This window comes from Dietzia sp. JS16-p6b (assembly GCF_003052165.1).
Lineage (GTDB): Bacteria > Actinomycetota > Actinomycetes > Mycobacteriales > Mycobacteriaceae > Dietzia.
Genome location: NZ_CP024869.1, coordinates 1,703,132 through 1,760,098, shown reverse-complemented (window position 1 = coordinate 1,760,098; position 56,967 = coordinate 1,703,132). Strand labels below are relative to the sequence as shown.

At 70.3% G+C, this 56,967-nt stretch carries 55 protein-coding genes, 1 tRNA gene and 2 pseudogenes (2 of these 58 only partly in view); 39 read left to right on the top strand and 19 right to left on the bottom strand.

The window, feature by feature from the left end; genetic code table 11:
• The 3 genes and pseudogenes from CT688_RS07985 to CT688_RS07975 form a co-directional block, all read right to left on the bottom strand.
• Positions 1-16: pseudogene (locus tag CT688_RS07985) on the bottom strand (SDR family NAD(P)-dependent oxidoreductase) (it extends 1,432 nt beyond the left edge of the window).
• A gap of 33 nt (positions 17-49) precedes the next feature.
• On the bottom strand, positions 50-754 hold the full coding sequence (locus tag CT688_RS07980) for a hypothetical protein (protein WP_107756464.1): 705 nt from the start codon (positions 752-754) through the stop codon (positions 50-52).
• A gap of 77 nt (positions 755-831) precedes the next feature.
• Positions 832-917, bottom strand: a tRNA-Leu gene (locus CT688_RS07975).
• Positions 918-1,104: 187 nt separating this feature from the next.
• Here CT688_RS07975 and CT688_RS07970 point away from each other — a divergent pair.
• Positions 1,105-1,647, top strand: coding sequence for a YbhB/YbcL family Raf kinase inhibitor-like protein (locus tag CT688_RS07970; protein WP_107756463.1), 543 nt, complete (start codon positions 1,105-1,107; stop codon positions 1,645-1,647).
• A 3-nt stretch (positions 1,648-1,650) separates the two neighbouring features.
• Here the strand turns inward: CT688_RS07970 and CT688_RS07965 are convergent, their stop codons facing one another.
• On the bottom strand, positions 1,651-2,718 hold the full coding sequence (locus tag CT688_RS07965; RefSeq protein WP_107756462.1) for a quinone-dependent dihydroorotate dehydrogenase: 1,068 nt from the start codon (positions 2,716-2,718) through the stop codon (positions 1,651-1,653).
• Between the two features lie 34 nt (positions 2,719-2,752).
• A complete protein-coding gene (locus CT688_RS07960; protein ID WP_107756461.1) occupies positions 2,753-3,784 on the bottom strand; it encodes a hypothetical protein in 1,032 nt (343 codons plus the stop codon).
• Positions 3,785-3,958: 174 nt separating this feature from the next.
• On the opposite strand from CT688_RS07960, the gene CT688_RS07955 reads away from it, so the two are divergent.
• The 5 genes from CT688_RS07955 (at position 3,959) to mshC (ending at position 8,273) form a co-directional block, all read left to right on the top strand.
• Positions 3,959-4,804 carry an undecaprenyl-diphosphate phosphatase gene (locus tag CT688_RS07955; RefSeq protein ID WP_228549168.1) on the top strand — a complete coding sequence of 282 codons (846 nt, stop codon included), beginning with the start codon at positions 3,959-3,961 and terminating at the stop codon, positions 4,802-4,804.
• Between the two features lie 40 nt (positions 4,805-4,844).
• Positions 4,845-5,552 carry a histidine phosphatase family protein gene (locus CT688_RS07950; RefSeq protein WP_107756460.1) on the top strand — a complete coding sequence of 236 codons (708 nt, stop codon included), beginning with the start codon at positions 4,845-4,847 and terminating at the stop codon, positions 5,550-5,552.
• A 76-nt stretch (positions 5,553-5,628) separates the two neighbouring features.
• Complete coding sequence (locus tag CT688_RS07945) at positions 5,629-6,216, top strand: DUF3090 domain-containing protein (RefSeq protein ID WP_107756459.1); 588 nt, start codon at positions 5,629-5,631, stop codon at positions 6,214-6,216.
• The gene (locus tag CT688_RS07940; RefSeq protein WP_107756458.1) at positions 6,213-6,995 is read left to right on the top strand and encodes an SCO1664 family protein; all 783 of its coding nucleotides are present in this window, start codon (positions 6,213-6,215) and stop codon (positions 6,993-6,995) included. Before CT688_RS07945 ends, CT688_RS07940 begins: the two co-directional genes overlap by 4 nt.
• 27 nt (positions 6,996-7,022) lie before the next feature.
• Complete coding sequence (gene mshC / locus CT688_RS07935; protein ID WP_107756457.1) at positions 7,023-8,273, top strand: cysteine--1-D-myo-inosityl 2-amino-2-deoxy-alpha-D-glucopyranoside ligase; 1,251 nt, start codon at positions 7,023-7,025, stop codon at positions 8,271-8,273.
• Positions 8,274-8,303: 30 nt separating this feature from the next.
• Here the strand turns inward: mshC and CT688_RS07930 are convergent, their stop codons facing one another.
• The gene (locus CT688_RS07930; protein ID WP_107756456.1) at positions 8,304-9,236 is read right to left on the bottom strand and encodes a PAC2 family protein; all 933 of its coding nucleotides are present in this window, start codon (positions 9,234-9,236) and stop codon (positions 8,304-8,306) included.
• A 49-nt stretch (positions 9,237-9,285) separates the two neighbouring features.
• Here CT688_RS07930 and metH point away from each other — a divergent pair.
• The 6 genes and pseudogenes from metH (at position 9,286) to hisG (ending at position 17,431) form a co-directional block, all read left to right on the top strand.
• Positions 9,286-12,845: pseudogene (gene metH / locus CT688_RS07925) on the top strand (methionine synthase).
• A 64-nt stretch (positions 12,846-12,909) separates the two neighbouring features.
• On the top strand, positions 12,910-14,859 hold the full coding sequence (locus CT688_RS07920) for a heavy metal translocating P-type ATPase (RefSeq protein ID WP_107756455.1): 1,950 nt from the start codon (positions 12,910-12,912) through the stop codon (positions 14,857-14,859).
• A 93-nt stretch (positions 14,860-14,952) separates the two neighbouring features.
• The gene (locus tag CT688_RS07915; RefSeq protein ID WP_107756454.1) at positions 14,953-15,480 is read left to right on the top strand and encodes a hypothetical protein; all 528 of its coding nucleotides are present in this window, start codon (positions 14,953-14,955) and stop codon (positions 15,478-15,480) included.
• 75 nt (positions 15,481-15,555) lie between these two features.
• Entirely contained in the window at positions 15,556-16,272 is a 717-nt protein-coding gene (locus CT688_RS07910) for an HAD family phosphatase (protein ID WP_107756453.1), read from the top strand.
• Positions 16,269-16,532 (top strand): phosphoribosyl-ATP diphosphatase, encoded by a 264-nt coding sequence (locus tag CT688_RS07905; protein ID WP_017836748.1) that lies wholly within the window; start codon positions 16,269-16,271, stop codon positions 16,530-16,532. The genes CT688_RS07910 and CT688_RS07905 overlap by 4 nt, the downstream gene beginning before the upstream one ends.
• A gap of 47 nt (positions 16,533-16,579) precedes the next feature.
• Positions 16,580-17,431 (top strand): ATP phosphoribosyltransferase, encoded by an 852-nt coding sequence (gene hisG, locus CT688_RS07900; RefSeq protein WP_107756452.1) that lies wholly within the window; start codon positions 16,580-16,582, stop codon positions 17,429-17,431.
• Between the two features lie 52 nt (positions 17,432-17,483).
• Here the strand turns inward: hisG and CT688_RS07895 are convergent, their stop codons facing one another.
• Both CT688_RS07895 and CT688_RS07890 read right to left on the bottom strand, forming a co-directional pair.
• Positions 17,484-18,251 carry a thioesterase family protein gene (locus CT688_RS07895; protein WP_107756451.1) on the bottom strand — a complete coding sequence of 256 codons (768 nt, stop codon included), beginning with the start codon at positions 18,249-18,251 and terminating at the stop codon, positions 17,484-17,486.
• On the bottom strand, positions 18,248-19,159 hold the full coding sequence (locus tag CT688_RS07890) for a RecB family exonuclease (protein ID WP_231750555.1): 912 nt from the start codon (positions 19,157-19,159) through the stop codon (positions 18,248-18,250). Before CT688_RS07890 ends, CT688_RS07895 begins: the two co-directional genes overlap by 4 nt.
• A 57-nt stretch (positions 19,160-19,216) precedes the next feature.
• Between CT688_RS07890 and CT688_RS07885 the strand changes: the two genes are divergently transcribed.
• From CT688_RS07885 to CT688_RS07840, 10 genes are all read left to right on the top strand, one after another.
• Positions 19,217-20,056: a tRNA (adenine-N1)-methyltransferase gene (locus CT688_RS07885; protein ID WP_107756450.1), complete on the top strand. Its 840-nt coding sequence runs from the start codon at positions 19,217-19,219 to the stop codon at positions 20,054-20,056.
• 140 nt (positions 20,057-20,196) lie between these two features.
• Positions 20,197-21,897, top strand: a complete 1,701-nt coding sequence (gene arc / locus CT688_RS07880) for a proteasome ATPase (protein WP_107758082.1) — start codon at positions 20,197-20,199, stop codon at positions 21,895-21,897.
• Positions 21,894-23,411 (top strand): depupylase/deamidase Dop, encoded by a 1,518-nt coding sequence (gene dop / locus CT688_RS07875; RefSeq protein WP_107756449.1) that lies wholly within the window; start codon positions 21,894-21,896, stop codon positions 23,409-23,411. Before arc ends, dop begins: the two co-directional genes overlap by 4 nt.
• A gap of 53 nt (positions 23,412-23,464) precedes the next feature.
• Positions 23,465-23,641, top strand: a complete 177-nt coding sequence (locus tag CT688_RS07870) for a ubiquitin-like protein Pup (RefSeq protein WP_107756448.1) — start codon at positions 23,465-23,467, stop codon at positions 23,639-23,641.
• A gap of 6 nt (positions 23,642-23,647) precedes the next feature.
• A complete protein-coding gene (gene pafA, locus CT688_RS07865; RefSeq protein WP_107756447.1) occupies positions 23,648-25,054 on the top strand; it encodes a Pup--protein ligase in 1,407 nt (468 codons plus the stop codon).
• Positions 25,055-25,064: 10 nt separating this feature from the next.
• A complete protein-coding gene (locus CT688_RS07860; protein WP_107756446.1) occupies positions 25,065-26,033 on the top strand; it encodes a YafY family protein in 969 nt (322 codons plus the stop codon).
• On the top strand, positions 26,030-26,986 hold the full coding sequence (locus CT688_RS07855) for a YafY family protein (protein ID WP_107756445.1): 957 nt from the start codon (positions 26,030-26,032) through the stop codon (positions 26,984-26,986). The genes CT688_RS07860 and CT688_RS07855 overlap by 4 nt, the downstream gene beginning before the upstream one ends.
• 108 nt (positions 26,987-27,094) lie before the next feature.
• Positions 27,095-27,532 carry a Sec-independent protein translocase subunit TatA gene (gene tatA / locus CT688_RS07850; RefSeq protein WP_107756444.1) on the top strand — a complete coding sequence of 146 codons (438 nt, stop codon included), beginning with the start codon at positions 27,095-27,097 and terminating at the stop codon, positions 27,530-27,532.
• Between the two features lie 72 nt (positions 27,533-27,604).
• On the top strand, positions 27,605-28,588 hold the full coding sequence (gene tatC, locus CT688_RS07845) for a twin-arginine translocase subunit TatC (RefSeq protein ID WP_231750590.1): 984 nt from the start codon (positions 27,605-27,607) through the stop codon (positions 28,586-28,588).
• Complete coding sequence (locus CT688_RS07840) at positions 28,572-31,232, top strand: RNA helicase (protein ID WP_107756442.1); 2,661 nt, start codon at positions 28,572-28,574, stop codon at positions 31,230-31,232. The genes tatC and CT688_RS07840 overlap by 17 nt, the downstream gene beginning before the upstream one ends.
• Here CT688_RS07840 and CT688_RS07835 read toward each other — a convergent pair whose 3' ends face one another.
• A complete protein-coding gene (locus tag CT688_RS07835; RefSeq protein ID WP_107756441.1) occupies positions 31,233-32,162 on the bottom strand; it encodes a 5'-3' exonuclease in 930 nt (309 codons plus the stop codon).
• 133 nt (positions 32,163-32,295) lie between these two features.
• On the opposite strand from CT688_RS07835, the gene CT688_RS07830 reads away from it, so the two are divergent.
• The gene (locus CT688_RS07830; protein WP_107756440.1) at positions 32,296-33,402 is read left to right on the top strand and encodes a Xaa-Pro peptidase family protein; all 1,107 of its coding nucleotides are present in this window, start codon (positions 32,296-32,298) and stop codon (positions 33,400-33,402) included.
• A gap of 434 nt (positions 33,403-33,836) precedes the next feature.
• Here the strand turns inward: CT688_RS07830 and CT688_RS07825 are convergent, their stop codons facing one another.
• Entirely contained in the window at positions 33,837-34,244 is a 408-nt protein-coding gene (locus CT688_RS07825) for a PPOX class F420-dependent oxidoreductase (protein WP_107756439.1), read from the bottom strand.
• A 112-nt stretch (positions 34,245-34,356) separates the two neighbouring features.
• Between CT688_RS07825 and CT688_RS07820 the strand changes: the two genes are divergently transcribed.
• Together CT688_RS07820 and CT688_RS07815 are read left to right on the top strand one after the other, a co-directional pair.
• Complete coding sequence (locus CT688_RS07820; protein ID WP_107756438.1) at positions 34,357-35,136, top strand: SDR family NAD(P)-dependent oxidoreductase; 780 nt, start codon at positions 34,357-34,359, stop codon at positions 35,134-35,136.
• A 37-nt stretch (positions 35,137-35,173) separates the two neighbouring features.
• Entirely contained in the window at positions 35,174-36,751 is a 1,578-nt protein-coding gene (locus CT688_RS07815) for a cobalt-precorrin-6A reductase (protein ID WP_231750589.1), read from the top strand.
• Here CT688_RS07815 and CT688_RS07810 read toward each other — a convergent pair.
• Complete coding sequence (locus tag CT688_RS07810) at positions 36,743-37,588, bottom strand: precorrin-3B synthase (RefSeq protein WP_107756436.1); 846 nt, start codon at positions 37,586-37,588, stop codon at positions 36,743-36,745. The genes CT688_RS07815 and CT688_RS07810 overlap by 9 nt on opposite strands.
• Before the next feature lie 72 nt (positions 37,589-37,660).
• On the opposite strand from CT688_RS07810, the gene CT688_RS07805 reads away from it, so the two are divergent.
• Genes CT688_RS07805 through CT688_RS07795 form a run of 3 tightly spaced genes read left to right on the top strand, consistent with a single transcriptional unit; the run spans position 37,661 to position 40,947 of the window.
• Positions 37,661-38,560, top strand: a complete 900-nt coding sequence (locus tag CT688_RS07805) for an amidohydrolase (RefSeq protein WP_107756435.1) — start codon at positions 37,661-37,663, stop codon at positions 38,558-38,560.
• Positions 38,557-40,167: an apolipoprotein N-acyltransferase gene (gene lnt, locus CT688_RS07800; RefSeq protein ID WP_107756434.1), complete on the top strand. Its 1,611-nt coding sequence runs from the start codon at positions 38,557-38,559 to the stop codon at positions 40,165-40,167. The genes CT688_RS07805 and lnt overlap by 4 nt, the downstream gene beginning before the upstream one ends.
• 12 nt (positions 40,168-40,179) lie before the next feature.
• On the top strand, positions 40,180-40,947 hold the full coding sequence (locus CT688_RS07795; protein WP_197431513.1) for a polyprenol monophosphomannose synthase: 768 nt from the start codon (positions 40,180-40,182) through the stop codon (positions 40,945-40,947).
• 72 nt (positions 40,948-41,019) lie between these two features.
• Here CT688_RS07795 and CT688_RS07790 read toward each other — a convergent pair whose 3' ends face one another.
• Positions 41,020-41,364: an RNA polymerase-binding protein RbpA gene (locus tag CT688_RS07790; protein ID WP_107756432.1), complete on the bottom strand. Its 345-nt coding sequence runs from the start codon at positions 41,362-41,364 to the stop codon at positions 41,020-41,022.
• A 168-nt stretch (positions 41,365-41,532) separates the two neighbouring features.
• Between CT688_RS07790 and CT688_RS07785 the strand changes: the two genes are divergently transcribed.
• The 3 genes from CT688_RS07785 to CT688_RS07775 all read left to right on the top strand — a co-directional run bounded on the left by CT688_RS07785 (position 41,533) and on the right by CT688_RS07775 (position 46,040).
• Positions 41,533-41,889: a hypothetical protein gene (locus tag CT688_RS07785; RefSeq protein WP_107756431.1), complete on the top strand. Its 357-nt coding sequence runs from the start codon at positions 41,533-41,535 to the stop codon at positions 41,887-41,889.
• Positions 41,886-43,598: an alpha/beta-hydrolase family protein gene (locus CT688_RS07780; protein WP_231750554.1), complete on the top strand. Its 1,713-nt coding sequence runs from the start codon at positions 41,886-41,888 to the stop codon at positions 43,596-43,598. The genes CT688_RS07785 and CT688_RS07780 overlap by 4 nt, the downstream gene beginning before the upstream one ends.
• A 72-nt stretch (positions 43,599-43,670) precedes the next feature.
• Positions 43,671-46,040: an excinuclease ABC subunit UvrA gene (locus CT688_RS07775; protein ID WP_107756430.1), complete on the top strand. Its 2,370-nt coding sequence runs from the start codon at positions 43,671-43,673 to the stop codon at positions 46,038-46,040.
• A gap of 13 nt (positions 46,041-46,053) precedes the next feature.
• Here the strand turns inward: CT688_RS07775 and CT688_RS07770 are convergent, their stop codons facing one another.
• The gene (locus tag CT688_RS07770) at positions 46,054-46,260 is read right to left on the bottom strand and encodes a sigma factor-like helix-turn-helix DNA-binding protein (protein WP_107756429.1); all 207 of its coding nucleotides are present in this window, start codon (positions 46,258-46,260) and stop codon (positions 46,054-46,056) included.
• 89 nt (positions 46,261-46,349) lie between these two features.
• On the opposite strand from CT688_RS07770, the gene CT688_RS07765 reads away from it, so the two are divergent.
• From CT688_RS07765 to CT688_RS07755, 3 genes are read left to right on the top strand one after another with little or no spacing between them, the layout of a single operon-like run.
• Positions 46,350-46,934, top strand: coding sequence for a pyridoxamine 5'-phosphate oxidase family protein (locus CT688_RS07765; RefSeq protein WP_107756428.1), 585 nt, complete (start codon positions 46,350-46,352; stop codon positions 46,932-46,934).
• Positions 46,935-46,937: 3 nt separating this feature from the next.
• A complete protein-coding gene (locus CT688_RS07760) occupies positions 46,938-47,591 on the top strand; it encodes a GyrI-like domain-containing protein (protein WP_107756427.1) in 654 nt (217 codons plus the stop codon).
• On the top strand, positions 47,588-48,016 hold the full coding sequence (locus tag CT688_RS07755) for a PaaI family thioesterase (RefSeq protein WP_107756426.1): 429 nt from the start codon (positions 47,588-47,590) through the stop codon (positions 48,014-48,016). The genes CT688_RS07760 and CT688_RS07755 overlap by 4 nt, the downstream gene beginning before the upstream one ends.
• Positions 48,017-48,057: 41 nt before the next feature.
• Here CT688_RS07755 and CT688_RS07750 read toward each other — a convergent pair whose 3' ends face one another.
• Complete coding sequence (locus CT688_RS07750) at positions 48,058-48,498, bottom strand: MarR family winged helix-turn-helix transcriptional regulator (RefSeq protein ID WP_107756425.1); 441 nt, start codon at positions 48,496-48,498, stop codon at positions 48,058-48,060.
• A gap of 60 nt (positions 48,499-48,558) precedes the next feature.
• On the opposite strand from CT688_RS07750, the gene CT688_RS07745 reads away from it, so the two are divergent.
• Positions 48,559-49,038: a hypothetical protein gene (locus CT688_RS07745; protein WP_231750553.1), complete on the top strand. Its 480-nt coding sequence runs from the start codon at positions 48,559-48,561 to the stop codon at positions 49,036-49,038.
• 66 nt (positions 49,039-49,104) lie between these two features.
• On the opposite strand, the gene CT688_RS07740 is transcribed toward CT688_RS07745, so the two are convergent.
• Complete coding sequence (locus CT688_RS07740) at positions 49,105-50,067, bottom strand: PHB depolymerase family esterase (protein ID WP_107756423.1); 963 nt, start codon at positions 50,065-50,067, stop codon at positions 49,105-49,107.
• A 66-nt stretch (positions 50,068-50,133) separates the two neighbouring features.
• On the opposite strand from CT688_RS07740, the gene CT688_RS07735 reads away from it, so the two are divergent.
• Positions 50,134-51,645, top strand: coding sequence for an amidase (locus CT688_RS07735; RefSeq protein WP_107756422.1), 1,512 nt, complete (start codon positions 50,134-50,136; stop codon positions 51,643-51,645).
• A gap of 140 nt (positions 51,646-51,785) precedes the next feature.
• On the opposite strand, the gene CT688_RS07730 is transcribed toward CT688_RS07735, so the two are convergent.
• Positions 51,786-52,274, bottom strand: a complete 489-nt coding sequence (locus CT688_RS07730) for a helix-turn-helix domain-containing protein (RefSeq protein ID WP_107756421.1) — start codon at positions 52,272-52,274, stop codon at positions 51,786-51,788.
• Between the two features lie 35 nt (positions 52,275-52,309).
• Between CT688_RS07730 and CT688_RS07725 the strand changes: the two genes are divergently transcribed.
• Positions 52,310-53,167 (top strand): thioesterase family protein, encoded by an 858-nt coding sequence (locus CT688_RS07725; protein ID WP_159078000.1) that lies wholly within the window; start codon positions 52,310-52,312, stop codon positions 53,165-53,167.
• Positions 53,168-53,611: 444 nt separating this feature from the next.
• On the opposite strand, the gene CT688_RS07720 is transcribed toward CT688_RS07725, so the two are convergent.
• The gene (locus CT688_RS07720; RefSeq protein WP_107758080.1) at positions 53,612-53,992 is read right to left on the bottom strand and encodes an SRPBCC family protein; all 381 of its coding nucleotides are present in this window, start codon (positions 53,990-53,992) and stop codon (positions 53,612-53,614) included.
• A 74-nt stretch (positions 53,993-54,066) separates the two neighbouring features.
• Complete coding sequence (locus tag CT688_RS07715) at positions 54,067-54,849, bottom strand: alpha/beta fold hydrolase (RefSeq protein WP_107756419.1); 783 nt, start codon at positions 54,847-54,849, stop codon at positions 54,067-54,069.
• A gap of 117 nt (positions 54,850-54,966) precedes the next feature.
• Here CT688_RS07715 and CT688_RS07710 point away from each other — a divergent pair, with 117 nt between their 5' ends.
• A complete protein-coding gene (locus CT688_RS07710) occupies positions 54,967-55,458 on the top strand; it encodes a DUF309 domain-containing protein (RefSeq protein ID WP_107756418.1) in 492 nt (163 codons plus the stop codon).
• 26 nt (positions 55,459-55,484) lie between these two features.
• Here CT688_RS07710 and CT688_RS07705 read toward each other — a convergent pair whose 3' ends face one another.
• On the bottom strand, positions 55,485-56,363 hold the full coding sequence (locus CT688_RS07705) for a potassium channel family protein (protein WP_107756417.1): 879 nt from the start codon (positions 56,361-56,363) through the stop codon (positions 55,485-55,487).
• Positions 56,364-56,646: 283 nt separating this feature from the next.
• On the opposite strand from CT688_RS07705, the gene CT688_RS18065 reads away from it, so the two are divergent.
• Positions 56,647-56,967, top strand: partial view of a GNAT family N-acetyltransferase gene (locus tag CT688_RS18065; RefSeq protein ID WP_107758079.1) — the beginning only. Its footprint extends 633 nt past the window's final position; the window shows 321 of its 954 coding nt (coding positions 1-321); it begins with the start codon at positions 56,647-56,649; its stop codon lies beyond the right edge, outside the window.

The window sequence follows — 56,967 nt, the reverse complement described above, 5'->3', positions numbered from 1 at the left end:
GATCGATGCCTGTCACCAGGACACGGTACGACGACGAGGCCGCCGGTCCCTAAACCGCTCGCGCCCGCAGGGTGGGCGCACGGCCTGCCCTGACCCCGGCGAGCACCTCCTCCACGGCCGGCGGCTCCCGGTGACCCCCCGCGTCAGCGGGAGGCGGGGTGAACCCGTGGCGAAGGGCGTAGGCATCGGACACCAGCTGCGCGTGGGCCTCCACCGGGAACATCCACGGGGCGCGGTTCACTCCGGCCCGGTCGCGGGTGGCGCAGTCGTGTGGACCCCGGTCGAGGGCCGCGCGCCAGTCGTAGGCCCGGCGCCCCTTCAGCGCCTGTTCGGCGAGCGCGATGACCACGTATCGGGGACCGATGACCCGGCCCTGCCAGACGTGGACCAGTTCGTGGACCAACGTGGGGGTGGCCCTGGGGTGATCGTCGACCCCAGCCCGCGGTCTCACCACCCCGGCGTCGACGCCCAGATAGATCAGGCCCGGCAGGGCGAACGCCCGCGGGTGGGCCACCCCGGGCACGTGTCCCCGCCGGATCATCACCGCAGCGGGGTCGATGGTGTGGCCGAAGAAGGCGCAGAGGTCGCCGCGGACCTCGGGGGGTAGGTCGAGGGGAGGGGGAGCCAGGCCCAGTGAGTCGAGGCGCCGATCCGCGGCGCGAGCGGCGGTGCCGGTCAGCCACCCGAGCGCGTCCGCCACCCGTCCGGCGACAGTTCTCGCGACGTCGGGCCGGCGTCGGCGGGGTGCGGCCATCGGGGGACCTCCCGGGGAGACAAGTGGGCCCCGGGTCCTCACGGATCCGGGGCCACTTCTACTGTCTCGACACAGTGTGCGCGAGGGGGGACTTGAACCCCCACGTCCGTTAATAGGACACTAGCACCTCAAGCTAGCGCGTCTGCCATTCCGCCACTCGCGCTCGCACACTGGTGACCTGCACCGGATCTTCCCCGGCTTGGTCGTGCGAGGAATGACACTAGCCGATGCGCGAACCGTGGGACAAATCGGACCCCGCTCCCACCCGACGCCGTCCGGTCATCGCTGGTAGACAAGGACGAGACCGGCCGGGGACACCTCCCCGCACCGTCCGACCCAGGAGGATGACGATGACCGACTTCCGCGTGCCGAACCCCTACGACGCACTTCCGGACCTCCCCGCCCTCGAGGTGACGAGCGAATCCTTCGTCGAGGGCTCCACCCTCTCGTCCGGGCAGCTCGGCGGGAAGATGGGAGTCGAAGGCGGCGAGGACAAGTCGCCTCAGGTGAGCTGGAGTGCCGGACCGGAGGGGACCCGGACCTACGTGGTGACCGTGTTCGACCCCGACGCGCCGACCGCCTCGGGGTTCTGGCACTGGTCGGTGGCCAACATCCCCGCCGACGTGACCTCGCTACCGGAGGGGGCGTGCACCGGCGACGACACCTCGGGCCTCCCAGAGGGGTCCGTCGTGGTCCGCAACGACGCCGGGTTCAAGGGATTCGTGGGAGCGGCCCCACCGGAGGGGCACGGTCCGCACCGATACATCCTCGCCGTTCACGCCGTCGGCGACGAGATCGAACTCGGAGAGGACGCCTCCTGCGCCTTCGTGGGGTTCAACCTCTTCGGGCAGGGCCTGGCCCGCGGGACCGTCACGGCGCTCTTCGAGCAGTAGGGGTCAGCTGACCGCCGAACCGACGGCCTCCGCCAGGGAGGCGAACCCGCCCTGCCGGAGCCGTCGGGCGACGAGCTTGTTGGTCCCACGGATGAGATCGGGTCCGGTGAACACGAAACCGGTGTACGTCTGGACCAGATGAGCACCGTGGGTGATGCGGTCCCACACGTCCTCCGGGGTCTCGACGCCGCCCACCGAGATGAGGACGATCCGATCGCCGGCCCGCTCGTGGATCCGGGCGAGCACCTGGCGGGACCGGGCCGCGACGGGCGCCCCCGAGATCCCTCCCGCACCCATCGCCTCCACGACGGCAGCCGGTGTCCTGAGCCCGTCCCGGGAGATGGTGGTGTTGGTGGCGACGATGCCCGCGAGGCCCAGCTCCATGACGAGGTCCGTGACCGCGTCGATGTCGTCGTCGTCCAGGTCGGGCGCGATCTTGACCAACACGGGGATCGTCGCCACGTCACGGACCGAGGTGAGGATGGGGCGGAGTGAGTCGACCGCCTGGAGATCCCTGAGGCCGGGGGTGTTGGGGGAGCTGACGTTGACCACCATGTAGTCGGCCAGCCCGGTGAGCACGCTGGCGGACGCCACGTAGTCGCGGACCGCGTCCTCCGGGGGCACCACCTTGGTCTTACCGATGTTGATCCCCACGGGGTCGCTGCTCCGGCGCCTGCGCAGATTGTTGGCCGCGTTGCCCGCGCCGTGATTGTTGAAGCCCATCCGGTTGAGGATCGCCCGGTCCTCCGGCAGCCGGAACAGACGGGGCGCCGGATTCCCGGGCTGGGGTGACGCGGTGACCGTGCCGACCTCGCTGAACCCGAACCCGATCGCACCCCACGAGTCGACGGCCGCGGCGTTCTTGTCGAAACCGGCGGCGAGGCCGAGCGGCCCGGGGAACCGGCGCCCCAGGACATCCTGGGCCAGGATCGGATCCCGGACACCGAGGACCCGGCGCACGAGCGAACCCAGCGGTGGTACCAGGGTCAACAGCTTGAGAAAGCCGAAGACCAGGTGGTGGATCCGTTCCGCGGGAAAGCGGAACAGCACACTCTTCATCAGCGAGTACACGGTCCTCCTCGATGGGGCGTGGGTGGTGCGTCGATCAGCTCGACGGCTCCGGGAGCTCTGGCCGCATCAGGTGCAGTCCCGCACCGTCGGCGGATCCGACGACCACCGTCCCGGAAGCGGTGACCACCAGGGAATCGGGTTGGCGCACCGTCGCGATCTCGGCCCGCCGTACCCCCGTGCCGTCGCCGAGATCGTACGCCTGGACGGTGTTGGTCCCGGTGGAGGTGACCCAGACGACGTCCCGGGTGGGGTCCCCGGCGACCGCCCAGGGCGCGGCCGCGACCGGGAACTGCTGATGGAGCCGGATCGGCGAGGTCGAGTAGACCAGCAGTGTGTCCCCCACGGTGTCGCTGGCGACGATGGTGACATCCCCGTACTCACCGAGCATCCCGGCTCCTCTGCCGGCGCGCAGGAGCGGCCCGGCCCCGGATTCGTCCAGATCGATGCTGGCGATGACGGTGTCCGGTCGGCTGAACGCCGTGACCGAACCGTCCCGGGCCACGCTGATCCGATCGACCGACGTCAGACCACCGACGCGATGCCGCTCGGCCCCGTCGGGGTCGCGGACCACCACCTCGCCGCCGGGGGCGCCCGTGAGGAGCCGACCGTCGGTGGTCACGGCCGCCGCGGTGACGGGTCCGAGCCCCGAGATCTCGCGCGAGTCACCGTCCGGTGAGACGACGACGACGCCGTCACCGAAGGGAACCAGGACCGTCCCGTCGAGCGCGGCCGTGGCGGTGCCCGCGTCCGCGGGCAGCTCGACGGTCGTCTCGGGGATCCACCGGATGCCGTCCACCCGGGCGATCTCCAGGGCCGGTGGGCCGTCGACCTGTGCCAGCACCCGGTCGCCCACGGCGACAAGTGAGGACACGGATCCCGGCGCCGGGACGACCTCGCCACCCTCGGGGTCGGCGGCCGACGGCGCGGGGACCGGGCTGGCGTTCCCCTGCTCGATCCCGGTGTAGTCCTCCAGTTGGCCGGTGGTCGACGCGCAACCGGCGAGCCCGACGACGAGGGAGATGACGGCGGCGGTGACCGCGGTGCGGCGGTGGGCACGAAGGGGCACGGTGTTCCTTTCGACGTGCCCACAGTGTCCCTCACGCGGGTCCTCAGTCTCCGTCCAGGTCCGGGCGACTACCCTCACGGCGGTGCGGGGACCACCCGCTCCCGTGCCCACGGTCCCCGACAGAAAGCAGCGCCCGTGAACCCGACGGTCCTGGCCGCCCCCGCCGCGGACGGCATGTCCTGGCTCCAGGTGGTCGTGCTCTCCGTGATCCAGGGGATCACGGAGTTCCTGCCGGTCTCGTCCTCCGGGCACCTTCGGATCTTCTCCACCTGGATGTTCGGGTCGGACGCGGGCGCCTCGTTCACGGCGGTCGTCCAGCTCGGCACGGAGGCGGCCGTTCTGGTGTTCTTCTTCAAGGACATCGTGCGGATCGTCGTCGCCTGGTTCCGGGGCGTGTTCGACGCCGGACACCGCGACGACCCGGACTACCGCCTCGGGTGGTACGTCATCATCGGGTCGATCCCCATCGCGGTGATCGGGTTCCTCGGCAAGGACCTCATCCGGGACGCGGCCCGGAATCTGTGGATCACGGCGATCGTCCTCATCGCGTTCTCGTTCGTGTTCCTGATCGCGGAGAAGGTCGGAAGGCAGGACCGCCCGGTCGACGGCCAGTCGCTCGAGGGTCTGAGGTTCAAGGACGCCGTGGTCATGGGCCTGGCCCAGTGCCTGGCCCTCATCCCCGGCGTCAGCCGGTCGGGCGGCACCATCTCCGCGGGCCTGTTCCTCAACATGTCCCGCGAAGCCGCCGCACGGTTCTCCTTCCTGCTGGCCATCCCGGCGGTGTTGGCCTCGGGACTGTTCAGCCTCCCCGACGCCTTCGAGCCGTCCGTGGGGCAGTCCGCCACCGGGATCCAGCTGGTCGTGGGATCGGTGATCGCGTTCGTGCTGGGATACATCGCCATCGCCTGGCTCCTACGCTTCGTCCAGAAGCACTCCCTGGCCTGGTTCGCCGGCTACCGCATCATCCTCGGTCTGGTCGTGATCGTCCTGCTGTCCACCGGCACGATCCCCGCGACCTGACCGCACCACGGATACGGCGCGGCCTCGGTAACCTGCCGTCATGACCGTCATCCTCCTGCGCCACGGCCGCTCCACCGCCAACACCGCCCTCACACTGGCCGGCCGTACCTCCGGGGTCGCGCTCGACGAGACGGGCCGCACGCAGGCGCAGGACCTCTGTCGACGCCTGGCGGGGCTGCCCGTCGAAGCGGTCGTCCGGTCGCCGCTCATGCGCTGCCGGGAGACGGTCGAGCCGTTGGCCGCCGCGTTCGGGGTGGAGCCGGTCGTGGACGAGGGCCTGGTCGAGGTCGACTACGGGTCGTGGACCGGACGGGCCCTGAGCGAGCTCGCGTCGGAACACATGTGGTCGGTGGTGCAGCAGCATCCTTCCTCGGCCGTCTTCCCGGAGGGCGAATCCCTCGCGGAGATGGCCACCCGCGCGGTCTCGGCCGTCCGGGCACATGACCGACGCCTGGCGGAGGACGCGGGCCGCGACGTCCTCTGGGTGGCGTGCAGCCACGGGGACGTGATCAAGTCGGTGATCGCCGACGCGTACGGAATGCACCTCGACCACTTCCAGCGCATAGTGGTCGAACCGGGATCGGTGTCGGTGGTGCGCTACACACCTCACCGGCCGTTCGTCCTCCGGGTCAACGACACCGGCGGGGACCTGGCGAGTCTCCGGGGGGAACCCGCCGGACACGTGGGCCGGGCCACCGCGGGCGACGCCAGCTCGGACGCGGTGCCGGGCGGGAACGTACCCTTGTGAACCGCACCTCCGCCCAGGACCGCCCGGCACCACCCGGCAGTACACTTCACAGCACAGCACCGAGGAGACGACCGGCATGAGCAGGGAAGTCCACGAGTTCCGCGACCCGGCGAGGTTCGTGGTGGGCACGATCGGCCAGCCCGGCGAGCGCGTGTTCTTCGTGCAGGCCACGGGTGGAGGCCGGACCGTCTCCGTCCGGTGCGAGAAGCAGCAGGCCCAGATCCTCTCCGAGCGGATGGGCGACCTCCTCGACGAGATCGCCGCGAAGTCCGATGTCCCCGTCCCCCCGGCCGCGGGCGTCGTGGACGATCTCGCGCCACTGGAGATGCCCGTCGACGCGGAGTTCCAGGTGGGGACGATGGGCCTGGGCTGGGACGGGGAGAAGAGCCAGATCGTCGTGGAGTTGCTCGCGGCGGACCCCGCCGCCACCGACGAGTCGGTCGTCCTCTCGGATGCCGAGGACGCCCCCGACGCGCTCCGCGTGTTCCTGACCCCGCAACGGGCACGGCAGTTCGTCCTGCGCAGCGAGAAGGTGGTCTCCGCCGGCCGTGCCCCGTGCCCGCTGTGCGGGGAGCCGATCGACACGACGGGACACCTGTGCATCCGCCTCAACGGGTACCTCCCTCGTTCCGGTGAGGCGCTCGCCGACCTCGTCGATCCGTGACCGCCCGCCCGCCGGGCCCCGAACTCACCGTTCTGCACCGGATCCCCTCGGGCAGCAACGCGGTGTACCGCTGCGTGGACACACTGGGTGAACACTGGGTCTACAAGCCCTCGGCGGGAGAGCGCCCCCTCACGGATTTCCCCGACGGCAGCCTGGCGGCCCGGGAGATCGCGGCGTACACGGTGTCCGTCGCGCTGGGGTGGGACCTGGTGCCGGAGACGGTGGGGGCGCACGGCCCGGGCGGCCCGGGGATGGCGCAACGGTGGGTCGACGAGATCGACCGGACCGAGACTCCCGGCCACGACCCGGTCGACGTGCATTCCGTCGACGCCCTGCCTCCCGGCCGCGTGGCGGTGCTGCGTGGCCAGGGTTCGGGAGGACAGGAGGTGGTGGTGGCGCACGCTCTCGACGACCGACTCCGCCGCATCGCGCTGTTCGATCTCGTCGTCAACAACGCCGACCGCAAAGGCGGTCACGTCCTGGTCGACACCTCCGGTCAGATCTGGGCGATCGACCACGGCCTGTCCTTCCACACCGAGGACAAACTGCGCACCGTCCTGTGGGGGTGGGCGGGCCAGCCCCTGCCACCGGAGGATCTCGAGGCCCTCGAGACGGTGCGCGACGGCCTGGCCGGGGACGGCCCCCTGGCGGGCGCTCTGAGAGACCTGCTCGCACCCGGCGAGGTCCGCGCGCTGGAGGAGCGGGTCGCCGCGCTGGTGGAGGGGGAGGTGTTCCCCGCGCCGGGGCCGGGGTACCCGTTACCCTGGCCGCTCTTCTGATATCCCGCGGTATCTAGACTCGGCCGCATGCACTCGTGGCCCCCGCCCGTCGTCCCCGCCGTACCCGGCGACGGCGCCCCGCTGAAACTGTTCGACACCGCGAGTGGCGGGATCCGCGAGGTGTCCGCCGGGCCCGTCGCGGGGATGTACGTCTGTGGCATCACCCCCTACGACACCACCCACCTCGGTCACGCCGCGACGTACCTGACCTTCGACCTGGTGTACCGGCTCCTCCTGGACGCCGGGCACGAGGTGCACTATGTCCAGAACACCACGGACGTCGACGACCCGCTGTTCGAGCGCGCCGAGCGCGACGGCGTGGACTGGAGGGAACTCGGCGATCGCGAGACCGACCTCTTCCGCGCCGACATGCAGGCACTCCGTGTGCTCCCCCCACGCGACTACGTGGCCGCCACGGAGACCGTGGGCGAGGTCGTGGAGATGGTCGCCGAACTCGTCGACGGCGGCCACGCCTACACGATCGACCCGGGGGTCGACGGCTACCCCGACGTCTACTACCGCCACCGGTCCACCCCGGCGTTCGGGTACGAGTCGGGGTATGACGCGGCGCAGATGGCCGACGCCTTCGCCGAGCGCGGCGGGGACCCCGACCGTCCCGGGAAGGAGCACCCGCTGGACGCGCTGCTGTGGCGGGTGGCACGGCCCGGGGAGCCGTCCTGGCCCTCACCCTGGGGAGCGGGCAGGCCGGGCTGGCACATCGAGTGTTCTGCCATCGCACGCAACAGGCTGGGAATGGAGTTCGACATCCAGGGCGGGGGAAGCGATCTCGCGTTCCCACACCACGAGTTCTCCGCAGCCCACGCGGAGGCCGCGACCGGCCGCTCACCGTTCGCGCGCTTCTACGTGCACGCGGCGATGATCGGCCTCGACGGGGTCAAGATGAGCAAGTCGCTGGGCAATCTCGTGCGGGTCAGGACTCTGCGCGACCAGGGGGTGGACCCGGCGGTGATCCGGCTCGCACTGGCCGCCGGGCACTACCGGACGGACCGGTCATGGTCGGAGGAGCTGCTCGCGGAGGCCCGCTCCCGGTGCGAGAGGTGGTTCCGTGCGATCGCTCGGGAAGCGGGCGCCGACTCGGCCGCGACCATCGCCACGGTGCGCGACCGGCTCGCCGACGACCTCGACACCCCTGGCGCCCTGGCCGCGGTCGACGACTGGGCGGAGGCGACCCTGGCCGGCGACGAGTCGGACCCGTCCGCCGGATCCTCCGTCGCGATCGCCCTCGACGCCCTGCTCGGCCTCGCCCCCGCCACCTGACGGCCGTCCCGGGGCCGCTCCAGCCGAACATCACACCTGGCCGGTGTCGGGCTCGTCCCGGTCTCCTCTCAGGAAGCGCTCGAACTCGGCGGCGATCGAGTCGCCGTCGACCAGCGGCATCGTCTCACCGTCGGCGACCCGCCCACGGTCGGGCTCGGGATCCACCCCCGCGCCGACCCCGTTCTCCTCGTCCATCCGGTCCTCGAGGGACTGGATGTAGTCGCGCAGGTCCTCGTCCTCGCCGGCCGCGGCGTCGACCTTCGCCACCCACGTGCGGGACTGCACCCGCAACGCATCCATCGGGACGGCCACCCCGAGAGTGCCCGCAAGCCAGGACAGGACGGCCTCGGTGCCGCGCGGGTTGGGTGGGGCGGCCACGTAGTGCGGGACACCCGCCCACAGGCTCACCGTCGGGACACCGGCCTCGGTGAGGAGCTGCTGGAGGACACCGGTCATCCCGGTGGGTCCCTCGTAGTCGGACGCCCGCACTCCCATGTCGGCGATCCGTTGGCGGTTGAACGCCGTCCCGGTGAGGGGAACCGGGCGGGTGTGGGGGACATCGGCCAGGTAGGCACCCAGCAACACCACCTCGGTGACCGCCAGCGTGTCGACGAGGTCCACGAACTCGGAGGCGAACCGGCGCCACTTCAGGCCGGGTTCGGGACCGCGGACCAGCAGGACGTCGTGGTCGACCCCGTCCGGTCGGCACACGGACACCAGGATCTGCGGCCACTCGACCGACCTCGACACCCCCTGTGAGTGCCGGACCGTCGGTCTCTGGTCGAGGTAGTCGAAGAACTCGTCGCCACCGATCTCAGCGATCTGCCGCGCCTCCCACGTCAGGGCGAGGTGCTCGACCGTGCCGGTGGCCACGTCGGCGGCGTCGTTCCAGCCCTCGAAGGCCACGATCATGACGGGGCTCTCGAGATCGAGAGGCCCGTCGGGGGTCCATTCGACAGTCATCCGTACAGCCTACGGACGGCGACTTCCGGGGCACCCATACACTGGGGCCATGTCTGCCGATTTCGATTCGCCCCTGTTGGACGCCGCCCGTCGGCGAGTGCTGATCAGCGACGGGGCGATGGGCACGATGCTGCAGGCCGTCGACCTCGACGTCGATGCGGACTTCCTCGGCCTGGAGGGGTGCAACGAGATCCTCAACGCCACCCGACCCGACGTCGTGGCGGACATCCACCGCGCGTTCTTCGAGGCCGGCGCGGATCTGGTCGAGACCAACACCTTCGGGTGCAACCTGTCCAACCTCGGGGACTACGACATCGTCGACCGCATCGGCGAGTTGGCCGAGAAGGGTGCGGCGATCGCCCGGAGCGTCGCCGACGAGATGGGTCCGTCCGAGGACGGGACCCCGCGGATGGTGCTGGGTTCCCTCGGGCCAGGGACCAAGTTGCCCTCGCTCGGGCAGAGCACGTTCGAGGAGATGCGGGAGGCCTACACCCGCGCGGCGGAGGGGCTGGCGCGGGGCGGGGCGGACGCGTTCCTGGTGGAGACCAGCCAGGACCTGCTCCAGGTCAAGGCAGCCGTGCTCGGGTGCCAGGACGGGATGGCGGCCGCGGGGCGCCGGTTGCCGATCATCACACACGTGACCATCGAGACCACGGGGACCATGCTCCTGGGCTCCGACATCGGAGCAGCTCTGACCGCTCTCGAACCGCTCGGGATCGACATGATCGGCCTCAACTGCGCCACCGGACCGGCCGAGATGATCGAGCACCTGCGCTATCTCACCCAGCACGCCGGTGTCCCCGTCTCGGTGATGCCCAACGCCGGCCTCCCCGAACTGGGTGAACACGGCGCCGTCTACCCACTCGGCGCCGAGGCGTTCGGCCCCCAGGTGGCCGACTTCGTCTCCGAGTTCGGGCTGTCGATGGTCGGTGGCTGCTGCGGCACCACCCCCGAGCACATCACGCGGCTGAGGGACGAGGTGAGGTCGCGGTCGAAGGCCGAACGGCGGGTCGAACCCGTCAACGCCGTCGCCTCCCTCTACACCTCGACCCCCCTGCGGGCCGACGCCGGCATCCTCATGATCGGCGAGCGCACCAACGCCAACGGGTCGAAGCGGTTCCGGGAGGCGATGCTCGCCGCCGACTGGGACACCTGCATGGACATCGCCAAGGAGCAGATGCGTGACGGGGCGCAGATGATCGACCTCTGCGTGGACTACGTGGGCAGGGACGGGTCGGGGGACATGGCCGAGCTGGCCGGACGTCTGGCGACCTCGTCCACTCTGCCGATCATGCTCGACTCGACCGAGCCCGAGGTCATCCGGACCGGCCTGGAGCACCTGGGGGGACGGTGCACGGTCAACTCGGTCAACTACGAGGACGGGGCCGGCCCGGAGTCGCGCTTCCAGAAGATCATGGAACTGGTCTCGCGCCACGGCGCCGCGGTGGTCGGGCTGGCCATCGACGAGGAGGGCCAGGCACGCACCGCCGACCGCAAGGTCGCGATCGCGGAGCGGATCATCACCGATCTCACCGAGAACTGGGGGATCGCCGAGGACGACATCATCATCGACTGCCTCACCTTCCCCATCTCCACCGGTCAGGAGGAGGTCAGGCGGGACGGGATCGAGACCATCGAGGCGATCCGCAGACTCACCGAATCGCACCCCAGGATCCATACCACCCTGGGCCTGTCCAACATCTCGTTCGGCCTCAACCCCGCCGCGCGACAGGTCCTCAACTCCGTGTTCCTGCACGAGTGCATCCAGGTCGGTCTGGACAGTGCGATCGCGCACAGCTCCAAGATCCTGCCCATGAGCAAGATCGACGAGCGTCAACGTGAGGTCGCGCTGGACCTCGTCTACGACCGCCGCAAGGAGGGGTACGACCCCCTCCAGGTCTTCATGGAGCTGTTCGACGGTGTGTCGACGGCCAGCACCAAGGACGCCAGGGCGGCCGAACTCGCCGCGATGCCGCTCATGGATCGGCTGTCCGCGCGGATCATCGACGGGGAACGCAAGGGCCTCGAGGCCGACCTCGACGCGGCGATGGAGGAGATCCCCCGCTCGAGATCATCAACACCCACCTGCTCAGCGGCATGAAGACGGTAGGCGAGCTGTTCGGCTCCGGCCAGATGCAACTGCCGTTCGTCCTGCAGTCGGCCGAGACCATGAAGACCGCGGTCGCGCATCTGGAACCCCACATGGAGGCCAGCGACGAGGACGGCAAGGGTCGTATCGTCCTGGCGACGGTCAAGGGCGATGTCCACGACATCGGCAAGAACCTGGTGGACATCATCCTGTCCAACAACGGGTACGACGTGGTGAACATCGGAATCAAGCAGCCGATCGCCGACATCATCTCGGCGGCCCGGGAGCACAAGGCCGACGTGATCGGCATGTCCGGACTCCTGGTGAAGTCGACCGTGGTGATGAAGGACAACCTCGCGGAACTCAACTCGGAGGGCATCGCCGGCGACTACCCCGTTCTCCTGGGTGGTGCGGCCCTCACGCGTGCCTACGTCGAGGTGGACCTCGCCGGGATGTACGAGGGTGAGGTGTTCTACGCCCGGGACGCCTTCGAGGGACTGCGCCTCATGGACGAGGTCATGACGGCCAAGCGGACCGGCGTCCCCATGGCGGAGTCCTCGGACGCGTCGGCCAAGGCCGCGGAACGGCGCGAGCGGAGGGCCCGAAGCGAGCGGATCGCCGCCAAGAGGGCCGCCGAGGCCGAGCCCGTCGTGGTCCCGGAGCGTTCGGACGTCGCGGCGGACCAGCCCATCGCCACCCCGCCCTTCTGGGGGACGCGCATCGCCAAGGGGATCCCGGTGGCCGACTATGTCGGGCACCTCGACGAGCGCGCCCTGTTCTTCGGGCAGTGGGGACTCCGCGGCACCCGCAGCGGGGACGGCCCCGACTATGACGAGTTGGTCGCCACCGAGGGACGACCACGCATGCGGTCATGGATCGACCGGCTCACCACCGAGCGGATCCTGGCCCACTCCGCCGTGGTGTACGGGTACTTCCCGGCCTACTCGGAGGGCCAGGACATCTGTGTCCTGGCCGAGCCGCGCCCGGACGCCGAGGTGTTGCACCGGATCTCCTTCCCCCGCCAACAGCGGGGCCGGTTCCTGAGCATCCCGGACTTCCTCGCCTCCAGGGAGCGCTGTGAGGCCGAGGGGACCGTCGACGTGCTGCCCTTCCAGCTCGTCACCATGGGGACGCCGATCGCGGACTTCGCCAATGAGCTGTTCGCTGCGGATAACTACCGCGACTACCTCGAGGTCCACGGTTTGTCGGTCCAGCTCACCGAGGCGCTGGCCGAGTTCTGGCACCGGCGGGTGCGCGACGAACTCCGCCTGCCCGAGGGCGCCGTCTCCGACGAGGACCCCGACACCATCCACGACTACTTCGACCTCAAGTACCGGGGAGCCCGCTACAGCTTCGGCTATGGCGCCTGCCCCGACCTGGAGTCGCGCCGGGTCGTGGTGGACCTGCTCGAGCCGGAGCGCATCGGTGTCGAACTCTCGGAGGAGTTGCAGCTCCACCCCGAACAGTCGACGGACGCGTTCGTGCTCTACCACCCGGAGGCGAAGTACTTCAACGTGTGACCCGGGCGCCCAGGGTAGCCTCTCCTGGCTGGTGGGGGCTTCCCTGCCGGGTGATGATGAGTGGATGGACTGGGGGCGGGGCGGGGCGCTGCGGACGTTCGTTGGCTCTCGACAGGGCGTCCTCGCCCTGACCACCGTCCTGGCGATCGTGATCCATCTTCTCTCGCGTGCGCTCACCGACCCCGACGTCTCCGACATCACGGAGTGGGTGATCCGCGCGCCGCTGGTCGCCGTGGTGGTGGTCGGCGGGATCCCCCTCATCATCGGGGTCGTCCGCTCGGCGGTGAAGAGTGCCGGGGGAGCGGACATGCTCGCCGCGGTGTCGATCGTCACCGCGGTCCTGCTCTCCGAGTGGCTGGTGGCCGCGATCATCGTCCTCATGCTGTCCGGGGGAGAGGCGCTCGAGGCCGCGGCGTCCCGCAGGGCATCGGCGACTCTCGACGCCCTCGCCCGACGGAGCCCGACGATCGCGCACCGCCTCCGCGGGGACACGGCGACCGAGGGCATCGACGACCTCCCTGCCGATGACGTGCTGGTCGGTGACCTTCTGCTCGTCCTGCCCCACGAACTGTGCCCCGTCGACGGCGAGGTGGCGGAGGGCAGAGGCGCGATGGACGAGTCGTACCTCACCGGCGAGCCGTACGTCGTCCCCAAGACACCAGGGGCGCAGGTGCTCTCCGGCGCTATCAACGGCGAATCACCACTGACCGTCCGCGCCCACCGGGTGGCGGCGGATTCCCGTTATGCGCAGATCGTCGGCGTGCTGCGGGAGGCGGAGGAGAACCGGCCCCCGATGCGTCGTCTCGCCGATCGCCTCGGCGCCTGGTACACGCTGATCGCGCTGGCGCTGGGCATCCTCGGCTGGGCGTTCTCCGGAGATCCGACCCGTTTCCTCGCGGTGGTCGTGGTTGCGACCCCGTGCCCGCTCCTCATCGGCGTCCCCGTCGCGATCATCGGTTCCATCTCGCTGGCCGCCAAGCGGGGCATCATCATCCGGAATCCGGCGATGCTCGAGAACGTCGGACGCGTCGAGACGATGATGTTCGACAAGACCGGCACGCTGACCTATGGGCGTCCGGTCCTCACGGAGATCGTCGCGAGGCCCGGGATGGATCCCGACGAGGTGCTCGCCGCGGCGGCGGCGATCGAGGCGTACTCCCGCCACCCGCTCGCCAGAGCCGTCATCGACGCGGCAGCCGAACGGAACCTCGGGACCCAGGCCACCACCTCCGTCGCGGAGAGGCCCGGCGCCGGACTGGTCGGCGAGGTGGGTGGACGCGTGGTCCGCCTGACCAACCGTCGCGGGCTCGCCGAGGTCGATCCGGGCGCGTCCAGCCTGCTCCCGGGATCCGAGACGGGGATGGAGGCGGTCGTCCTCGTCGACGACCGGTACGCCGCGGTCCTCCGATTCCGTGACGAACCACGGGCAACCGCGGCTGACTTCATCGCGCATCTCCCGCGCGCACACGGAGTCACACGGATGATGATCATCTCCGGTGACCGTGAGGCCGAGGTCCGCCGGTTGGCGGACCGGGTGGGTATCACCGAGGTCTACGGCGGGGTCACTCCCGAGGGGAAACTCGCGATCGTCCGCGAGCGCACGTCGGCGGGTCCCACCCTGTACCTCGGCGACGGGATCAACGACGCGCCCGCTATGACGGCCGCCTCGGCCGGGGTCGCCTTCGGTTCCACGTCCGACGTGACCGCCGAGGCCGCCGACGCCGTGGTGCTGGACTCCTCTCTGGAGCGACTCGACGACCTCCTCCATATAGGGGCGCGTATGCGTCGGATCGCTCTGCAGTCGGCGTTGGGTGGGATGGCCGCCTCCGTGATCGGGATGCTTCTCGCGGTCTTCGGCCTCCTCAGCCCTCTCGCCGGGGCGATCGCACAGGAGGTCATCGACGTCCTCGCGATCCTCAACTCGGCACGCGTCGTGATCGCACCGCACAAGCTCAGCGACTTCGACGTACGGCCGACCGAACCACTGGAGGCACGGACCGCCCGGCGACGGTGACGCGACTAACATCCTGCCCGCCCGCACCGATAACCCGGTAAGGCCGTGTGCCCCGGGGACCGCCCGAGAGCCGTAGTCGTCGAGGAGACTGTCATGAGTATCATCCGTCGGTCAGTTGCGCTCACCTGTGCGGCGACCCTGCTCGCCGGGGGAGGGGCGGCGATCGGATCCCCTGTGGCGTCAGCGCAGGTATGGCGCGAGTCGCCCGCCTGGGATGTCCGTATGCCGTACCCGCTGGGCGGTGAGCACACCATTCGCTTCGGCGCCTTCACCACCTGCAGGCTGGGCGGCGACGAGCGTTTCCACCAGGCGCTGAGCGCGAACGCCAGGGACCTCGACCAGCCCGTCGGCTCGTTCGACTTCTCGGCCACCCTGCTGCCGTTCAACTCGGCGACGGTGGAGTGGCACAACATCGATACCGATACCAGGGGGGTGCACACCGTCCAGTCGACCGGACCCGAAGTCGGCATCGGCGGTGTGTTCACCGGCCACGGGCGGTTGGCGGTCACCATCACCACCAGCAAGTCCGCCTTTCCGACCTTCGCCCCCGGGTCGGTCGTACCGTTCGCCTCCGCCACCCATACCGAGCGCTTCCTCGTCCCGGCAGGCACCTGCAACTGAGCGGCGGTCGGCGGGGAGGCCAACGGGACCGGTCACGGTACCCCCGGTCTCCCCATGTCGGGTAGACAGTAGGCCGTGACCAGCATTTCGCCCGATCAGGTCCCCGCCGCCGTGTGTCTCGACATGGACGGCACTCTCGTCGACACCGAGCGACTGTGGGACATCGCCGTCTACGAGCTCGCGGAGTACCTGGGACGACCGCTCGACGAGGCGACCCGCGAACGGACGCTGGGGAACTCGCTACCGGGATTCTTCGCGATCCTCGGCGAGTACACGGGGCGGACCATCGAGGGGGCCGAGTTCGATCGACTGGCCCGCAGGCTGAACTCGCGGGTCACCGAGCTCATGCGGTCCGATATGCGGTGGCGGCCGGGCGCCGAGGAACTGCTGGATGACCTCGCGTCGACGAACGCCCCGGTGGCCCTGGTGACCAACACGACCGCGGATGTCGCCACGGTTCCGCTGGAGTTCATCGACCGTTCGCGATTCGATGTGGTGGTGACGGGGTGCATGGTGGTCGACCCCAAGCCGGCTCCCGACCCCTATCTGCTGGCCTGCTCACGGCTCGGGGTCCAGGCGACGGCCGCCGTGGCCGTCGAGGACTCGGTCACCGGGGCCACCGCCGCGGTCACCGCGGGGTGCCGGGTCCTCTATGTTCCGTCCACCGACGGACAGCCGGACGTGGCCGGGGCACACACCCACCCGAGCCTGGCCGGCGTGACCGCGTCCGGTCTCGCCGCCCTCACCTCGGGAACGCCACTGGGCGTGGCTGTGGGAGAATCAGGCGCGTGAAGACCTTCGACTCCCTGTTCGCCGAGCTGTCCGAGCGCATCGCCGCGCGTCCCGAGGACTCCGGCACCGTCGCAGCCTTCGACAAGGGCGTCCACCATCTGGGCAAGAAGGTCAACGAAGAGGCGGGCGAGGTGTGGATCGCGGCCGAGTACCAGTCGGACGAGGAACTGGCCGAGGAGATCTCGCAGCTCCTCTACTGGACCCAGGTCATGATGCTCAAGCGCGGACTCGGTCTCGAGGACGTCTACCGGCATCTCTAGCCGCCACCGCCGTCACCCCGCCCGCACCGAATCCTGGAGCCACCACCATGCTGCGTGTCGCAGTGCCCAACAAGGGCGCCCTGTCCGAGTCCGCCTCCGAGATGCTGTCCGAGGCGGGGTACCGCCGACGTACCGAGGGCAGCAAGGATCTCACGCTGATCGACCGTGAGAACGATGTCGAGTTCTTCTTCCTGCGACCCAAGGACATCGCCGTCTACGTGGGTTCCGGCCGCCTCGAGTTGGGCATCACCGGCAGGGACCTGAGCATGGATTCGATGGCGGAGGTGGACGAGCTCCTCGAGCTGGGGTTCGGACACTCCACCTTCCGGTACGCCGGCCCGGCGGGCAGTGGGTGGACCTCGGACCGCCTGGCGGGGGCCCGCATCGCGACGTCGTACCCCAACATCGTCCGGCAGGACCTCGAGAGGCGGGGGATCGATGCCGAGGTCATCCGACTCGACGGCGCGGTGGAGATCTCCATCCAGCTCGGGGTGGCCGACTGCATCGCCGACGTGGTGGGTTCCGGTCGCACTCTCAAGGTGCACGGTCTGGAGGCGTTCGGGGAGGTCCTGTGCGACTCGATGGGGGTGCTGATCTCGCGTACGGGCGAGGCGATCACTCCCGCGATGGCCCAGCTGAGGGCGCGTCTCCAGGGCGTCGTCTTCGCCCAGCAGTACATGATGCTGGACTACGACTGCCCCAGGGAGATCCTCGACTCGGTCTCGGCGATCACCCCGGGGATCGAGTCCCCCACGGTCTCCCCGATGGCCGATCCGGCATGGGTGGCGGTCCGGTCGATGGTCCCGCGCAAGAAGGTCAACTCGATCATGGACGAGCTCGTCGCCGCTGGCGCCAAAGCCGTCATCGCCACGGACATCCGGTCCTGCCGCATGGGGTGAGCCCGCCAGTCCTACCCGCCCGTGCGGCTCGCTCGGTTCCGATCAGTCCCGCTCAGACCCGTTCCACCAGGAGAGCCTGAAGCGTGTGCCCGATCGCGCCCACCTCGTCGTAGAGGGTGCCGGAGGTGGCCCCGACGCCGTCGGGGCCGATCGAGGCGTCCGCGGTGACCCCGATCCACTCGCCGACGGGACGCCGGTGCAGATGGGTGACCAGGTCCGTGTTGAGGAACCGCCATTCGTCGGGTTCGAGAACGGCCCCGACACCGTTCGCGATGTCGGCCACCGCCATGACCCGCTCCACGGGCGTCATCTCCTCACCGGAGACCAGAGGGAGAGTGGGACGGGCCCAGACGACCCCGTCCTGCGCACCGCGGATCTCCAGCGAGTCGATGTAGCCACTGGTCCACCGGTCGAAGAAATCACTGTCGTGATCCACCTCCGGGAGCTCGCGCGGGCGGTCTGCCGTCTGCTCGACCACGGCGGTGTCGCCGACGGACATCCGCCAGGCGCTCGCTCTGGCGACGATCCGTCCCCCCGCCTCGAGTTCCGCCTCGAGCAGTTGGATCCGGCGACCGGGACGGACGATGCGGGCCCGGGTGCGGACCTCGCCCAGCGGCACGGGCCCGAGCAGGTCCACGGTGACGCGAGCGATCCTGGTCGACTCCGCCCGTTCGAGACGATCCATCGCGCGGGTGAGCACGGCCGAGGGCGGGGATCCGTGCTGCAGGTCCGGACCCCAGGCGCTCACCGTGTGCGGGGTCGCCCGGAAGACCTCCCAGCCGTCATCAGTGCCCAACGGCTCGAAGTAGGCCTCCGTCATGATGTGCTCCTCGGTCCGGCGTGCCCCGCTGCGGGGTTCGTGACCTCGAGAGGTATCACGCGACGCCCCGGCCAGCCCGGGTACTCGGGCGGGGTCCCCCCGTACGCCGGGCACAACGCCTGATGATTGCACCAGTCGCACAGCCGGGAGGTACGTGGGGGGAAGATCCCGGTCTCACCCGCCCGCTCGATCTCCGCCCACAGCGAGTCGAGCTGGGACTCCGTCTCGGTGAGCGCCGCGAGATCGGGGGTCAGGGTGAGCCAGCTGCCGTTCCTGAGGTAGATCAACTTGAGCTGCGCGGGCACCACACCGTGGGTGCGCTGGTACATCAGGGCGTAGAACCGCATCTGGAACATCGCCTGGTCCTGATAGCGCGGACGGGGCGGTTTGCCTGTCTTGTAGTCGACCACCCTGACCTCGCCGGTCGGCGCCACGTCCACCCTGTCCAGGTAGCCGTGGAGCGGGGTACCGGACGCGGTCGAGGTGACGAGATACTGCTCACACGCCGCGGGGGAGAAGCGCCGGGGATCCTCGATCCCGTAGAGCGCGGATACCAGGGCGGCGACCTCCGTCTGGAACTCCGCCCTCCCGCTGAGCGGCACCACCTCGGCGCCCCCGCCCTCGTAGAAGAGTTCCACCGCGGTGGGCACGAGTTCCGCAGCGCGTTCCGGGGCGCGCTCGGACTGCTCCAGTGCGTACAGGTCCTCGAGCACCGAGTGCACGACGGTGCCCAGGACCTGGGCGCGGGTCTTCGGTTCCGGGATCCTGTCGATCGCCTTGAGCCGGTAGAGCAGGGGGCACTGCCTGAAGTCGGCGGCACGCGACGCCGACAACGCCAGGGGCCTGCGCTCCGGCGGGGGCACGCCATCCGGAGCACCGCCGCGTCCGATTTCCAGGGGATCCGTCACACCTGGCAGGGTAGACAACCGGTCGGACAACCGGCCGCCGTCCCCTGGAGGTCCACCGTGCAGCGATCCGGCCCGTTCGTCGTCGGCGACCGCGTCCAGCTCACCGATACCAAGGGACGCAAGTACACCGTCGTCCTGGCCGCGGGAGCGGAGTTCTTCACCCACCACGGCGCGGTCCGGCACGACGATCTGATCGGAGCAGCCGAGGGGTCGATCGTCAGGTCCTCCGGGGACGCCGACTACCTCGCGCTGCGCCCGCTTCTCACCGACTACGTCCTGTCGATGCCGCGCGGGGCCCAGGTGATCTACCCCAAGGACGCCGCACAGATCGTCCACGAGGGCGATGTGTTCCCCGGCGCACGTGTGCTCGAGGCCGGGGCGGGTTCCGGTGCCCTGACCTGTTCACTGCTGCGCGCGGTGGGCCCCGGGGGCCGGGTCCTGTCGTACGAGATCCGCGAGGACCACGCCGAGCACGCCGAACGCAACGTCCGGACGTTCTACGGCGAGCACCCCGAGAACTGGGACCTGCGTGTCGCCGATCTCGCGGAGGCCTCCGTGGAGGCACTCGGTGGACAGGTCGACCGCGTGGTGTTGGACATGCTCGCCCCCTGGGACTGCCTGCCCACGGTGCGCGACGTCCTGGTCCCCGGGGGTGTCCTCGTGGTCTACGTGGCCACCACCACCCAGATGTCCGACGTCGTGGAGGCCCTGCGTCGCCAGGAGTGCTGGACGGAGCCGCGGGCGTGGGAGTCGATCAACCGGGGCTGGCACGTCGTGGGCCTGGCGGTCCGACCCGAGCACCGCATCCAGGGCCACACCGCGTTCCTGGTCACCGCCCGTCGCCTCGCCGAGGGCGTGACCACCCTCAAGCCCAGGCGCCGGGCCGGCAAGCACTGACCCCCGGAGCCGGCGCGCACACCGGCCCGCCCCGCACCCGGCCACTCACCCCGGCGCGCACCCGGCCGCTCACCCCGGCGATAGGGTGGGGGCGACGACGACGAGGATGTCGTCCGCGAGTCGGAGGGCGGGTGATCGAGGTGACCGAGGGACGTTCCCCGGGCGAGCGGGGCGGCGACAGCGTGACGCTGGACCGGGCCGAGCTCGCGCGACTGCGCAACGCCGTCGACGAGGGTGCGCGCACGGACCGGGAGAAGTCGGTCAAGATCGACGCCCTCGGCGCCCGCAACGTCCGACTCGCCGAACTGCTCAAGGAATCCCGCGACGAGCTACAGGTCCTCAAGGGCGAGGTCGAGCGGCTCGGCACGCCCCCCAGTACGTACGGAATCGTGCTGCAGGACCCCGTGGACGCCGATACCGCGGAGGTCATGGCGGCCGGTCGGCGGATGCGTCTGACCCTGGCGCCCGGGGTCGACCCCTCCGTGCTCGCGGCGGGCGTCACCGTCCGCCTGAACGAAGCGATGACCGTCATCGAGGCCTGCACCGGCCTCCCCGTCACCGGCGTCACCGCGGTCTTCCGGGACGTGCTGGCCGACGGGGTGCGGGCCCGCGTGGTGATGGGCAACGACGAGGAGCACGTCGTCCATCTGGCGTCCGGGTTGCGCGGAGGGCGCACCGCCGCCCACCCGGCGCCGGTGCGCCCGGGCGACGCGGTCCTGGTGGACCCCAAGGCCGCCGTGGCGTTCGAGGTCGTGCCCAAGGCCGAGGTCGACGAGCTCCTGCTCGAGGAGATCCCGATGGTCGAGTACTCCGACATCGGCGGTCTCGGCGCACAGATCGAGCAGATCCGCGATGCCATCGAACTGCCCTTCGTCCACCATGAGCTCTACCGCGAGTTCCATCTCGCCCCGCCGAAGGGGGTGCTGCTCTACGGCCCTCCCGGGTGCGGCAAGACCCTGATCGCGAAGGCGGTCGCGCACTCGTTGGCGCTGGCCTCGGCGACGTCGCGGGGGGAGGACACCAGCGACGGCCGGTACCCCAACTCCTACTTCCTCTCCATCAAGGGTCCGGAACTGCTCAACAAGTACGTGGGCGAGACCGAGCGGCACATCCGGTCGATCTTCGAGCGGGCTCGGGAGAAGGCGACCGAGGGCAACCCGGTGATCGTGTTCTTCGACGAGATGGACTCCATCTTCCGCACCCGCGGGTCGGGCATCTCCTCCGACATGGAGACCACGATCGTCCCTCAGCTCCTCGCCGAGATCGACGGGGTGGAGGACCTGCGCAACGTCATCGTGATCGGCGCCTCCAACCGGGAGGACATGATCGACCCGGCGATCCTGCGCCCGGGCCGACTCGATCTCAAGATCCGGATCGACCGCCCGGACGCCGACGCCGCGGCCGACATCCTCGCCAAGTACATCACGCCGGATCTACGGTTCGATCCGGACGAGGTCGGTTCCGCGGGCGGCGAGGAGCATGTCCGCGGCCTCATCACCCGGATCGTCGACCGTCTCTACACCAGGGACGAGTCGACCACCTACGTGCATCTGGTCCACGCGTCCGGCCGACGGTCGTCCCTCCATCTCGCGGATCTGACCTCCGGGGCGATGCTGCGCAACATCGTGGACCGGGCCAAGAAAATCGCGATCAAGGACATCGTGCACGGCACCGGACAGGGTCTGACGACCGACGATTTCCTGGACGCCGTCGACGCGGAGTTCGCGGAGAACACCGATCTGCCCAACACCTCCAACCCGCAGGAATGGGCGCGTCTCGCGGGGGTCCGGGGAGAACGCGTGGTCGAGGTCATCGTGCCGCATTGGGAGGACGAGCGGTGACCCCGACCGGGCGGGACGCGTCCGACGAGGTCGCGAGAGGCCGGGTGATCGGGACCGAGATCGAGTTCGGCATCGTCGCCGTGGGTCAGCCGCTGCTCAGCTCGGTGGTCACCTCGACCCAGGTGGTCAAGGCGTACACCGACCCGGGCGAGGTCGCCGGGACCGCCGATGCGACCCGGTGGGACTACGGGTCCGAATCGCCCCTACGCGACGCCCGCGGCTTCGATCTCGGCTCCGCCCGCGCCTACGATCCGAGCGAGTTCGGGGTGAGCAACCGGGTGCTCACCAACGGCGCGCGCTTCTACGTCGACCACGCACACCCCGAATACTCCTCTCCCGAGGTCGATTCCCCGATCGACGCGGTGATCTGGGACAAGGCGGGGGAGCGGATCATGCACCGGGCCGGTAGTGAGTCGTCCGCCGTCGACGGCAACGCCGAGCTCAAGCTCTACAAGAACAACGTCGACGGCAAGGGCGCGTCCTACGGCGCCCACGAGAACTACCTCGTGCGTCGCGAGGTCGACTTCGACGAACTCTCGATGAGCCTGGCGCCTCATCTGGTCTCCCGCCAGGTGTTCTGCGGTGCCGGGCGGGTCGGCATAGGTCAATCCGGGGAGGAGCCCGGTTTCCAGATCTCCCAACGCGCCGACTACATCGAGGTGTTCACCGGTCTGGAGACCACTCTGCGCCGCGGGATCATCAACACCCGCGACGAACCGCACGCCCCGGACGAGACGTGGCGCCGCCTCCACGTGATCCTCGGCGACGCCAACATGGCCGAGCTCGCGACGTACCTGAAGATCGGCACCACCTGCCTGGTCCTGGACGCGATCGAGGCGGGGATCGACCTGTCGGACCTGGTCCCGGTCGACCCCGTCGAGGCGGTACACACCATCAGCCACGACCCGTCCCTCACCGCCACCGTCGCACTGCCCGACGGCCGGGCGCTCACGGGGATCGGCCTCCAGCGCGAGATCCTCGGCCGCGTGTCGGACCTGGTCGGCGACGGCACGGGGCGCCCGGGGTGGGCCGTCGAGGTCCTGGCCGAATGGCGGGAGATCCTCGACGCACTCGAGCGGGACCCCATGTCGTGCGCCGATCGGCTGGACTGGCCGGCCAAACTCCGCCTCCTGGAGGGGTTCAGGGCACGCGACACCCTGGGATGGGACCACGCACGCCTGGCCCTCATCGACGTCCAGTACCACGACATCGACCCGGAGCGGGGACTCTACAACCGCCTGGTGGGCAAGGGTGCCATGCGCAGGATGGTCACCGAGGCCCGCGTCGAGGCCGCGGTGACCACCCCTCCCGAGTCCACGCGGGCCTGGGCCCGGGGGCGCTTCCTGGCCCTGCTCGGTGAGCGCGTCCACGCCGCGGGGTGGGACCACGTCGTCGTCGTCGATTCCCGCGGCGACCACCGCCACGTGGACCTCGCCGACCCGTATACCGGGACCCGCGCCCACTGCGACGCGCACCCGGAGTTCCTCAGCCCCGACGGCCCGCTGCTCCGCTGAGCATCCCGCTCACACGGCCCGTCCCGTCCACACCACGACAGGAGAACCACCCGATGTCCCAGATCCAGAAGAACGCCGGCGGCGCAGGCGAGCCGGACGACGAGGCCGGGCAGGTCGCCGCGACCGCGCAGACCTCGTCCGCCGACTCACTGCTCGACGAGATCGACGACATCCTCGAGACCAACGCCGAGGAGTTCGTGAAGTCCTACGTCCAGAAGGGCGGGCAGTAGGCCGCCATGATCCGCCGCATCGTCGGGATCGAGACGGAGTTCGGGATCACCAGCGTCGGTGGCGAGGGTTCGCGCTCGCTCGGGCCCGACGAGATCGCCCGCTACTTCTTCCGTCCCGTCGTCGAACGCTGGCGCAGTTCGAACGTGTTCCTCGAGAACGGATCCCGCCTCTATCTGGACGTGGGTTCCCATCCCGAGTACGCGACCGCGGAGTGCGACGGTCTGGAGCAGATCGTCGCCCACGACAGGGCGGGGGAGCGGATCATCGACGACCTCGCCGTCCACGCCGAACAGTCGCTCGCGGCCGAGGGCATCGACGCCAAGGTCTACCTGTACAAGAACAACACCGACACCGCGGGCAACTCCTACGGCTCGCACGAGAACTACCTCCTCGACCGGTCGACCCAGGTCCGGAGCATGGCCACGACGCTGCTGCCGTTCCTGGTGAGCCGGCAGCTCATCTGCGGCGCCGGCAAGATCCTGCCCGGGACCCCGGCGGGCGTGGGCACCGCCGAGGACGGGGAGACCACCTTCTGCTTCTCCCAGCGGGCCGAGCACATGTGGGACGGTGTCTCGTCGGCCACCACCCGATCGCGCCCCCTCATCAACACCCGCGACGAGCCCCACGCTGACTCGACCCGGTTCAGGCGTATGCACGTCATCGTGGGCGATTCCAACATGATCGAGACCACGACCCTGCTCAAGGTCGCCAGCACCCGACTGGTGTTGGAGACGCTCGAGGCCGGCGTCCCGTTGCGCCCGATGGCGATCGCCCACCCCGTCCGCGCGATCAGGGAGATCAGCCGCGACCTCACCGGGACCCGGCCGGTCACCCTCACCGACGGCACCACGATGACCGCCCTGGAGATCCAGCGGGAGTTCCTGGCCGCGGTCCACCGCCACCTCGGTCATGGCGGGTGGGAGCGCGACGACCGCCCCGTCGTGGAGAGGTGCGTGACCCTGTGGGAGCGGGTCCTCGACGCGATCGAGTCCGGCGACCACGACGCGATCGCCGGTGACATCGACTGGGCCGCGAAGCTGCGGCTCATCCGACAGGTCCAGGGCAGGACGGGGGTCGACCTGGATCACCCGCGGTTGGCACAGATCGACCTGACCTACCACGACATCCGGCCGGGACGCGGGCTGCACTCCGTGCTCGAACGCCGTGGTCTGGTCTCGCGGGTGGTGAGCGACCCGGAGATTGAACGGGCCCGGCGGATCGCGCCGGAGACCACCCGGGCGGCGCTGCGTGGCCGCTTCATCTCCGCCGCCACCGCGGCCCGGCGGGACTACACCGTGGACTGGGTGCATCTCAAGGTCGCCGACGGCACCCTGCCCACGGTCGCGCTCACGGACCCGTTCACCGCCGAGGACCCGCGTGTCGACGGCCTGATCGCCGCGCTCGGCCGATAGCGTCCTGCCCGTGCCCACCTCCAAGTCCCAACGGCTGGTCAACCTCGTCATCTGTCTGAGGTCGACCAACGCCTTCCTGTCCGCGGGGGAGATCCGCAGGATGGTCCAGGGTTACGACGACTGCGAGAACGAGGCCGCATATCTGAGGATGTTCGAGCGGGACAAGCGGGAACTCCGCGAGGTGGGCGTCCCCCTCGAACAGGGAGCCTCGCTGGCGCCGGGGTCCCCGGCCGGCTACCGGATCCCCGCCGGTGGATACGAGCTCCCCGAGATCACCCTCACCCCCGAACAGGCCGGGGTGCTGGCCGTGGCCTCCGAGGTGTGGCGCGAGGGCGAGCGGGCCGCCCGGGCCGACGGGGCTCTGGCCAAGCTCACCGCCGCGGGTATCGACCCGGTGCACGACGCCGGTGCGACCGTGACGGTGGAGGACCCGGCCGAACTCGCGGTTGCCGCCGTCGTCGCGGAGGCGGTCGCGGAGGGCCGGCTCCTCACGTTCTCGCACACCCCTGCAGGGGCGACGGCACCGAGCGCCCGGAGGATCGAACCGTGGTGGACCGGGTCCCGACAGGGACACTGGTACGTGGTCGGTCACGACCTCGATCGCGGCGAACCCCGCACCTTCCGCCTGGTGAGGGTCTCGGACGTCCGGGTGGGCCAGGCCGGCCGGACCGTCCCGGTTCCACGGACCTCCGAGGTGCTGGCGCTCCTCGACGACGCCATCTCCCGCCTGAACCCGGTGGTCGAGGCCACCGTGTGGGCGGCGGACGGCCACGCCGCCGAACTCCGTGCGATGGCCCGCGACGCCGCATCTGCCGACCGGTTCGGGCGTGGGGGAGCGGACCTGGAGGTGTGTGCTCCGCTCGGTGAGCTGGCGTCGATGGTGGCATCCCAGGGCGCCGACGCCGTGGCCCTCCGGCCCGCCGGACTCCGCGATCGAGTCCTGACGATCCTCTCCGCCGCCGAGGAGGCCGACCGATGACCTCCCGTGCCGTCCCACTGGCGACGCTGCTCAGCGTGGTCCCGTACTTCCACACCCGGGGCGCGGTGCGCGTGGACGAGGCCGCGCGGGATCTCGGCATGACGGAGCAACAACTGCGGGACGCGCTCTGGCAGCTGTGGTCCTGCGGTCTACCCGGCTACGGGCCGGGTGACCTCATCGACCTCGCCTTCTCCTCGGAGGACCTGGACGACGCCGAACTGGTCGAGGTGACGTTCACCGCCGGGATCGATCGTCCCGTCCGGCTCACCGCGGCCGAGGCCGTCACCCTGGAGACCGGACTCGCGATCTTCCTCGATCATCCCGAGGTGGTCGACCAGACCGCCCTGCGTGATCTGCTGCGGACCCTCCGGACCGCGGCCGGCGTCGAGGCCCGGGCGGAGGAGCCCTCCCGCCCCGACACCCCGCCGGACGCCGATGTGGTCCGCACCGCCGTCCACGACGGACGCGCACTGCGATTCGTCTACCACTCGGCCAGCTCGGACACCTCGACCACCAGAGTGGTCGATCCCGCTCGGCTCTCCGTGTCCGACGGGCACTCCTACGTCCACGGGGTCGATCGCGGGACCGGGCAGTGGAGGACCTTCCGCACCGACCGGATGAGCGGGGTCGAAGAGGTCGGACCGCGCCGGCCGCTCGGACCGGAACCCCAGGACGACGGAGGGGCGGGCGTCCTCCTGGAACGGGCCGTCGTTCCCGCGGCGGCCGCGTGGTTCCTCGACGAGTTCGCGTTCCACGACGTGGTCCGGCGCCCCGACGGCGATCTCGACGTCTCGATCGCCTACCACGACCGGACGTGGCTGGTCAGGTTCCTGCTCGGACACGCCGACGTCGTGACGCCGTCCGACCCCGGACTGGCCGCGGAGATCGCCGACCGGGCCATCGCCGGGCTCGCGCTCTACGAGGCCGGCGACGACTCGGTGTCCTCGCCGTGAAAACCGCGTGAACCCGCTGGTCACCGCATTCGAAGGGGGGGACCGCGCCTCCGGCTGTCGGCGTGGGTGCGTTAGCATGGCCGTGTTGTCACACAATCGGAGGTAGACATGGGTGCGTTGAGCATCTGGCACTGGCTCATCGTTCTCGCGGTGGTGCTGCTCCTCTTCGGCTCCAAGAAGCTCCCCGACGCCGCTCGTGGCCTCGGGCGGTCGATGCGGATCTTCAAATCGGAGATCAAGGAGATGCAGAACGACGACAAGCCTGCCGAGCCGGAAGCGCTCACCCAGGCGGGTCAGCCGAACGCCGCGCAGTACGTCCAGCCGCAGGCGCACCCCACGCAGGCGCAGCATCAGGCTCAGGGCTACCCGCAGGCTCCGCAGCAGCCGTACCAGCAGCAGGGCCAGTCCCAGCAGCAGTACCAGCACCCGCCGCAGACAGGGCAGCAGTACCCGCAGACGCCGCAGCAGGGTCAGCAGCACCAGCAATCGCCACAGCACGTCGACCCCACCGGCCCGTACGACGGCGGAACCGGCACCCAGCGGTAGCAGGTATCCCCACAGATGACGCAGACAGGACCCCAGAAGACCGGCGCCACCCCCGGGGGCGGCGCCGGTCGGATGTTGTCCAGGCGCAAGCGCCGGCCCCGGAACCCCGACGGCACGATGCCGCTCATCGAGCACATCTACGAGCTGCGCAAGCGACTGCTCATCGCCCTCGCGGCGATCGTGGTGACGCTGGGCTTCGGGTTCTGGTGGTACGGCAGCGGATTCTTCGGCGTCCCCTCGCTGGGTGAGATCCTCACCGGCCCCTACTGCGACATCCCACCCGGCGCACGCCTACAACTGGGTGACGCGGACGACCAGTGTCGGCTCCTCGCGACCGGCCCCTTCGAGCAGTTCATGCTCCGTCTCAAGGTGGCCGCCACCGCCGGGATCGTGTTGGCCAGCCCGGTCTGGCTCTACCAGCTGTGGGCCTTCATCACGCCGGGCCTGCACAAGAACGAGAAGCGCTACGGAATCGCGTTCACCGTACTCGCCGCCATCCTGTTCATCGGCGGGGCGGTCCTGGCCTACGTCGTGATCGTCTTCGCCCTCGAGTTCCTGCTCTCCATCGGCGACAACGTCCAGACCACGGCCCTGTCGGGCACGCAGTACTTCTCCTTCCTCATCCAGCTGATCCTCATCTTCGGGGTGAGCTTCGAGATCCCGCTGCTCATCGCGATGCTCAACGTCGCCGGTGTGCTCAGGTACGAGGTGCTCGCCAGGTCGCGGCGCGGGATCATCATGGGGATCTTCGTCTTCGCCGCCGTCGCCTCGCCCGGTCAGGATCCGTTCTCGATGCTGGCGCTCGCCGCGGCGGTGTGCGTGTTGGTGGAAATGTCCATCCAGTTCGCCCGCATCCACGACAAGCGCAAGAGCAGGGCCCGCGAGGAATGGCTCGACGTCGACGACGAGTCCGCCTCACCGCTGGGTCCGTCCGAGCGCCTCGACGGTTCCGGGGAGGTCCGTTCCACTGGCCCGCTCGCCGCGCCCGAGCCGGTCAGCGGTGCACGGCCCCTCCAGGCACCGTCGGGTGGGGCGATGTATGACGACACGCTCTGAGCCGCACGACGCGGGCACCCTGCTCGAGTCGTTCCTCCAGACGGAGGGTTTCGATCCGGACCCGTTCCAGCTCGAGGCCTTCTCCGCGCTCGACGCCGGCCGCAATCTCCTCGTCTCGGCGCCCACCGGGTCGGGCAAGACGCTCATCGGGGAGTACGCGGCCCACCGGGCCCTTGCCGGCGGCGGCCGGTGCTTCTACACCACGCCCGTCAAGGCTCTGAGCAACCAGAAGTTCCGTCAGTTCCGGCACCGCTTCGGGCCCGAGAACGTGGGGTTGCTCACCGGGGATCACTCCATCGACGCCGACGCCCCGGTGGTGGTGATGACCACCGAGGTTCTGCGGAACATGATCTACTCCGGGTCCTCCGCCCTGCACGACCTGGACTGCGTGGTGATGGACGAGATCCACTACCTCGGGGACCGGTCGCGAGGCGTGGTCTGGGAGGAGATCATCCTGACCCTCGACCCGGCGGTCCGACTCGTGGGCCTGTCGGCGACGTTGAGCAACACCGAGGAACTCGGGGACTGGATCACCGAGATCCGCGGCGACACCGCGGTGGTGCTCTCCGACGTGAGGCCCGTTCCCCTCGCGCACATGCTCTACACGGACGGTGACCTGGTCCCCGTCCGGGCCGCCGCCGACCATCGACGGCGCAGCCGGGGCGGGTATCACGACGAACAGGTGGCGGCCCGACCCCGGGCCCAGTGGGCGCGACGTCAGGACGTGATCGAGAAGCTCGACGACGACCATCTGCTGCCCGCGATCTACTTCGTGTTCTCCCGGGCCGGGTGCGACGGGGCGGTCTCCCAGATGCGCCGGGCCCGGTTGCGGCTGACCACGGGGGAGGAGTCGCGACGGATCGCCGCGCACGTCGACGCCGCGTGTGCGCAGGTTCCCCGGCACGACCTGGACGCCCTCGACTTCGCCGCCTTCAGGGCCGGACTGATCAGTGGCATCGCCGCCCACCACGCGGGCATGCTCCCGCTGTTCCGGACCGTCGTGGAGGAGTTGTTCTCGGCCGGTCTGATCAAGGTCGTGTTCGCCACGGAGACCCTCGCCCTGGGCATCCACATGCCGGCCCGCGCGGTCGTCCTGGAGAAGACCACCAAGTTCAACGGCGACACCCATGCGATGCTCACCTCCGCGGAGTACTCCCAGATCACCGGCCGCGCCGGCAGGAGGGGGATCGACACCAAGGGCACCGCGGTGGTGTTGGACCAACAGGATCTCGACCTGGACGCGCTGTCCGCTCTCGTGGACACCCCACGTTTCCCCCTGCTCAGTGCGTTCACCCCGGACTACTCCATGGCCGTCAACCTCGTGGAACAACTCGGCGTGGCGGAGGCGACCTCGCTCATCGGCAGGTCGTTCGCCCAGTTCCAGACCGACCGCACGCTGGTGTCCCGGTCCCGGGCGGTCGAACGCAGGACGGACGAGCGGGACCGGATCCGTGCGGACCTGGAGGAGGCCGGCGGCGACTCCCAGCTCGACGAGTACATGTCGCTGCGCGCGGACCTGAGCCGGCTCGAGAAATCCACCGAGAAGGCCACCCGCGACGACCGGCTGGAATCCGTGCGCGCGGCGATGCTCAAGCAGACCGCGGGTTCCGTGATCACCGTCGGCCGCAAGCGGTTCGGCATGGTCGCCACGGTGCTCCAGGTGCGCACCGACATCCCCTCCGACCCGGCCCTGTTGTGTCTGACCGATTCCGGCTGGACCGGCTGGCTGCGCCAGCAGGACTTCGCGGCGCCCCCCGTGCCGGTGGGGAGGGTCGACCTGCCACGCGGTCGCCGCAAACTCGACGGACGGGCCAAACGGGCACTCGTCCAGCGGATGGAGGGGCTGCGCGGCAAGGCCAGAGGCCGGATGAAGAACGCCGGGGGCAAGTCCGTCCGTAAGGACCCGCGACTCGCGGCCACGCGCCGGGCCCTGCGCCAGCACCCCCTGCACGAGGATCCCCGGATCGACAGGCTGGCCCGTCTCCACGAACGCTGGGCACGAGCCGCGGCGGACGTGGACACGCTCACCGCGGAGGTGGAGGCGGATTCCGACTCCCTGGCCCGCCGGTTCCGCAGGATCGTCGACCTGCTCGACCACCTCGGTTACGTGGAGAAGCACGAGGGGGAGGTCCGTGCCACGGAGGCCGGCCGCCTACTGGCGGGCATCCACACCGAGCAGGACCTGTTCGTGGCGGAGTGTCTCCGGCGCGGGGTGTGGTCAGGGCTCGACCCGGCGGGGCTGGCCGCGGTGATCACCACCGTCGTGGCCCACCCCCGTAGCGAGTCGGCGGTCCGCGAGCCCTCCGACGAGGTGCTGCGCGCCGCCCTCGCCGAGACCGACCGCGTCGCCGCGGACGTCACGGCGGCCGAGAAGTCCCACCAGTTGCCGCCGACCCCCGATCTCGATGCCGGACTCGCCCCGGTCCTGCACCACTGGGTGTCGGGCGGTGCGCTCTCGTCGATCCTCGCCGCGTCCTGGCAGGAGGGCGTGGAACTCACCGCCGGGGACTTCGTGCGATCGGCTCGTCTCGTCGTGGACGTCCTGGCCCAGGTCGGACAGGTCGCGGAGCCCGAACTGGCGCGCACGGCGCGATCGGCCGTGGGGTCACTGCGTCGCGGCGTCGTCCTCGACCACATGGCCTGATCAGGCCGGGTCGAGCACCGAGGCGGCCTTCTCCAGACGTCCGATCGCTCGGCTCTGCCCGGTCGCCTCTCCCAGGAGATCCAACTTCTCGCGGTCCACGGGTCCTCGCCGACCGTCGGCATCCCCCTCGAACTCCGTCTCGACACCCCGCGTCCGGAGCCGGACCACCCCGCGGGCGGCGGTCAGATAGTCGGCGGCCTCGAGGACCGCCCTGCGCTGCCGCGCGGCGAGGCCCGACCCCTCGTCCTCGGCGGCCGCCACGATGCCGTCGAGGTCTCCGTACTCCCGCAAGAGGGAGGCCGCGGTCTTGGTGCCGATACCCGCCACCCCTGGCAGACCGTCAGAGGCGTCACCGACCAGCACCGCGTAGTCCGCGTACACCCGCGCATCGTCGCCGGCGGGCAGGTCGAATCGCTCCGCGACGACCTCCGGGGTGTACGCGAGGCGCTTTCTCATCCCCGCCCCCACGTACACGACCGTGGTGGTCGCGGACGCCAGCTGGAACAGGTCTCGATCTCCGGTCACCACCAGCACCTCACGGTCGCGGGCGGCGAGCTCCGCCAGAACGTCGTCGGCCTCCGCGTCGGAAGCGGACGCCTGCGTGATGCCGGCCGCTGTGAGGATCTGCTGTATCGCACCGACCTGGGGGTGGAGTGAGGCGGGCGCGTCCTCACCGCCGTCGTCGCCGACCCGGTGGGCCTTGTACGAGGGCAGCAGCTCGACGCGCCAGTCGGGGCGCCACTCTCGGTCGAGGGCGGCCACCAGGCCCGTCGGCGAGTACTCCTCGAGCAGTACCGACACCATGTCGCAGAACCCGCGCACCGCGTTGGCCGGTGCACCGTCCGGCCCGGTGATCTTCTCCGGTACCGAGTGGAACGCGCGGAACCACAGGCCGGCGCTGTCGAGAACCATGAGCGGGCCCTGGGACACCGCGCCTCCTCCGGTCGGGATCGGGCCGGGTGTCGGCCCGGCGCCAGGATAGTCGCCCCGTGCACCGTCGCCAGCGGTTCACGGCATCGACACGACCGGGCGGCGGCGAACCGGAAGACCCTAGGGTGGGGGGATGAGCACCGACTCCCCGGACCTCCACGCCCGACGACTCACGGCCGTGTGCGACCGCGCGCGGGAGATCGGCATCGACCACGTGGTGGTGTACTCCGGAGAGGACATGGCCTACCTCACCGGTGAACGCATGGACTCCCACGAGCGCCTCACGGCGATGGTCGTCCCCGTCGGCGGCGGGGTGCCCCTCCTCGTCGTCCCGGCCCTCGAGCTCACCGACGCCGTCCGCGCGGCAGCCGACCGGGTGGGTGCGGACCTGCACCCCTGGGCTGACGGAACGGATGCGGTGCCGCTCGTGGCGGGCACGGTGTCCGGCCGCGTCGCCGTGTCCACCGCGATGCCTGCCCTCCACCTCGTGCCGCTCCAGCTGGGCGTCGACGGCGAGGTGGTCCTCGCCTCGGAGGTGATCGACCACGTGCGGGCCGTCAAGACCCCTTCAGAGATCGACCAGCTCGCCGAGGCCGCCCGTCGCATCGACGCGGTCCACGCCCGGATGGGTGAGTTCCTCGTGGTCGGCCGCACCGAAGCGCAGGTGGGTGAGCTGATCACCGCGGCCATCGAGCAGGAGGGGCTCACGCACGCCGAGTTCGTGATCGTCGGGTCGGGACCCAACGGCGCCGACCCCCACCACGGTGTCTCCGACCGGGTGATCGAGCGGGGCGACATCGTCGTCGTGGACATCGGGGGACCGCTCCCGAGCGGGTACCACTCGGACTGCACCCGCACCTACTCGATGGGCGCACCGCCGGCCGACGCCGCCGAGACCTACGCCGTTCTTGAGGAGGCGCAGCGCCTGGCCCGCGAGGCCGTGCGACCGGGGATCGCGATCGGCGAGGTCGACGCGGCGGCGCGCGATCACCTCGCGGCGGCGGGACTCGGTGAGCTCTTCATCCACCGCACCGGGCACGGCATCGGCATGGGCCTGCACGAGCCGCCGTTCGTCGCCCCCGGCGCCGACACCGTCCTGGCGGAGGGGATGACCTTCTCCGTCGAGCCCGGGATCTACCGGGCCGGCCGGTGGGGTGCCCGTCTCGAGGACATCGTCGCGGTCACCGCGGACGGCCGGCGCGACCTGAACACCGGGGACAGGGGACTGCGGGTCCTCTAGCGTCGGCGACCTCCGCGGTCAACGTCCTCCAGCATCGTCGTGCGCCCCGGCCCGAGGCGCAGCGCTGGGTGCCGCCGTCGTCGTGCGTCACGGCCCGAGGCGCAGCGCTGGGTGCCGCCATCCCGCGTCGGCCTTCCCGCATCCGCGCCCGCGCCTGGCGTCTCGCTCGCGCAGCTGCGCACGCCAGGTACAGCCGCCCGCCCGGATGGCGTCCGGCCTGCGCATCGGCTCAGGCGAGACGCCATGGCTGCGGGCGGCTGTACTCACGCACGCGAATCCGGAGGAGTCGTCTGGTCCCGCCCAGCAGGCCACGCACCCTCCCGCCCAGCAGGCCGCGCACCAAGCCGTCCAACAGGCCGCGCACCGGCCGTCCAACAGGCCGCGTACCAAGCCGTCCAGCAGGCCGCGTACCCGGCCGCTATCGAACCGCGGTGTCAGGCGCCGGTGAACATCTGGGCGGATCCCAGGACGCGGTCCACCTCGATCGCCACCACGACCCGCTCTGGATTGGGTTTCGGCTCGCGGTAGCGCATCCCGTACCGGCGTTCGCCCTCGCGCACGGCGGCCTCGTCGGTGAGCAACGTCGCCCGGCCCTCGAACGTCAGCCACCGGCCTCGGTCCACGTGACAGACCGCTGCCCGTCCGCCGCGCGCGGCGTTGCGGGCCTTCTGCGACCCCCTCCGGGTGATCACGCGGGCCAGACCCGACCCGGTGTCGAGCGTGAAGCCCACCGCGACCACGTGCGGCGAACCGTCTCGTCGGAGGGTGGTGAGCGTACCGAGGTGGTACTCGGAGAGGAACTCGTGAGCGTCGGGCGACAGATCTGCCAGTGTTCGGGACATAGCGGCGAGCCTGCCACAGCGAGGCGGGACGAGGCGGCCGGCGGCGACGGGAGTGCGACCGGGCCTGGGACGGGCGTGGGAGGCAGTGAGATGGGCGTGGGACAATGCCCTCATGTCCAGCCCCGCATCCCCCGCATCCCAGCGCGCACCGGGCGGCGAGGTCGTCGTGATCTTCGGTGGCCGGAGCGAGATCGGTCTGGCGATCGCCCGGCGTCTCGCGGACGGATGCACGGTCGTCCTCGCCACACGACCCGGCCGCGACGTGTCCGCCCTGGCGGCACCTCTCACGGCCGCCGGGGCCTCGTCTGTCGAGATCATCGATTTCGACGCCGACGACCTCGGTTCCCACGTGAGGGTGGTGGAGGACATCGAGTCCCGGATCGGCGAGATCTCGGTCGCGGTCCTGGCGTTCGGGATCCTCGGCGACCAGGAGGTGGCCGAGAGGGACGCGGCGACCGCGGCTCGGATCCTGCACACCGACTTCGTGGCCCAGGCCGCCCTGCTCACCGTGCTGGCTGAGCGGATGAAGCCCCGCAGGCGCGGCGTGCTGGTGGCGTTCTCCTCGGTCGCCGGTCAACGGGTCCGGCGCGCGAACTATGTGTACGGGTCCGCCAAGGCGGGGCTCGACGGTTTCGCCTCGGGGATGGCGGACGCCCTCCACGGCACGGGCGTCACCCTGGTGATCCCCCGCCCCGGATTCGTGATCGGCCGGATGACCGAGGGCATGGATCCCGCACCGTTCTCCTCCACGCCCGACCAGGTGGCCGATGCGGTGGTCGACCGGGTGCGGGCCCGACGGGCCGGGGTGGTGTGGATCCCGTGGCAGCTACGGGTGATGTTCGCCGTCGCCCGGTTGGTCCCGCAGCCGATCTGGCGACGGATGCCACGGTGAGACCCCCTGCCACCGTGGATCGCGACCGGTGACCGCCATGTTCGTCGGCGTCGGCACCGGCGATGCCGATCTGCTCACCGTCCGCGCCTCCAGGCTCCTCGCCGACTGCGGTACCTGCCTGTTCGAGGGTGTCCACGGGCTCCACGAGGTGCTGTCCCTCTGCCCTCCGCGGGCCCGACTTGTCGACACCACCGGGATGCCGGTCTCGGATGTCGTCGCCGAGATCCGGGAGGCGAGTGGACGCGGAGACCGGGTGGTCCGGCTCATCCCCGGCGAGCCCTCGATGTACCGGGGGGTGGCGCAGGAGGTCCGCGCTCTCGAGGCTGCGGGGGTCGGGTGGCAGATCGTCCCCGGCGTTCCCGTCGTCGCCGCTGCCGCCGCCGCTCTCGGGATCGAGCTGGCGGCACCCGGTGGGCCCGGCTCGGTCCACATCGTGCGGCCGTCCCACGAGCCCGGAGCATCCCCGTCGGACGGGGAGCGGCTCCCGCCCCTGCCGACCGGCGGTGCGGACCTCACCGTCGTACCGCACGTGGGTCCCCGGCAGCTCGCCGGGGTGATCCGCGAACTCGTGCCCGCCCACGGACCGGAGTGCACGGTCGGGATCGTGGTCGCCCCGGGCCGGGAGGGGGAGATCACCGTCGTCGGAACCCTCGGCGACATCGCGGACCGCATGACGGGGACGGATCTCCCGGAGGACATGGTGGTCTGCGCGGGACCTGCGCTCGGGAGTAGGCGGGACGACGAGGGTCTCGACGGAGGCCCGGCGCCGGTCGGGAGCCCGTCACCCGAGTCCGCTCGGGGATCAGTGGCGCCATCCGTCACGCCGAGCGCCTCCCGGATGCCCGCGCCCACACCGGGCCGGATCCTTCTGCTGGGCGGGACCGAGGAGGCGCGCAGGCTCGCCGAGCTCATGGTCACGGCCGGGCTCGACGTGGTGACCTCTCTGACCGGAACGCCGTCCCGCCCACGGATGCCCCGGGGCGAGGTGCGGATCGGGGGGTTCGGTGGGCCGGAGGACCTGGCCCGCTGGCTCCGCGAGAGCCGGGCGAGCGCCGTCATCGACGCCTCCGACCCGTTCGCCACCGGCGTGTCGGCCTCCGCGACCAGGGCCGCCCGCGAAACCGGCACCCCTCTGCTCCGTGTTCTCCGGCCCCCGTGGGCGCCGGAGGACGGCGACCGGTGGATCCCGGTGGCCGACGTGGACGCCGCCTCGCGGCTGGTTCGAGAGCGATTCCGCCGCCCGATGCTCACCGTGGGACGAGGTGGCCCGACCGCCTTCGCGGGCGACACCCGGGGGTCCTACCTGATCCGGTGTGCCGAGCCTCCGCCCGGATTGCTCCCGCACCGCTACCTGCTCGTCCTCGACCGGGGGCCGTTCGGAATCGAGTCCGAGCGCACCCTCATGTCGCGTCACCGCATCGACGTCCTGGTCACCCGGAACACCGGGGCGCAGTCGACGGTCGCCACGCTTCGTGCCGCGCGCGATCTGCGGATCCCGGTCGTCATGGTGGACCGGCCGTCCGGGTCGCGTCCCGGGCAGACCGGACGCGGCGACACCGTGCACTCGGTGGATGAGGCGGCCCGTTGGCTGGTCCATCGCTTCGGCTCACACTGATCCGGTCACCCAGGGGGAGGAGGCGTCGAAGATCATCCCCATCGGCGCCAGGACCCTCACGACCTGCTCGGCCATGTCCTCGGTCAGGCCGTGGAGGCCGATCACCCTGTCGGCGGAGACGGTACTCGGGCGTTCGACGGCCCCGAGGAACCCGGCCAGACGTGCCGGGACGACGCCGTGGGGAACCACCGCGAGAAGGCTGACGAGCCCGTCGGTGGTGTCGATCCACCCCACGCGGGGGATCCCGACAGCGGCGGGGACGGGGGCGTGCGGCGCGTCCGGGACGGCGTTCCCCCGGGCCGCATCGGAGCCACTCAGGAGAGCGTCAGCCATGTCCGCGAGGACCCGTGGAGCGTCGAGCGCCGCCACGTCGGTTCCCTCCGGCCTACCGGGCCCGTGGACCCGGACGGCGCGGCCGGGACCTGAGCTGACCGCCGCCAGGTCGGGCGCGTGGGTCAGAACGTCGCCGGAGCCGTCGTCGAGGCCCACCACCAGTGAGCGACGCGGCACGGGAGTCTCGACGCGTCCGAGCAGCTCCGCGCACAGGCGCTCGGGCAGGTCCGCCAGGTCGTGGTGCCCGTCGAGACGACCGGCCATGGGTGACGCGAGGACGTGGGGGAGGCGGTGATCCGCGACGGCAGGGGGCAGTCCGGCCGCGACGAGTGCGGAACTGGGGACCGGTTCACCGTCGGCGGCCCTGACCAGAACACCGCCCCCTCGTGCGAGCCCGATCTCACCACCGATGTCCGCGGCCACCATGGCCAGGGTCGTCCAGTCGATGGGGCGCAGCCGGCCGCCCGGAAACCGGGCGAGCGCGTCGTAGGGTGAGGCGGTCATGGGATGTCAGACTAGGCGGGGAGCGGGTGGGGGGCCGGAGCCCGGACCGGTGGCTCAGGGATACTCGGGGGCATGACCGCACTGTTGGCCACCGGGGGCCGCGTCCTGACTCCCTCCTCCCGTGATGCCACCGCCCTGGCCCACGAGGACGGGCTGATCCTGTGGGCCGGTGCCGACGCCCCGGGCCCGGCGCTGTTTCCCGGGGCCGACCGTCTCGATCTCGACGGGGACTGGGTCGCTCCCGCCTTCGTCGAATGCCTCTCCGCGGGCCCGGACCTCGACTCGGCCGCCGACAACGGTGTGGTCACCGCCCCCGTTCCGGCACCGCATCGGCTCGAGGCCGTGGACGAGCGGATCCGGGCGGGCGAGCGGGTGGTCCTGGACGGCCACGAAGACCCCGCCCGGATAGCGGACGCGCTCACCCGGGCGGCCGGCCAGGTCGGCGGTCCCGCGGTGGCACGGTGCACGCCGCTCCTCATCGGCACGGACGCACGGATCGACGACGAGACACTCGCCGGCCTCGCGGCCGTCGGCACGGTTCTCCTGCTCCGGCCCCTCGTCGACGACCTCGGGGGTGCCGACCTCGTCCGGATCGTCGGGTCCGGGGTGGCGCTCGCGGCATCGTCCCGGACAGACGACTCGGTCCGGCCATGGGACGCCCTGCGGGCGCTGACCGCGGTGCCCGACGGGCGCGGCCTGTCGCCCCGCGCCGCGTTCACCGCTCTGACCCGGGGTGCGCGCCGCGCCGCCGGGGCGCGCGACGGCACGGCCGGGACCCTCACCCCGGGCGCGGCGGCGACCTACGCGCGGTGGCGGACCGGTGAACTGGCGGTGGTCGCGGCCGACGACGCGGTCCAACGGTGGTCCACCGATCCACGGTCCGGTGTGCCACCGATGCCCGATCTCTCCGGGCCGGACCCCGTCCTGCGTGAGCTGGTGGTCGACGGTGGGACCACGGTGTCCCCGAGGTGACCGCCGTCCTGCCCCGCGCGGTGGGGGCGGCCGCGGCCGGCGCCCTGCTGGCCGCGTCGTTCCCCCCTGTCGGCCTGTGGTGGGCCGCGATCCTCGCTCTGGCACTCCTCGTCGTGACCCTGTCCCCGCTGCGCGGCCCCGCGCCCCGTCCGCGGACCGGCGCCCTCCTCGGGTTGATCGCCGGCCTGGTGTTCTTCCTCCTGCTGGTCCCGTGGGTGGGCCTGTACGTGGGGGCCTACGCCGCGTGGGCTCTGGCGCTGGTCGAGGCGTTGTACCTCGCCGCGTTCGGAGCCGGGGCCGTGGTGATCCTCCGGGAAGGACTCGCGGAAGGACGACGACACGGTCTGCGGGTGGTGGGCGCGGCGCTCGGTGTGGCCGGATGGTGGTCGGTGTGGGAGTGGATCCGCTCCTCGTGGCCGTGGGGCGGCTTCCCGTGGGGCCGGCTGGCGTTCGGCCAGGCCGACGGCCCGTTGCTTCCGTTGGCCTCGCTCGGTGGTACCCCGCTGCTCGGTTTCGCGGTCGCGGGCACGGGCACCGCGCTCGGACTCGTCGTCCTCCTACTCGCTCGCCGGCACCGGCCGCCGCGCGGGACACTGCGCTCGACCACCGGACTCCTTGTGGTCCCCCTCGTCACCGCGGGACTCGCCGCCGCGGCGGCACTCGACACCACGCCCCGGGGCACCGGGGAGACCGCCGACATCGCCGTGATCCAGGGCAACGTCCCGCGCCTCGGGTTGGACTTCAACGCGCAGCGCCGTGCTGTACTCGAGAACCACCTCCGGGTGACCGCGGAGCTCGCCGACGATGTCGAGGCCGGAACCGCGGTCCGGCCGGATGTGGTGCTGTGGCCGGAGAACGCCTCCGACATCTCGCCCCTGGCCGACCGGCAGGCCGGCGCCCAGATCTCCGCCCTGTCGCGTCGACTGGACGCCCCGATCCTCGTGGGCACCGTCCTGCGGGTGGGTGACGGCCCCGAGGCCACCAACTCCTACCTGGTCTGGGACGGTCGATCGCCCGAGCCCGCCGCGGATCCCGTGGTCGACCGCCACGACAAGAAGTACATCCAACCGTTCGGGGAGTGGTTGCCCCTGCGCGCGCCGCTCGAAGCCGTGTTCCCGATCGCCCGGACCGCCGGGCACTTCGTCCCAGGCGACGGCGACGGGATGGTGACCGCGGCCGGGATCGACTTCGGGGTGGCCATCTGCTTCGAGATCGCCTTCGACGCCGCAGCACGTGAACCGGTCGCCCGCGGAGCCCAGATCCTCACGGTGCCCACGAACAACGCGACCTTCGGCAGGTCCCCGATGAGCTACCAACAGCTCGCCATGTCGAGGGTCCGGGCGGTGGAGCACCACGTCCCCGTCCTCGTCGCGGCGACCAGCGGGGTCAGCGCGGTGATCGGCCCGGACGGTCAGGTGCTCCAGAAGACCGGGATCTTCGAGCCCGCGACACTGTCGGCGCAGGTCGAGTCGGACTCCGCCGGTACCATGGCAACCCGACTGGGCGGCATCCCGCAGATGGTGAGCTGCCTCATCGGGTTCGTCGGCCTGGGATGGGCGTTGATCCGCACCCGGCGGCGACCCGCGACCGAGTGCGAGGAGACGTAAGTGACCGATCCGATGGCGCCTCCACCCGCAGCTGCGTCCTCGCGGACGTTGGTGATCATCCCCACGTACGACGAGCGCGACAACCTCCCGGGCGTCGTCGAGCGCCTGCTCGCGTCAGCCCCCGACGTGGCGGTCCTCATCGCGGACGACAACAGCCCCGACGGGACCGGGGATGTCGCCGACCGGCTCGCCGCCGACGACCCCCGGGGGCGGATCACCGTCCTGCACCGCGCGGGCAAGCAGGGGCTCGGCGCCGCCTACATCGCCGGATTCCGCTGGGGCCTGGAACGCGGCTACTCCGTGCTCGTGGAGATGGACGCCGACGGCAGCCACCCGCCCGAGCGGCTGCCGGCGATGCTCGCGGAGATCGACGCCGGCGCGGACCTGGTGATCGGATCACGCTACGTGCCCGGCGGCAGCGTCGAGAACTGGCCCTGGCAGCGCCACGTGATCTCCCGAGGCGGCAACGTCTACTCCCGGATCATGCTGGGGGTGGGCATCAAGGACATCACGGCGGGCTTCCGGGCCTACCGCAGCGAGTCCCTGTCACGCCTGGACATGGACGCGATCGAATCGAAGGGGTACTGCTTCCAGATCGACATGACCTGGCGTCTGTTGAACGCCGGGGGCACGGTCGTCGAGGTCCCGATCACCTTCACCGAACGCACCGTCGGGCACTCCAAGATGAGTGAGTCCATCTTCCGCGAGGCCGCTGTGAACGTAGCGCGATGGGGTTGGGAGAAGCGACGCGGACAGCTGAGATCGCTCGTCCGGCGCTGACCCCGCCCGCGAAATCAGGACGCCCCCGGCCCCGTCGAGGGGCCGGGGGCGTCCCGGCGGGGTCGGGCTCTTCTAGCGAGCGCCGGCGCGCCGACGCTTCTTGAGGATGTCCATCCGCTCCTTGAGCAGGTCCTCCAGATCGTCGAGCGACCGACGCTCGAGGAGCATGTCCCAGTGGGTGCGCGGCGGCTTACCCTTCTTGACCTCCACCGACGGGCCATCGATGAGCTGGCCCTCCTGGCCGTTCTTGCACATCCAGGTGCCGGGGATCTCGGCGTCGTCGGCGAACGGGACCTCGTACACCTCGCCGTTCTCCGTCTGGTACCTGGCCATCCGCCGGGGCGCGAGATCGGTGTCCCGGTCGGTCTCGTAGCTCACCGCACCGAGGCGGCTGCCCCTGAGGACTCGATCTGCCATGCGAACTCCTTCTACCGTGTTCGTCCGTCTTTTCAGCTGACTGCCACACGACAGCCTGTGACACGACGCTGTCGTGTTCCTGGTCATGTAACGCCAGGTGACCCCCCGAATGTTCCCACGGCACACGGCAGCAGGCCAGCCGGGGACCCTCTCGGTACCCTGACCACCGTGGACACCGACGCCCCCTCCGAGCTCCCCCCGCCCCGGCGGGGTGAGGCCTCGTGCGCGTGGTGCGGGCGTCCGGTCGACGAGGGGAACACGGGTCGACGACGACGGTACTGTCGTCGCTCCTGCCGTCAGCGCGCCTACGAGCAGAGGCAGTCACTGAGGGTCCGCGAGCTGCCGGAGGGGACGGTGGTGCTCTCGGACTCCGAGTCGACGGACCTCATGGACCGCATGTTCCAGCTCAGGTGTGCGTGTGAGGACCTGCACACCGCGATCGTCGAGGGGGAGGACGCCGCCGAGTTGGCGCGGATGTCCGGCGACCTGGTGGCCGCTGCCCGGCGCGCCGAACGTTTGAGGTGAACAGGGCCGGCGAGGTGCTGGTAGTGCTGTGGCACCGCTGGCACCTGTCCGTCACGGGCGTCATCGTCGGAGCACTCGCCGCCTGGGCCTCGCTCATGCCGTCGCTTCTGCCTCGAACCTGGCAGTACCAGGGCTTCGTCACCGGTTTGTCCATGCTGGTGGGATACGGGGCCGGCATCGCGGTGCGGACCGTGTGGAAGAGACTGGTGAGTCCCCGCGTGACTCTCGGTCCTGCGCTGCTGGACCTCGGCGACCGGGTCGTGGCGTTCGCGCGGTTGTCCGCGCCCTACGTCTTGATCGTCTACCTCATCACGGCCACGGCCACAGCTGTCCGGTGGCAGGACCAGGTATCGGATCTGGTCGCGTCGCCCAGACCTCCGTGGAGCGATTACATGCGCGCCCCCTGGGTTGCTCTTGCCGTCTTCGTGGTGCTCTTGATCGCATGCCGGGTGATCCAGGCGGCCTATCGGGGATTCGTACTGCTCGTCCGTCGCAGATTCGCCGTGGGGGAGAACTCGGCCCGGATCACCGGGATCGTGGTGGTGGCCGCCCTCATGGTGGGCGTGGCGCAAGGAGTGATCCCGCGCGCGTTCTTCCAGACCGCCAACCGGGTCTTCAGCGTGCAGAACGACCAGGACCTCCCCGGCGCGCAGCGCCCGACGGCCAGCGAGCGATCCGGGGGGCCGGGGTCCCATGTCGACTTCGAGGACCTGGGCAGGCAGGGGCGCCGCTTCGTCAGTGGCGGTCTCGGACGCGCGCATCTGAGCGACCTGTTACGGGAGGATGCACGCGAGCCCATCCGGGCCTATGCCGGGCTGGAGTCCGCACCTACCGACGACGAGCGCGCGCGACTCGTGGTGGCCGAGCTGGACAGGACCCGTGCCTGGGAGCGGGGATCGGTGGTGATCGCCCCCACTACAGGGACCGGATGGATCAATCCGCACGCCGCGCAGGCCATCGAACTTCTCTCCGGTGGGGACGTGGCCCTGGTCGGCACCCAGTATTCCTACCTTCCGAGCTGGATCTCGTTCCTCGCCGATCGCGAGAAGGCGGAGACCGCCGGGAAGGCACTCATCGATGCCGTGGTCACCTGGCGTGACTCCCTGCCGTCCGACCGTCAGCGGCCGGCACTCTACGTCTACGGCGAGAGCCTGGGCACCCAGGCCGGCGAGGCCGCCTTCTCCGGACTCCGGGATATCCGCGCCACCGTGGACGGAGTCCTGTGGCTGGGACCACCGCATTCCAATCGGATCTGGAGTTCTCTGGTCGAGCGGCGGGATCCGGGAACGCGGGCGGCCGAACCGGTCTATGCCGACGGTCTACTGGTCCGCTTCTCGGAGGATCCGGCCGAGTTCCGTGGTGACGACACCTCGTGGATCCCGCCGCGCGTACTCTATGTCCAGCACGCCACCGACCCCGTGGTGTGGTGGACAACTGATCTGTTGTTCGCGCGGCCGGACTGGCTTACCGAGCCGCCGGGCAGAGGCCGACACCCGGGGATGCGCTACCTTCCCGTCGTCACCTTCTTCCAGGTCACCGCGGACTTGGGCAACGCCATCGGTGGATCCCAGGGATACGGTCACCTCTACGATCGCCAGATCTTGGACGGGTGGGCCGCCGCCACGGGGCGGCCCGGATGGGACGAGGACGAGTTCGAGCGGTTTGCGCGGCTGCACGCGACCGCAATGGAACACCAGGAGCGCGGCTAGGCATCCCGCCCCCGGCCGGGTGCCCGGCGTCCTACGGTTGACGGCACACACCCGCAGCGAGGAGAAGCCCCCGTGAGTGACCACATCGCCGATTCACACGACGTCATCCGTGTCCGGGGGGCGCGGGAGAACACACTGAAGTCGGTCGACGTCGACCTGCCCAAACGTCGGCTCACCGCGTTCACCGGCGTGTCCGGTTCAGGTAAGAGCTCCCTGGTCTTCGCCACGATCGCAGCCGAGTCCCAGCGGATGATCAACGAGACCTACAGTGCGTTCCTGCAGGGCTTCATGCCCACCCTCGCTCGCCCCGAGGTGGATCTTCTCGACGGTCTCACCACGGCCATCGTGGTGGATCAGGAGCGCATGGGTTCCGACCCCCGGTCGACGGTCGGTACGGCGACCGACACCGGCGCCCTGTTGCGCATCCTGTTCAGCCGGCTCGCGCAGCCGCACATCGGCGGGCCCAAGGCGTACTCGTTCAACGTCGCCTCCGCCAGCGGCGTGGGCACGCTGAAGAAGGCGGACGGCAGCCGGCAGAAGGCGGAGTTCTCCATCACCGGTGGGATGTGCGTGACGTGCGAGGGGCGGGGGTCGGTGTCCGATTTCGACGTCGACGCCCTCGTCGACAGATCCAGGTCGCTCGCCGAGGGCGCCATCACGGTGCCCGGGTACTCGATGGACGGGTGGTACGGGCGCATCTACGCGGGGTCCGGGTTCTTCGACATGGACAAGCCTGTCCGGGACTTCACCGAGCAGGAGATGCACGATCTGCTCCGACGGGAGCCGGTCAAGATCAAGGCCGACGGGATCAACGTGACCTTCGAGGGTCTGATCCCGAAGATCCAGAAGTCGATGCTGGCCAAGGATGTCGAGGCGATGCAGCCGCACATCCGAGCGTTCGTCGAGCGGGCGGTGGTGTTCACCACCTGCCCCGACTGCGGGGGTACCCGCCTCAACGAGGGTGCACGGTCCTCCCGGATCGGGGAGCTGAACATCGCCGACGCCTCGGCGATGCAGATCACCGATCTCGCCGAGTGGCTCCGCGGACTCTCCGAGCCTTCTGTCGCCCCGCTGCTCGCGGCTCTGCAGCATACCCTGGACTCCTTCGTGGAGATCGGACTGGGCTACCTCTCGCTGGACCGTCCGGCCGGCACCCTCTCCGGCGGCGAGTCGCAGCGGGTCAAGATGATCCGACACCTGGGATCGGCACTGACGGACGTGACCTACGTCTTCGACGAGCCCTCGATCGGGTTGCATCCGCACGACATCCAGCGGATGAACGACCTGCTGCTGAGGCTGCGCGACAAGGGGAACACCGTGCTCGTGGTGGAGCACAAGCCGGAGATCATCGCCATCGCCGATCACGTGGTGGACCTGGGGCCCGGCGCGGGGTCCGCGGGGGGCGAGATCTGTTACCAGGGGTCGGTCGCCGGGCTCCGGGAGAGCGGCACCGTCACCGGCCGGCACCTCGACGACCGGGCGTCGCTCAAGGCGGAGGTGCGCACGGCGACCGGCCGCCTCGAGGTGCGGGGCGCGACCGCCCACAATGTCCGCAACGTGGACGTCGACATCCCGCTGGGCGTGTTGTGCGTGGTGACCGGTGTGGCGGGCTCCGGGAAGAGCTCTCTCATCCACGGGTCGGTGTCCCCGCGGCCCGGTGTGGTCGCGATAGACCAGACCGCGATCCGCGGTTCCCGCCGCAGCAACCCCGCCACCTACACCGGGCTGCTCGACCCCATCCGGAAAGCCTTCGCCAAGGCCAACGGGGTCAAACCCGCGCTGTTCAGCCCCAACTCCGAGGGCGCGTGCCCCACCTGCAAAGGGGCGGGGGTGATCTACAGCGACCTCGCGCTGATGGCGGGGGTCGCCACGACGTGTGATGACTGCGAGGGGCGGCGTTTCCAGGCCGAGGTACTGGAGTACCGGCTGGGGGAGCGCAACATCGGTGAGGTTCTCGAGATGTCGGTGGCCACGGCCGAGGAGTTCTTCCGCGAGGGACCATCCCGGATCCCGGCCGCGCACACGATCCTGCTCCGGCTCCGCGATGTGGGGTTGGGCTACGTGCGACTCGGACAGCCGTTGACCACACTGTCCGGAGGGGAGCGGCAACGGCTCAAGCTGGCCGCACAGATGGCGGACAAGGCGGAGGTCTACGTGCTCGACGAACCGACCACCGGCCTGCATCTGGCCGACGTCCGGAATCTGCTGGGAATGCTCGACCGGTTGGTCGACGCGGGCAGGTCCGTCGTCGTCATCGAGCACCATCAGGCCGTGATGGCCCACGCCGACTGGATCATCGACCTCGGTCCCGGGGCCGGCCACGGTGGTGGCCGCGTCGTGTTCGAGGGCACGCCCGCCGAGCTCGTGGCGGCCCGATCCACGCTCACCGGTGACCACCTCGCGCAGTACGTGGGGCAGACCACCGGACCCGCCACCAGCTGAGGTCCGCCGTCGCTCAGCCCGCTCGACCGAACCTCTTGTGCAGCGCCTGCTTGCTCACTCCCAGGACGACCCCGATCTCCGCCCAGCTCAAGCCGTGCAGTCGGGCGTGCCGGACGGCCGCGGACTCCTCGCGAGCGAGTGCGGTCTTCGCCTCCGCGATCGCAGCCAGACGCTCGACCGGGTTGGGCGCGTTGTCGTCGTCATCGAAGGTCGTCTCCACATTCCTCACCTCAGTCGTCAACCTACATTGACGACCGCCGAACGTCAACTAGCGTTGACGTTCCGTGCGGGCGGAGTAGGGTCGGAGCCGTGCCCGCCAACCGCTACCCGGAGATCGCGTTCGGCTCCGCCGCGCGCGCCCGGCAGGCGTCGGTAGGTCTCACCCGGCCGCAGGGGGCCGGCGAGTTCAGCCTCGACGGCACCGATTCCGCGCTGATCCGGCGGGCAGACCACTTCGTCCTGTCCAGTGTCACCGAATCCGGATGGCCCTATGCCCAGCACCGCGGCGGTCCCGCAGGGTTCGTCCACGTCCTGACGCCCACGTCGCTGGCGTGGGTGGAGTTCCACGGCAACCGTCAGTACGTCACGGTGGGCAACGTGGACCACGACGGCCGCGTCTGCCTCCTCTTCGTCGACTACCCCACGCGGTCCCGGCTCAAGGTGTTCGGGCACGCCCGGATCGTCGAGCCGGACCGGGACCCCGAGCTGGTGGATCGCCTGCGGACGATGGGGGAGAGGACCTACACCGGGCATGTCGAGCGGGCGATCATCGTGGACCTGGTCGCCGCCGACGCCAACTGCAGCAAGCACATCACACCCCGCTGGGATCGCGCGTACATCGACGACCTCACCGCGGTCTACCGTCGGCACATCGAGGAGTTGCGGGAAGGGTGAGACGTGGGATCCTTCGACATCAAGCGGGAGCGCAAGGACCTCTACAACGGGAGAGTGGGAAGGTTCGACCTGGTCCAGGTGCCGTCGATGAGGTTCCTCATGGCCGACGGTCGCGGCGACCCCAACACCTGCGCTGACTACGCCACCACGCTCGAGGCGCTGTACACGTGTTCCTACGCCGTGCGGGCGATGGCGAAGGACGATCTGGGGCGCGTCCACACCGTCGGCCCACTCGAGGGACTCTGGTACGCCCGCGATCTCGAGGTGTTCACAGCGCGGAACAAGGACGCGTGGGAATGGACCATGATGATCTGGCAGCCCGACTGGGTCACGGCGGACATGGTGGCCTCCGCCGTGGACAAGGTGACGGCGAGGAAGCCGGCGGTCGCCGTGGACCGGGTCCGACTCGAAGAGTTCGCCGAGGGCCCGGCCGTCCAGACCCTGCACGTCGGACCGTACGACGCGGAGGGGCCGGTCATCGCCCGGATGCACGAGGAGATCATCCCCGGCCGCGGCCTGATCCCCACAGGGCACCACCACGAGATCTATCTCTCCGACGCGCGCAGGACCGATCCGGCCCGACTGCGGACGATCCTGCGCCAACCCGTGGCGACGGCGGGGGAGCACGGTTCAGGTGCGGGTAGAAAGAACTCATGACTGCAACCGACGGGTTCCCCGACGCCTCTTCCGAAGCCGCGAGCACCTTCGTCCGGGCCTCCGGACTCGTCGTCGACGAGGTGACCGCGACGAGCCTGTCGGGACACGCGGACCTGGGCGGCGATCATCTCACCGCGTGGGGGACCGTCCACGGTGGTGTGTACGCCAGCATCGTGGAATCCGCGGGCGGCGCCGGCGCCGGAGCCGCCGTGGCCGACCTCGGCCAGATCGCCGTGGGCGTCCACAATGGCACCGACTTCCTGCGGGCATCGACCGGTGGACGGGTCGAGGTGCGCGCGGAGGCCCTGTTCCAGGGGCGCAGCCAGCAGTTGTGGGATGTGGTGATCAGCCAGACCGAGGGCGGGAAGATCCTGGCCAGGGGCCAGCTCAGGCTACAGAACGTACCGCGGCCGGACGCCGTGTAGCGTGCCTGGTCGCGTCCGGGGCGGCCATCATCAGGCGTCGATCATCGGGCGTCCGCACGACCCAGGGCAGCGACGACACCCCGCGCCAGTCGGCGCAGCTCGACCAGGTCTCCCGGAGGCATGTCGAGCTTCTCCACCAACGCGCACTGGATGCGTCCGGCCTCCTCGCGCAGTGCGCTGCCCGGACCAGTGAGTGAGACGGTGACGCTGCGGGCGTCCCTGCCCGCCCTGCTGCGGGAGACCAGTCCAGCGGCTTCCATCCGCGAGAGCAGAGGGGAGAGGGTGCCGGAGTCGAGGTACATCCGCTCGCCCAGCTGTCGGAGCGTCAGACCGTCCTCCTCCCACAGGGCCAGCAGCACCAGATACTGGGGATAGGTGAGTCCCACCGCGGCCAAGGCCTCCCGATACGCCGCGGTCGACGCCCTGGAAGCGGCATAGAGGGCAAAACAGACCTGCTGGTCGAGACGGAGATCGGCGTCCATGACTCCAGTGTCCCGCACAAGTCGATTGCGCACAATTGAGTTGTGCGCAATACTTTCGCCATGAACCGAACTCCGGGAAACCGCCAGGCCGGACCCGCCGGCATCACGACGACCCGGCGTGGGGGTCGGGCAGCGGAGGGGGCCCGCCACGTGGGTCGCTGGACCCTCGGCGCAGCGCTGGCGGGCGCCGGGGTGGGTCACCTGACCACCCTCCGTGAGGAGTTCCACGCTCAGGTGCCCGGATGGGTTCTCCTGGACCCGGACGTCGTGGTGCTGGCCTCGGGAGTCGTGGAGATCGGGCTGGGCGCGGCGCTCATCCTGGCTCCTATGCGTGTCCGGCCCGCCGTGGGGTGGATCACCGCCGGCTTCTTCGTGGCGATCTTCCCCGGGAACATCTCGCAGTACGTCACCGGCACGGACGCCTTCGGACTGGACTCCGACCGTGCCCGTCTGGTCCGACTGTTCTTCCAACCCCTGTTGGTGGCGTGGGCGCTCTGGTCGACCGGAGCGTGGCGCGCCTGGCGGAACCGACGCACCTGATCACCGATTTCGCCGACCAGGTCGCCCGCGAAGCCCACAGGAGTCGTCCTGGGGAGCCGGGTCCACTCACGCTGGTGCGGGGGAGAAGAACCTCCAGATCTCGCCGGGAGCGTCGTAGCGGGCCCCGCCGTCTCGTCCCCACCTGCCGGACAGCGTGGGGAAGGAGTGGCCGACGCGATCCACCCTCACCAGACGCACCGCAGCGGGCCCCTCCCACGTGATCGTCTCCGCGTCCCCCTCCCGGGTGACCGTCGGGGTGGCGCCGCCGGCGAGGATCCCGTTGTACCGGGCGAACCACTCCGCACCCTCCACGGCGGACATGACCTCGCCCCGGGAAGCCGCGGTGAGTCCCGATCCCACGCGGACCTCACCACCATCGATCGGGTTGATGGGATCCTGTCGCCCCTGCACGAACATGATGGGGACCGGGTCACCCTGCACCTCGCAACCGAGATTGTCCGCGGTCGGGGGATTAGCGGCCACGGCCGCGACCCCGTCGACCAGGTCCGGCGCCTCGAGGGCCAGGCGCATGGCCATGTGACCACCGGAGGAGAATCCCACCGCGTAGACAGGACCGGTCGACCCCACCGACTCGGCAGCCTGTCGCATGAGACCCAGATCGTCGAGGTCCTCGTCCTTGGCGGGCCAGTCTCCCTCGACGCGGCACTCGTTCCAGTTGTTCTGGTGACCGTCGACGTAGACCACCGCGAACCCCTCCTCGTCGGCCAGTTGCTCGAGATCGGGTCCGATCCCGTTGCGGATCCCCGAAGCGGTGTCCCCGGTCCCGTGGATGACCAGGAGGGCGGGGGCCGAGGGATCACCCACCGCGGCCGGCGGACGGTAGACCGTCCACGTCCGGGTCCGCTCGTCCAGCACCGTCGAGTGGCTGGTGAGATTCTGCGACGCGTCCGCCGGGATCGAGGCGGACGGGTCGCGATCGACGGTCCTCGACGCGCAGGCGGCAGTCGTCGTAGCGAGGGCGAGGCACGCCAGAGCCCTGGCCGTTTGGGGGAACACCGAGTGGGTCATCTCTCGAGTGTGCGTGATCTGCCGTTGGCCCGGCCCCCTGGCCGGCCCTGAGTAGACTCTCACCCCATGCGTATCGATGAGTACCGTCGCCACGACGCCCTCGGCCTGGCCGCCCTGGTCCGGTCCGGGGAGGTGACGGCGGGCGAGTTGCTCGAGGTCGCGGTGCAGCAGGCGGACACCGTCAACCCGCACCTCAACGCCATCATCAACCGGATGGACGCCCGGGCCCGCGACCGGGCGACGGAGTCGCTCGACGGACCCTTCGCCGGAGTTCCCTTCCTCATCAAGGATCTGGGCCAGGACTACCGGGGGGTGCCGACCAGCGGCGGATCGCGGCCCCTGTCCCACCTTCCGGCGGCCGAGCACTCGACAGTGGTCCAGCGCTGGCTCGACGCGGGACTCGTCATCTTCGGCAAGACCAACACCCCCGAGTTCGGGGCGAAGGGAATCACCGAACCGGACCTCTTCGGGCCCGCCCGCAACCCGTGGGACACCACCAGGACGCCCGGCGGCTCCTCGGGAGGGTCGGCCGCCGCTGTGGCGGCCGGTGTCGTTCCCGTGGCCGGGGCCAGCGATGGCGGTGGCTCCATCCGCATCCCGGCCGCGTGCTGCGGCCTCGTGGGGCTCAAGCCGGGCCGGGGCCTGGTGCCGATGGGGCCGATGATCGGCGAGGCGATGCACGGTGCGGCGACGCACGGCGTGATCTCGCGCTCCGTCCGCGATTCCGCGGCGATGCTGGATGTCCTGGCCGGTGGCGAGCCGAGCGGACCCTACGTCCCCGGGATGCCCACCGAGGACTTCCTCTCGCAGGTCGGTAGGGAACCGGGTCGGCTGCGGATCGGCGTGTGCACCGCATCCTCGATCAACTCCGACCCCCATCCGGAGGCCTCGGCATCGGTCGAGGCGACCGCACGCACGCTCTCCGATCTGGGCCATGACGTCGAGATGCTCGACGAACAGCCGATCGACGACCTGGCGCTGGCGCGCGACTTCCTCACCACTTGGTTCGTGGTGCTGGCGTGGCAGGTCGACGACGTCAAGCGGCGCACCGGATGCCGGGACGGTGACTTCGAGTTGGACACGCAGATCATGGCGGCCCTGGGCCGAGCACACAGCAGCGTCGACTACGTCGGCACGGTGATGCGCCGACACGAGCACGTGCGGAGATTGTCCGCGTACTTCGAGGGGTACGACCTGCTGGTCACGCCCACGTTGGCCGACCTGCCCCCGCACGTCGGGGCACTGGACACACCACGACCCGCACACCGTGCTGCGACAGTGCTCCTCAGGACCCGGACGGCCGGCCTGCTGCGGTACTCGGGGCTCGTGGAGTCGATGATCAACAACAACCTCAATTGGATCCCGTACACCCAGCTGGCCAACCTCACCGGGCGACCGGCGATCTCGCTACCTCTGCACCGGACCGCTGAGGGCGTGCCGATGGGGGTGCAGTTCATCTCACCACTGGGAGGTGAATCCATGCTCCTGCGCCTCGCCGGACAACTCGAGCAGGCGGTGCCGTGGGATCACCTGCGGGCTCCGGATCTCGCGTCAGGCGGAGCCCCGACGAGTCTCTGAACGTCAGAACCACTCTGGAATCCGGCGACCGCGCGGGCGGACCGTACCGAACACGGAGCCTCTGAGGCGAGGAGTCGGTGCGTCCCGCGAGACGGCACGTGCTGCAGACACCTGCCTGTCGACAAACCAGCGACGTTCGCTCAGGCGCCCTGAGCCGCTGGCACGATCACCGCATCACCCTCGGACCAGCCCGGGCCGTGCCGAAGCGTCAGGTCGCGACCGTACACACGTTCGCCACAGGCACCACACGCGAGATGCGCGTCGAGGACGTGGCCACACGACTCGTGAACCGCTTCGACCGGGGCACCGTTCGGGGCCGCCCAGCGGTCGCCCCACTGTCGAAGCATCTGGAGTGCCGGCCACAGGTCGCGCCCCTTGTCCGTCAGAACGTACTCATGGCGCAGCGGCCGATTCTGATAGGGCACCTGCTCCATCAAGCCATGCTCGACAAGAGTCTCGAGCCGTTGGGCCAAAACGTTGCGAGCGATCCCGAGACGGCCCTGGAACTGCTCGAAGCGCCGCACTCCCATCAAGGCATCACGGAGCACGAGCGGGGTCCACCAGTCTCCGATCACCTCGAGAGTCTGGGCGATCGAGCAGTTCATGTCGGCAAAGCTCGTGCGACGCATGCAGCGATACTAGTGCGTTGCATGAAAGAACGCACTTGCTGTACCCTCAGTTGCATGAAGCAACTGTCGGCCTGGCGGGCACTTTCGGGCCCACCCAGCACAGGGCAGGCCACAGGGTGAATCCCCCCGGCGACACCACCATCGCCGGCGCGCTAGGCGGCGACCGCTCTGACGTGCGGGCCCTTTTCGGCTTCGGGGGAGTGCACGGCGGACTGCTCGCCGCCGCCCTCCTGCGCGCCGCCCGCGGCCCCGGACCGTCGGATCGACTGCCGGTGGAGACGACGACGTACTTCCTGAGGCCCGTGCTCGCCATGCCCGACCTGGAGCGACTCGCAGTCCGGGAAGGAGGAAGGACCACGATCACCTCGGCGTCGGCCACCGTCGACGGCACCCTCGCCGCAACCTCAACAACGGTGTCGTCGACCGCACGGGAACCTTCCACACCCGTTGTGAGCACCGTCGCGCCGGATATCACGCCGCTCGACCTCGCTGAACGATTCGTCATCCCGCCGGAGTTCGTGCCGATCTCCACCAAGATGGAGATCCGGCCTGCTACACCCGGTTTGCCGTACTCGGGCGCGACCGTTCCGGAACTGTGCGCCTGGATCCGCCTGACCGAATCGGTACACGACCCGTTCGAGCGCATCCTAATTCTCGCGGACGCGCTCGCACCGTCGTACGCCGCGATACTCACCGACCTCCGGATGGCACCCTCCGTGCGAATGACCGTGCGGTTCACCCCGGCCGTTGCCAGACTGCCGTTCGACTGGGTGCTGGTGCGCGCCACGACCGCTGAGGCCGGGACCGACGGCTGGCTCGGAGAACACGTGACGATCTGGGCGCCCGATGGAGAGTTGCTAGCAACGTCGACCCAACTGCGCGCCATCCGCTGAAGGGTGCTGTCCGTGAGTCGCGGACATCCTGGGGTGGGCCACACACTCGGGCCGCAATTCGTCACCCGTGACGTTTCACGGCGAGAAGAAGTACCCACTGGGGTCTGCAGTCCGAACCGGCCGAGGGGTTCAACGGTCGGTCGACAGACGGGAACAGCCCTCGCGCCGCCGGGCAACATCAACGCGACGCCCACCGAGGAACACAACGCCCACCGGGGACACGGTGGCGGCGTTGACAGACAGGTGCGCGGGGGTGGCGTGCGCCAGACTTCGGGCCGCTGACGGCGCAGGCAAGCCACCCGACGTACGCCGTGACCGGGGCGAAGCCAGCACTCCGCAGCCGTACGGTGTCCGTACTGGTCAGCTCATTCGCCGATAATCTACATTATGTAAAGCAAGGTGGCGGGATAAGCCATGCCGAATCCACGCCCCCGCCGAGTGATCTCAGAGACCTCGTTCGAGTGAAATCCCCTCGATGCGCGGTAGGGCGAGAGCCAGCACCGGCAGGTATCCCGCCGCCCATGCCGGAGCCCCGAAACTCAGTACGCAGCCACCCGGCACCCGGATCACCTCGTGCCGCGTGGCGTCCACACCGGCCACCTTCCACGACCACCGCTGCCGTTCCACGAAATCGGTGATCTCGAAGCCCAGGGGCAACCCCGCCACGGTCGTGATCGTCCCCCGCGCACCTGCCGTCAGGGTGCCGCCGCCGCCGACCCGTGCCGCGGAGATGGTGGGCCCCCATCGTGGCCAGCTCTGCACATCGGTGATGACCGACCAGACGGTCTCCGGGTCCACGGTCATCCGCAGCTCGGTCGTCCACATGCCGCGACGAAACCCGGCGCGGACCCTGAGCATCGAGCTGAGATCCTTCACCGATTGCAGGGGGCGCATCTCGGTCAGCTGGTCCCGTCGAGGATCAGGCGAATCGCCTCCTGAGGCGCATCCCATTGCGGGAAGTGCCCGCACCGGTCGAACCAGTGCAGGGTCGCATCGGGAAATGCACGGGCGGCCCTGTGGGCCTGGGCCGGGAGCGTCACCAGGTCTCGACGCCCCCACCCGATGGTGACCCGTCCCGGGACCGTTCCCGCGGGTGCTCCCCGCTGCTTCGGCCCCTTCGTCAGCGCGTCCATCGCCGCGCCCGTCGCCGGCGCGTCGGCCAATCCGGCCACGTCGGGCAGGACCGTCTGCGCCGCCAGAGCCCAGGGGCGCACGGAGAGTTGCGCCAGCAAGGCGGTGCGGCTCACCGGATTGCCCAGGAGTACCGGGAGCGCTCCCCGCACGGCACCGACCAGGGCGATCGACGGCCGCAGGGTGGCGCTGAACAACGCCAGCTCGCGGTCATTCCAGAAGCCGCCCGGATCCAACGCCACGGTGTCCCCACCGACGCCGCGCCGGGCGAGTTCGAGCACGATCCGTCCACCCATCGACTGCCCCGCGGTGGACACCCCGTCCAGACCCGACTCCTCGATGAACCGGGCGACCGAGTCGGCCAACGCGGCTATGGTGAGCTCGCCCTCCAGCGGTGGAGACTCGCCGAATCCCGGCAGGTCGAGAGCGATCACCTCGCGACTCGCCGCCAGCTCATCGATGACGGGCTGCCACGATCGCCACCCCGCGCCGAGGCCGTGTACGAGCAGCAACGGCCTGCCCTGTCCACGCCGGACATGATTCAAGGTCATGCGAAAAGCCTACGGAGTGTTCGGGAGGCGTGGTGTTCCCGGAACCACGACGACCACCGGAATCGATCGAGGACCCAGAGGTGGCAGGCCGGCCGCGACAGATGGGACGATGAGCCCATGCGCACTCCGGATGGCCTCGACCGTGACCGGGACGAGAACGGACGCGCGCGGAACGCTCGTCCCCGGGACGAACTCGGCCGGCCGCTGCCGCCCGGAAGCGTCGGGGTCGAGCGCATCCCCGAAGACCTGGATCTGCCGCCCGCCGACTCGCTGGCCTGGGCGCAGGAGCTCCTCGACCGCGGCCTCGCCTTCCACGCCCACGAGGTGCTGGAGGGCGCGTGGAAGAGCTCCCCCGCTGACGAGCGCGAGCTCTGGCGGGGACTGGCCCAGGTCGCGGTCGGCATCACCCACATCCAGCGTGGCAACACCCGCGGCGCCCGCGCGCTTCTCGAGCGGGCGGCCGCCAGCATCGGTAGCCAGGACGACCCGGCGCCCCACGGAATCGACGCGGCGGGACTGGTCGCCCACGCGCACGAGCTCATGGCCGAACTCAGCCGAGGCGCAGACCTCGCCCCCCACCAGCTGAGACCGCGTCTGAGGGCCCGCTGACGTCCCCGGTGGAGCCTCGTCGCCGTTCAGCTGCGGGCGGCTCGCCAATGATCTCCGGCGTACGCATCGAAGACCTCGCGGACGTCGGGATCCTGGCCCGCGTCGACGAAGTCCCCCAGGGACTCCGCGAGGCGGTCCAGCGAGGTCGACAATGCGCGCGCCCCGACACGCGACTCCGGATCACCGGACTCCGTGGCGGCATCGCGCAGATCCACCGCATGAGCCACCTGACGGGACAGCGACTGGTGCGGATTGCCGTCCTGGAAGTAATAGGTCTCCGAGTGTTGTGACAGGTCCACGGTGACGGCGTTGATCTCCGCTGCGAGGTCCTCCGCCGCCCGGGCGATCGTGACCGGGGACAGTTCTCGAACCGCCTCCGCGTAACCGGCCTCCGCCAGGCCGTGGAGACGTAGGGCCAGCGCTCTCCGTCGTGTGAGCGGCGGGTAGACCTGCATGAACCATGTGAGGGATGCTGTCAGCAGAGCGAACCCGGTCAGCGCCTCCACCGGCGCCAGGACACGGAGCACGGGGTCGGTGGCCACCACGTCGCCGAACCCCAGGGTGGCCAGTGTCACGAGGGAGATGTAGAGCGCCTCGGCGACGACCGGGTAGCGGCCGGCGTCGATGCCGGAGGAATAGTCGAACCCCTCAGGGACGCGCGGCAGATAGATCAGCGCCCATCCCACTGCCTGCAGCAGAACCCAGACCAGAACGGTGCCGACCATCCCGGCCGGACCCACCGTCGAACCCAGGCGGTGCCCACAGCGCCGCGACACCGCCCACATCGCGGAGAACACCATCGTGCTGAGCGTCGCTTCCCCGCGAGGATTCATCAGGGCGCGGAACACGTCTCTCAGTCCGATCGCGATGATCCCCGCGCCGATGACGGTCGCCGCGATCCCCATTGATCCTCTCCCGTCAGTTCACGCCGCGTCGTCGCCGCGCGCTGTGCTCGGACACTCTCCCCTTCTCATGACGGGGAGCCGATCGCGGATCGCAACCTCCCCACGGTGCCCCGATGGCTGCGATGGTGCTGCGCGTGGATTCCTCTCGCAACCGGAGGGCCCGGTCCGAGGGGCGGTGGACGTGACGGGCGAGTCCACGCTCGACACCGGCGCGGGAGGACACACGTCCGACCTGTTGCCTGGATCCTGTGCGCGCGACCCCGCCGTGACCAACACTGTCGGTATGCGCACGAGACACGTCAGCACCGTGATCCACCGCTCCCCGGCGGAGGTCTACGTCGTCGCCTCGGATCACACGACACTCGCCTCCTGGGCGTCGGGCCTGGCCACCGCGGAGGCAGCCGTCGACGGTGACAGCCTGATAGTCGACTCCCCGATGGGGAGAGTGACCGTGCGGTTCGTCCCGAAGAACGACTTCGGAATCCTGGACCACGAGGTCACCCTCCCCGACGGGAACACGGTCTACAACCCGCTCCGCGTCGTGCCCCACCCGGACGGTGCGGAGGTGATCATGTCCGTCCGTCAGCTCACCGACGACGACGAC

Coding starts and splice junctions, on each gene's coding strand:
- CT688_RS07720 (WP_107758080.1), bottom strand. CDS start 53,992: ATGTGGACGACCGAGCTGCGGATGACCGTGGACCCGGAGACCGTCTGG.
- CT688_RS07790 (WP_107756432.1), bottom strand. CDS start 41,364: ATGGCAGATCGAGTCCTCAGGGGCAGCCGCCTCGGTGCGGTGAGCTAC.
- CT688_RS07955 (WP_228549168.1), top strand. CDS start 3,959: ATGTCCTGGCTCCAGGTGGTCGTGCTCTCCGTGATCCAGGGGATCACG.
- CT688_RS07820 (WP_107756438.1), top strand. CDS start 34,357: ATGTCCAGCCCCGCATCCCCCGCATCCCAGCGCGCACCGGGCGGCGAG.
- CT688_RS07755 (WP_107756426.1), top strand. CDS start 47,588: ATGACTGCAACCGACGGGTTCCCCGACGCCTCTTCCGAAGCCGCGAGC.
- CT688_RS07730 (WP_107756421.1), bottom strand. CDS start 52,274: ATGCGTCGCACGAGCTTTGCCGACATGAACTGCTCGATCGCCCAGACT.
- CT688_RS07805 (WP_107756435.1), top strand. CDS start 37,661: ATGACCGCACTGTTGGCCACCGGGGGCCGCGTCCTGACTCCCTCCTCC.
- CT688_RS07710 (WP_107756418.1), top strand. CDS start 54,967: ATGCGCACTCCGGATGGCCTCGACCGTGACCGGGACGAGAACGGACGC.
- tatC (WP_231750590.1), top strand. CDS start 27,605: ATGTTGTCCAGGCGCAAGCGCCGGCCCCGGAACCCCGACGGCACGATG.
- CT688_RS07870 (WP_107756448.1), top strand. CDS start 23,465: ATGTCCCAGATCCAGAAGAACGCCGGCGGCGCAGGCGAGCCGGACGAC.
- CT688_RS07815 (WP_231750589.1), top strand. CDS start 35,174: ATGTTCGTCGGCGTCGGCACCGGCGATGCCGATCTGCTCACCGTCCGC.
- CT688_RS07980 (WP_107756464.1), bottom strand. CDS start 754: ATGGCCGCACCCCGCCGACGCCGGCCCGACGTCGCGAGAACTGTCGCC.
- CT688_RS07735 (WP_107756422.1), top strand. CDS start 50,134: ATGCGTATCGATGAGTACCGTCGCCACGACGCCCTCGGCCTGGCCGCC.
- hisG (WP_107756452.1), top strand. CDS start 16,580: ATGCTGCGTGTCGCAGTGCCCAACAAGGGCGCCCTGTCCGAGTCCGCC.
- pafA (WP_107756447.1), top strand. CDS start 23,648: ATGATCCGCCGCATCGTCGGGATCGAGACGGAGTTCGGGATCACCAGC.
- CT688_RS07840 (WP_107756442.1), top strand. CDS start 28,572: ATGACGACACGCTCTGAGCCGCACGACGCGGGCACCCTGCTCGAGTCG.
- CT688_RS07740 (WP_107756423.1), bottom strand. CDS start 50,067: ATGACCCACTCGGTGTTCCCCCAAACGGCCAGGGCTCTGGCGTGCCTC.
- CT688_RS07810 (WP_107756436.1), bottom strand. CDS start 37,588: ATGACCGCCTCACCCTACGACGCGCTCGCCCGGTTTCCGGGCGGCCGG.
- CT688_RS07920 (WP_107756455.1), top strand. CDS start 12,910: ATGGACTGGGGGCGGGGCGGGGCGCTGCGGACGTTCGTTGGCTCTCGA.
- CT688_RS07970 (WP_107756463.1), top strand. CDS start 1,105: ATGACCGACTTCCGCGTGCCGAACCCCTACGACGCACTTCCGGACCTC.
- CT688_RS07715 (WP_107756419.1), bottom strand. CDS start 54,849: ATGACCTTGAATCATGTCCGGCGTGGACAGGGCAGGCCGTTGCTGCTC.
- tatA (WP_107756444.1), top strand. CDS start 27,095: ATGGGTGCGTTGAGCATCTGGCACTGGCTCATCGTTCTCGCGGTGGTG.
- CT688_RS07895 (WP_107756451.1), bottom strand. CDS start 18,251: ATGACGGAGGCCTACTTCGAGCCGTTGGGCACTGATGACGGCTGGGAG.
- CT688_RS07855 (WP_107756445.1), top strand. CDS start 26,030: ATGACCTCCCGTGCCGTCCCACTGGCGACGCTGCTCAGCGTGGTCCCG.
- CT688_RS07830 (WP_107756440.1), top strand. CDS start 32,296: ATGAGCACCGACTCCCCGGACCTCCACGCCCGACGACTCACGGCCGTG.
- CT688_RS07750 (WP_107756425.1), bottom strand. CDS start 48,498: ATGGACGCCGATCTCCGTCTCGACCAGCAGGTCTGTTTTGCCCTCTAT.
- CT688_RS07795 (WP_197431513.1), top strand. CDS start 40,180: ATGGCGCCTCCACCCGCAGCTGCGTCCTCGCGGACGTTGGTGATCATC.
- CT688_RS07950 (WP_107756460.1), top strand. CDS start 4,845: ATGACCGTCATCCTCCTGCGCCACGGCCGCTCCACCGCCAACACCGCC.
- CT688_RS07915 (WP_107756454.1), top strand. CDS start 14,953: ATGAGTATCATCCGTCGGTCAGTTGCGCTCACCTGTGCGGCGACCCTG.
- CT688_RS07930 (WP_107756456.1), bottom strand. CDS start 9,236: ATGACTGTCGAATGGACCCCCGACGGGCCTCTCGATCTCGAGAGCCCC.
- CT688_RS07825 (WP_107756439.1), bottom strand. CDS start 34,244: ATGTCCCGAACACTGGCAGATCTGTCGCCCGACGCTCACGAGTTCCTC.
- mshC (WP_107756457.1), top strand. CDS start 7,023: ATGCACTCGTGGCCCCCGCCCGTCGTCCCCGCCGTACCCGGCGACGGC.
- CT688_RS07745 (WP_231750553.1), top strand. CDS start 48,559: ATGAACCGAACTCCGGGAAACCGCCAGGCCGGACCCGCCGGCATCACG.
- CT688_RS07705 (WP_107756417.1), bottom strand. CDS start 56,363: ATGGGGATCGCGGCGACCGTCATCGGCGCGGGGATCATCGCGATCGGA.
- CT688_RS07945 (WP_107756459.1), top strand. CDS start 5,629: ATGAGCAGGGAAGTCCACGAGTTCCGCGACCCGGCGAGGTTCGTGGTG.